Consider the following 57,671-nt stretch of genomic DNA (forward strand, 5'->3'; position numbering starts at 1 on the left):
GGTGGCATCCTGAATGATAACAGATAAGGAAAATTTTTCCTTCGCTTCCGCTCGATTCCAATTCTCGTCAAAGTAAAGGAACAGCTCTGAACCATTTCCTTCCGCTTGTAAAAGCTCAGCGGTATCTTTGATGTTTCCCTTTGTCCTTTGCCAATATTCCGCTACCATTTGTGCCTGCATACAGGCCTTATCCAGTTGGTAACTTTCCTGGGAAATTCTTTTGCCCTCTACAAATATTTTTAGGCAAATACCAGCAGAAATTGCAAACACCAATAACATAATCACCATTTCCATAAGAAACAAAGGGGTTTTTGAACGATAACTCATGAAACCGCCCCCTTCTCTACACTATGCAAAGCCAAAACTGTAAAAGCATCTTCCTCTAATCGTTTGCAGTAAATGGATACCATCCCGTTTTCCATGGTTACTTCTAAACTATCAATGAGCATAATCTGCTGCCCATCTTCCGGAAGAAATTCTCCCTCTGCACTACAAAACAACTCCATCAAATACCCATCAAAGGCGTAAATGTAGGTTACAAATTCCTGTCCATCATAGCTTTCATATAGGGCAAGGGCATTCGTATCTCCTATTTTTCTTGGTTCAATGTCACCCTGCTGATCATAATGGCGAACCTTGGCCGTTAGGTAGTTTATGCAAGTGGTTGTTGAATATTGTTCATCCAAAACGGAAGAAACACCTTGATAAACCTTGGCTCCTGCCAGAAGCGTCGCAAGCAAGCAAGCCAAAAACAAAAAAAACAGCATTAAACTGGGGATGGTTTCTAGAAATCGGGTATTTTTTTTCATCCTTTGCCCCTCACTTCTCAACTACAGTAATTTCTGGCATCATGTTTGATGCAAAAATATCATAAAAAATGGCGTATTTGTCCTCATTCACCTGAACACCATAGTTTTCTTTTAAATACGCATAATTTGGCGGATAAACCCCCTCTAAGGCATAACAGCGGATAGTACCATGCAATATACTCTCTTTGGCAACACGAAGAGCCTCCTCCCCTTGGGCAACCTTTGCCTGATTTAGCCCATAGATTGTAAATACACCAACCACAATAAATAGGCAAAGTGGCAATCCATATTCTTTTAAAAAATCCCAACCGTTTTTCAACATGTTCACCCCTTATCCTAAGGAACTCATAATCCCCACTAAGGGAAACATCACAGAAAGAAGCAAAATACCAACCAACACCGATAAAGAAATAACAACAATGGGCTCTACCATAGAGGCTGCCTTTGTGAAAGCCCAAACGGCATCTTCCTCCGTTCTTCTTGCAATTTCACTTAAAACCTCGTCCAGATTACCACTTTTGATTCCCACAGCTAGCATGCGGCAATACATGGAATTTATTAGCCCCTCTTGTTCTACTGCTTCGGCAAAAGCCATACCCTGCTGTGTGTTAATCCTACAAGCCCTAATTTTTTCTTTCAGGATGGAATCGGCACAAAAATCCTCGGCAATTTCTAAGGCACGATTTGTATCTAAGCCACTGCTAATTGTCATGGACAAGGCAGAGGCAAAATGAGCTTTTGCAGAAAGTAAGCCAATTTTTCTCTTTGAAAATACCCCTTGAAAATAAGAAATCGCCTTTTGGTGCAGGTTGGAATTAACCAAGACCAATACCAACATAATACCCACGGCAACAAAAATCCCCAAAAAAATGTAACGACCTTTTTTCATAGAAAAACCAATGTTTAAGAAGAACAACGCCACAGGCGGCAATGTTCCTCCCAATTGGACAAAAACATTTTGAAATATAGGCAAAACCTCTATCAATAACACTGTCACAACTGCTAACATCAGCACAAATAACACTACAGGAAACATAACCGTTTCTTTTAATAATTTGGTGGTTCTGATTTTGTGGTCAAAATAACCAGATAGAGAAGCAAAGCACTCTTCCAAATGTCCCGTCTCCTCGCCAATATAAATGAACCTTAGCATATAGGGTGGAAACACACCTGCTTCCACCATTGTTTCATGTACAGAATAACTTTGGACTGTTTTTTCGTATAGGGAATATAAAAAATCCCTTTTCTTTGGGTCCCTTTCATTTTCTGAAAGGATTAGAAAACCCTCACCCACAGACATGCCTGTTTTTAAAAGTAGTGCAAATTCAAGGCAAAATGCTGAAAGATCCTCGTTTGACCAATAGCTCTGCTTCATAACATACCCCCGTATACACGACGAACCGCTGAATTTCAGCGGTTTCGTCTTTCTTCCTGTTATAAACTTAATATAGATATTTTTCTTGATAGTTCTTACCATCGCCAATGTATTTCATAATTGTGTCACTGGAGTTACCAGTAGAAGCAAAAGTAGGATCCATCAGTCGCCAAGTCGTTCCATCAAAGAAAATAATTCCCTCTACCCAGCCGGTTTCATCGGTATAGGTGGAAATCCAAGCATGATACACCGAACCGGTATAGCCTGTTACTAGCTTTGTGGGGATACCCTGGCTTCTTAACATGGAGGCCATTACGGCGGCATAATCAAAGCAGATGCCTTTTTTCCCTTTCAAAACTTCATCAACCACTGGAACATAACCACTTTGTACTGTTTGTGCCTTTTGTTTGTCGTAAGTTATATTTTTGATTACATAGTCATAGATTTTTTCTACTTTTTCAATGTCGTTTTTGCAGCTAGAAACCAAGGAGGCTGCCACACCAACAACTTGGCTTTTATCGTTGTAATTTACATATTGATTTGGACGTAAAAATGGTGCAAACTCGTTGGTCAAGGTAACCTTAAAACTCTTTGTAAACAAAGTGCTGTATTTTGTTCCCGAGATATTTTTGTAAACCCCTATGGAATATTGCCCACTGCCATCGGAAAGGATAAATGTTTCATAATTTCCTTTGTTGCTTAGATTATAGGTATATTTAACGCCGCTAGGGCCAGTTAAAATCACTTTTAACTTTTCAGAGGCATCGCCGCTATACTTAACCATAACGTAGCCCTCTGCTGTATTTGAGGCGTCAATGGTGACTTCTTTGCTCCCGCTACTGGTATAAACCACCTTACCTGCAGCCTGAGGTGCTTGAAAAATAGCTGCTTTTGGGTCTCCTGCCAAGGGAACCATAGGTTCTGCTAAGGCTTCCTCTAGGGTATGGGTATCTTTTTCAGAGTAAAGCTCAATAGGAAATCGGCCTGTATTGCCCTGCTCAAAGGAAGCAGATGAAGGACCACAGCCGCTTAATAACAATGCCGCCACACAAAAAATTGTAATGAAATTTTTCAGTCTTTTTTTTCCCATTTTATCACCCCAATTCAGATTAGAATATGTCCCCTCTTATTATATTCGCTCAAACCAAAATTACCCATTATTTAGTAAATTTTATCATAAAAACAGATGTCAGTCAATGAACCCAGCTAAAGAAAAGGCTCATGTTTAAATCTACCATTCATTCCTGCAGTGATTTTGATAAAGCCATTTATTTTTTATAGTACATCAACTGACAGATTTTCGCTGTTCCCTCTCCGATATTTTTGTACATATGGGGTTGATTTGCATCAAACCTCATAGCACAACCTTCTTGCAATAGAAATTTTTTATCCATTATCTTCAGCTGTATAGAGCCCGAAAAGACCATCATATAGGTCTCTACACCATCCTCTCTGGGCAGAGATTCTGACAGAGACCCAGTATCAAGCTCCACCACAAAAATTTCGAATCTTTTATTATCATCATATGGGAAAAAGGGATAAAGCCTAAAGTGTCCATGGTTGCTGAATAAAGGGCTCAAATCTTCTTTATTGATTATCTTCATTGGTCTTTCGTCATCTTCTAAAAGACCAGTCAGTGATGTATGTAATCCCGACGCAATTTTGGATAAAGTGGCCACTGTAGGACTAGACTCTCCTCTTTCAATTTGACCCAACATACTTTTACTTACCCCTGTCATATCTGCAACGTTATCTAGGCTTAGTTTTTTATCCCTACGGATTTTTCTTAGGTTTGAAGCAATAATGCCACTTAGAGCGTCCATCTCTATGCCCTCCTATATTTTCATCTCACTCTTACACTACAGTCCTCTGTAATGAAACCCTTGGATACCCCTTTTGTGTTACCTCGCTTCTAACCTTTTGCCCACAAACTCTTTGACTTAATGGGCTTAAGGCTTAGATTCAAATCCCCCATCCGAATCTAGGTTAAGCGCTCACGAATAAAAAATAATCAACGAACTAAAATTAGTTCTGCCTACAAATTACAAAAAGGCGCATCTCTTTTTAGGGATACGCCTTTTCATCAACCCTTTAATTTCAGGATTTCATCAATAATCTTATGAGCAACCATTTCTTTTGTCAGAAGCTCAAGCTGAACCTCTTCCTCCTTGGAAATCATAGTTACGACATTCGTATCCGTTCCAAAGCCGCTACCAGCAACCTTTAAGTTGTTGGCAACGATCATATCGATATTCTTTTTTTCCAGCTTTATTCTGGAATTTTCCAGCATATTCTGGGTTTCCATAGAAAATCCACAGAAAAATTGTCCTGCCCTTCGGTGTTCACCCATATACTTTAAAATGTCCTGTGTGCGATCCAGCTCGATACTCATTTCCCCGTCTTTTTTCTTCATCTTATCATCTGCTACAGTTTTAGGCTTATAATCTGCCACTGCCGCAGACTTGATGATGATATCATTTTCTAAGAAATGATCCCGCATAGCCTCAAACATATCAGCTGCACTTTTTACTTGAATATATTTTACAAACGCAGGTTTCTCCAACGAAGTCACACCACTAACCAATGTAACTTCTGCCCCACGAAGCATGGCAGCTTTAGCTAGCTCATAGCCCATTTTTCCTGTTGAATGGTTTGTAATGTATCTTACCGGGTCAATGCTTTCTTGGGTAGGTCCGGCAGTAATAATGACTTTTTGCCCCGCCAAGTCCTTTTCATAGGCGATTTCTCGCAGGATATGGGCAACCAGCACTTCTTCCTTTGGTAACTTACCATCCCCACTATCTCTGCAAGCTAGCATACCACTTTCAGGTTGAATCACCTCATAACCAAAAGCTTCGAGCTTCTTTAAATTATCTTGCAAAATAGGATTGTGGTACATATTGGTATTCATGGTTGGTGCAATGATCTTTTTTGCATTACAAGCCATGGCTGTTGTTGTTAACATATCGTCAGCAATTCCACAAGCCAATTTTCCAATCACATTGGCAGAGGCAGGCGCAATCAAAAATGCATCAGCCTTTTTAGCCAAAGAGATATGGGCAACATGAAATTGAAAATTCCTATCAAAAGTGTCCACCAGGCATTTATTGCCAGTTAGAGTTTCAAAGGTAATGGGGGTAATAAAATGAGTTGCGTTTTCCGTCATAATCACATGAACGTCACATTCCATTTTTACCAGCATACTTGCTACATTAGCCATTTTGTACGCCGCAATGCTCCCCGTAACGCCTAAAACCACAGTTTTTCCTTTAAGTAACATAGCATACTCCTTTTGTTCCGTATTTGCTTTTACCTTTGTTCGTATTATAACAAACATTCCCAATTACTACTAGCTATTTCAGAAAAAAATACAATTAAAAGTTCAAAAAAGTAATCCCTTCTTGTACGACCAAAATTTGTAGACCAACCCTATCATTCATATCTCCAATGACATAAACGGTATAAGCACTGCCACCATCTAAATTCACATCTGGCTCTTCTACCAAAACACCCCCACTTATATAGTCTCTCATTTTTAAATTATGGCTGCCAGGAGAAGTTGTTAAATAACGGCTTACCTCTCTAAAATCAATTTCTGCCAACACAAGGCTATCATCCAGATACGCATCCATCACCGGTGCAGTTGCAGATAGTTGTACAAACCTCAAAAATGAACTTCTTCTAGGCAGGGGGCGAATACTGTCATTGATTAATTCCAATCCCGCTTCTTCCCCCGTACCTGTAATTGCTGCAGTATAAATACGATAGCCAATTAAGCTGATAAATGTAACCAAAAGAGGTGTTTGCGTTGTTCCCGCCTCAAAAACTTGAATACGATAATATCCGGGAAAAGTCTTATAATAGTCGGTAAAAAATCTGTACTTTAAATCAGAGGCAACTCTTTTTCCATTTACATAGATATCTACCGCAGGTACAGATGGAAATGCATTGAAAAATCTAAGGTAACTATAAAGGGTGATCCCAGGAATTATGGGGATCAATGTGTCCTTTACATTAGGGATAATATTGATTTCTGGTAATAAACGGCGAATTAAATCGGCACTACCCTCCATTGTTAAGGCTTCTTCCCTTAGCCCTGCCAGCTCATCCTCCGTTAATGGTAACGGAATGATCATTTCCTCACTGGTTTCTACTCCATTCATGTTTTTCTCATCCATAGCCACAACCTCACCATTCTTTTTCTTTCACAATATGGCAGGACAAAATTTTTGGTGAGCAAAAACATGGGAACAGTCACCGGAACCGCCCAAACTGCATAGCATTTAGACTTATTCTGTCTGTTAATACAAAAGCGTATACATTGTCTGTATACGCTTAGCAGTATTCCGTTATAGCAACCCTTTCAACCAGATTAAAATGACCCTCTCAAAAGGCGAGATAGCCTAGGCTTGATTTTATTCTTTGTGTAGGCTGATGAGTTGTATTTTAGCAGGTAATTTTTAATTGTATTATAAAACCAAGGAGGGAGCTGCATAAACCCTTGCCTTTAATTCGTTATCTAACATGTACAGACCCTTAGGATCGCTTCCAAATAATTCCATCTTTGTGATTAAGTTATTTGCATTTGTTTCTTCTTCGCCCTGCTCTTTTACGAACCAATCCAAAAACTGTGTGGTTCTAAAATCGTTCACTTGCTGGGCTGCTGCATAAATCTTATGGATCAAATCCGTAACATATTCCTCATGGGCTAATGCTGCTTTTAAGGGGTCCATCAATGTTTCCATATGGATGTCGGGCTTATCAATAGCCTGGAATTCCACATGCTGATTATTATTATGCAAATACTGATAGAAGAGCATTGCATGATCTCTTTCTTCTTGTGCTTGGATTTTATACCAGTTTGCAAAACCCTCTAAACCCTTGGATTCATAGAAGTTTGCAAAATCCAGATACAAATATGCAGAGAAAAATTCTTTGTTTACCTGATTATTTAAGAGCTCAATTACTTTTTTATCTAACATTTTTACCCCTCCTGTGTTTTTCATAATAAATTCTATTCTTTTTCAGTATTTACCGTCTCCGGGCTTTCTAAACCCAAAGCCAAAACCTTTTCGATTCGCTTTTCCTCAATACTTTCAATGCGAAACAGCCAATTTTCCACGATAATTTCAGGTTTTTCTCCATCTTCCGGAATTCTACCCAAACGACCGATGAGATATCCGCCCAAAGTATCATAGTCCTGCTCATCTTCAAAGGTGATTTGCAGTAAATCTGCAACATCCGTTAAATCTGTTGTACCATTGATTCGATAGGTATTTTTATCAATGACGAAAATATCTTCTTCTTCCTCAAGGTCATACTCATCGAATATATTCCCTACAATTTCTTCAATCAAGTCTTCCATGGTAACCAAACCTGCGGTTCCACCATACTCATCAATGACAATTGCCATATGTACTTTGTCTCTTTGCATTTCTTGAAAAAGTTCATCTGTTTTTTTAGAAAAAGGCACAAAATACGGTTTTTTCAGTATATCCTTTAAATCAAAACCTTTTTTCTCATGCTCCTGGGACAGAAAATATTTTACCACATCTTTTACATGAAATAGACCGATAATATTATCGATATTTTCTTCATAAACAACAATGCGCGAATATTTTTCCTCAGAAATCACCTTCATTATCTCTAAAAAAGTGGCATCAAGAGCAACGGCAACAATATCCGTTCGGTGGGTTGCAATTTCTCCCACAGAAGTATTGCTAAGCTCAAAAATATTGTTGATCATTTCTTTTTCTGTTTCATCAATACTGCCATTATTACCACCAGCATCCACCATCATGCGGATGCCTTCTTCTGTAATGATTGCACGTTTTTTCACTTCATTCATGCGCCAAAATATGGCCAGCAGTGAAATATTCAAAAGTACGGACATGGCTAAACCTATTACGGTTCCCAAAATAGAATCATCCTCCAGAAAATGCTAAAATATTCCTACATTAGTAGTTTAGTGGGAAATTCCAATAATGTCAAGGCTTGACTCTTGTTTGACAAACCGACAAATGATTACAAAATCTTCCACATTGCACAAGCTTTTCTTGACAAACCAGCTTGATAATTGTATAATTATTACAACTTTTTATAAAGTTTTTTTACCTTTTTCATGTGAAAGGAGATAGAGTATGGCTGAAAAAAACATCCCCCGTATTGACAGTAGACTGAGAAAACATATCGTTACCATGCCTGAAGAAATTTGGAGTGCCAGTGGCATTGTAATTTGGGGAAAACGTATTAAATCATTGATCTTTTCAACCGACATTGCGATTATCCGTAACTGTAATGCCGACGCAGTTTTGGCAGTATATCCTTTTACACCTCAGCAAATTATTGCAGACGCAATCGTTTCTGCCTCTAGCATTCCTGTTTTTTGTGGGGTTGGCGGTGGCACAACAACAGGACCTCGTGTTGTAATGTTAGCAAAAGATGCAGAAGCATTAGGAGCCATGGGTGTGGTAGTAAATGCACCTACCAGTAATTCCGTTATTCAACATATTCATGAAATTGTAGACATACCTATTATTGTTACAGTTTTGGACGAAAATAGCGATATTGAAGGCAGACTGGCAGCAGGAACAAGCATCCTGAACGTATCAGCGGCGGGCCGCACCCCTGACGTAATCCGTGCCATTCGCAAAAATTACCCCCATGTTCCCATTATTGCAACAGGTGGCCCAACTAGGGAAAGTATCAAGGAAACCATACAGGCTGGAGCCAACGCAATCAGCTTTACGCCACCCACAGCTATGGATTTATTCCACGGTTTAATGAGCCGTTATCGCACAGAGCACGAACAACAACAAAAAACAAGCACTTTAGAAGAATAAAGCTGATGCCCCCATTGGATTTTAAACATAGGGGGCTTTTTTTGCTCTTTCACCTAAAGTTGAAGAAACCTGGTCTTTTTTACCAAATTTTACCTAATCCTTGGAAAACTCTCTTTTTTCTGTGTAATTTTTTATATTACTAAAGCATAGTGCATAAAAACTCCAAGTCTCATTTATTCAATATTGCATATGAACAAGTGATTTTTTGATAGTAAATAAAAAAAGGAGATTAGTCTCCTTTTTATTTTTCATCTTTTTTTTCTGGTTTATTGCAACTTGCACTATGGGCACAACCGCTACAACCACCACTGCAACCATTTTTCATGTTCTTTAAGTTCTTTTGCATTTTGTACATATTGTAGACAACAATGCAAATCACCAATATGATGGGTATCACCGTGGTAAACAGCGTTTCTTTATCCATTTCTTCATCTCCTTAGATATAACGGTCAGTGAAACGGTGAAGCAAAGCCTCCCATTCCTTTTCATCAACGATATTTTTTGCCATATCCTCGATGCGAGTTTGATCAGTTGGCTGCATTCGGTATAGATAGTTCCAGTCCAAGGGGAACCCCATACGTCTTGCCAATTGATACTTCTTTTGTTGTAACTCCGGAAGTGCCAAGTAAGAGTCAATGTATTCCAACATCCAAGGCAAATCTTTATCCATATAGCCCGTTACTTCTTGTAATAGGTTAATGATATGGTCGCTGGTAATTTTACCATGAGCCTTTTTGGGATCCACATGGGCAAGCAATTTTCTAATTTCCAACAATTTGTCAATATCCCTTTGCTCCTGGTAGGTTCCTGCATCCCTCAGTTCCTCCATCAGCGATCCACTTCTTAAAACAAAGGTACGCAGGCGTACAAAATCCGGATCTACTTCGTTGATTACCTTTGCCGTTTCAATGGCATTTTCACCAGATAAAGCCTTTCCGCCTACACCAGGCATAAAGTAAATGGAAAGCTCAATGCCTGCCTCCTTCACTTTTTTACCCCCCACGATTTCATCCTCTTGCGTTGCACCCTTTGCAATCATCTCCAAAACCTTATCGGAGCCCGATTCGTAGCCAGAATGAATGCGATCTAACCCTGCCTCTCGCAAGCATTTGAAGTCCTCCTCAGAAATGCGTGCCAAGGTATTTGCTCTGCCATAAGATGTGATTCTTTGAATTTCTGGCAAACGCTGTCTCACATAGCGAACGATTTCAATCAACCAATCAGGGCGCAAAACCATTGTATTTGCATCCTGCAAGAAAATAGCCTGCTTATCCCCCTCGGTCAACCAGGTGAACACCATTTGATAGCACATCCTTGCCTCGTCGCTGGGCAAAGCCTGATATTCCCGCTGAATTGCTTCCATATCATATTCCCCATTGTGTTGGTGGGCCAGAATTCTATCTCGATACTCTGCCATATAATCGATATCTTTTTTCACCTCTGCCACAGGCCTAGTGTGAAAATCATTTTTCTTATAAAGCATACAAAACTTGCATTTATTCCATGGGCAGTTTTCCGTTACACGAAGTAACAAACTGTTTGCTTCGCTAGGTGGACGAATGGGACCAATCTTAAATACACCCTGTTCCATAAATACACTCCTTTCAAAGAGTCAAAGCCCTTTCTTGCATTTTATATAATCCTATGTGAAAAAGCAAGTCGAAGTTATCTGTTATTTAGAGTATGCAGCAAGAACAACATTTTTTAATGCAGTTTGAATTGTTCCTTTACCCAAAGCCCCTATTTAGACTTCCCTCCCCATCTTATAAAGTGCTTCTTTTTCTCTTTATGGGTAAACAATCCATTTTTCCTCAAGGGAAACAACGAATGTTTATTTCCCAAGAAATATTTTTAAAAAAAGAGGGATGAAGTTCCATCCCTCTAAAGCTATGTCAAATTTGTAATTTATTGAAAACAATGTTAGATGTTTAGTTCAACTTAGAAAGTTCCACGGCAATTTTGGATGCTACCTTTGCGTTATGATACGCAAGCTGCAAATTAGATGCAAAAGAAACGCCTTCTGTCATATCCTTGATGTGCTTTAATAAGAAAGGGGTAGTATCCTTGCCTCGAATGCCCTGTTCCTTGGCCAATTCCAAGGCACGGTTTATTACGGCTTCCATCTCATCAAAGTCCAGCTCATACTCCACAGGAATGGGATTTGCAATCAATGCTCCCCCTTGGATATTAAGGTCCCATTTGGTTTTCAAGATTTTTGCAATGAGTTTTTCATCCTTTGCGTTAAAGTCTACCTTAAAACCACTTCTTCTGCAATAAAAAGCAGGGAAATCATCGGTATCCACACCGATTACCGGCACGCCCATGGTTTCCAAATACTCCAACGTAAGGCCAATATCTAACAAGGACTTTGCACCTGCACCTACCACGGCTACAGGTGTGTGTGCCAATTCCTGTAAGTCAGCACTAATATCCATGGTTTCAGTTGCACCTCTATGCACACCGCCAATGCCCCCTGTGGCAAAAATAGGGATGCCTGCCATTGCAGCAATCATCATTGTGGTTGCAACGGTTGTTGCGCCAACCTTGCCCGTCGCCAGGTAAACAGCAACATCACGGCGGCTCACCTTACCCACGTTTTCGCCTTTGCACATCAACTCCAACTCATCGGCAGTAAGGCCAACTTTTAGTTTGCCATCAATAATTGCTGTTGTGGCAGGAATGGCACCTTCGCCACGTACAATTTCCTCAACCTTATGGGCAAATTCAACATTTTGAGGATAAGGCATTCCATGGCTTAAAATGGTGCTTTCTAAAGCAACCACAGGCTTATTGTTGGCAATTGCTTCTTTTATTTCTGGGGTAATGGTTAAATATTTTTCTAAATTCATAGTCTTCTTTCCTCCAATATTTTTTCTATTAAATCAACACCCATTTTGGGGTTAATGGTACCTCTATAAGAAATTGCAGCAACACCCGCTGCCAATGCAAAGTCCAGTGTTTCCTCTACACCAAAGTCCAACATACGAGAATATAAAACCGCTGCCATAAAGGCATCGCCGCCCCCTGTGGCATTTTCCATCTGTTCCAACGGTTTCAGTGCCCGCTTGATCTTAATGCCATCCCGATTCATGTAGAAACAGCCCTCAGCACCAAGGCTAATATAAATGTGCTTTAAACCTTTTTCCAAGAGAATATCAGCTGCCTTTTCCAAATCTGTTTCGTTATGGATTTGAATACCACTGATCACTTCCGTTTCCATTCGGTTGGGTTTTAGTGTGTCTACCTTACCAATGTAAGGCTTTATCTTCTCTGCATAGGTGCAGGAAACAGGATCTACAAATACAGGTGTTTGGGAACCATATATATCCAAAATCCCCTCTAAAACTTCTTCGGGAAGACCCGTATCACAAGTGATGAATTTTGCACTACTGATAATGCCAGCTTTAGACTTCAAGAAGTCCATATTCATCCGTTGCAACACAGACATATCTGACATGGCAACATACATATCTCCTTTTTCATCTAAAATGGAGATATAGGTGGATGATGGATGCTTTTCTACCACCATGCTGTGGGAAAAATCAATACCAGCCGCTGTGCAATCATTTCGAATTTGCTCAGCATAAACATCGTCACCCAAAGCTGTAATTAGCTTTACTGGTGCCCCAAGCCTTGATAAATTCTCAGAAACATTTCTCGTCACTCCCCCTGCAGAGGAACTCATATTGCCTGGATTGCTATCCCTAAGAATGATACTTTTTTTGCTTCTGCCATGAATGTCCACATTGGCAGCACCAATCCCAACGATGTAGTCCTGCTCTTTCAGCAAATACCCTCGTCCTAAAATGTACCCTTTTTTTTGCAAATTTGCGATATGAACCGCCACAGAACTTCTTGTTATATTGAGTTTTTGGGCAATATCGCTTTGTTCAATCATAGGCATTTCTCGGATAATTTCGTATATTTCCCGTTCTCTTTGCGTCAACTTCTCACCTTCTTTACATATGTTTATAATCTAAGCATACTTTTATAATAGACCTCTTTTTTTTCGTTGTCAAGCCGTTTTTTTCATATTCTTGCGTCCTAATTGATATATTGGTAAAAAAGCTCGGAGGTAGCATAATGAAATTGTTCAAAGCAATACATATCAGAAAAAAACATATTTTAGGGGCTTTGGCTCTGGTTGCCTGTGTGGGTGTTTGTAGCTGCTTGGTACCACCTGCGGCCGCAAAAGTATCCTCTATTGTATCAGCAAAAACCGAACGGAAACTCCCTATTTACTGTGTAGAAACCGACAAACCTCAGGTTTCCGTTAGTTTTGATGCAGCGTGGGGTGCAGATGACACTGATGAATTACTTCGCATTCTTGGGGAGAATGATGTAAAAGCGACCTTTTTCCTTTGTGGTTATTGGGTTGAGGATTTTCCCGAAGAAGTCAAAAAAATTGCTTCAGCTGGCCATGATTTAGGCAATCACTCCTCAACCCACCCCCACATGAATCAATTATCTGCAGAACAAATTTCCAAAGAATTGGCAGACTGCCACAAAGCAGTGAAAGATCTGACAGGCATTGACATGGATTTATTCCGTCCTCCTTTTGGGGAATATAACAACACCGTTGTGGAAACATCTTTCGCCAACTCCTACTATCCAATTCAGTGGGACATTGACAGTTTGGATTGGAAGGAATTGGGTGCTGATCACGAAATAAATCAGGTGCTCAACCATAAACACCTGGGCAATGGTTCTATCATTCTTTTCCATAATGATGCCAAATATACACCTCAGGTACTAGATAGAATTTTAAAAGGTTTAAAGGAAAAAGGCTATGAAATCGTTCCCATTTCTCAGCTCATTCACAGGGATAACTTTGAAATGGATCATGAAGGTAGACAAAAAATATCTACCACTGCATCATAACTTCTTTCATTCTAGAAATTATGAAGGGACACCCAGCCAAGTAAACCATCCGTTTTTTTAGCTTTTACTTTCACTATTTTGCAAAGCCATGCCCCTTCAACTCTTACCTCAAGCAAAGCCTTGATCTACAAAAAGTGAAATTTTATTGTAGTTTTACATTAATACAAAAAAGGCCCCTTGCTCTGATTCACATCTTTCACCTTGTGAATAGCAAAGGGGCTTTTTGTTTTGAATCTAAATTTGTAAAAAGGATCCTTCAGACCCAAATTATAACAAAATATCGATAAACTGTTCTTTGGAAAGTCCATGGAAATATTTTTCAATCTCTATGTTTTCCAACGCCTTTTGTAGTGTTTCTTTTTTTAATTCCCAACCTTTCAATGCCTCTGACACCTCTATATGGTCACAAACACCAAAGAAATCGCCATAGAATTTTACCTCTACAATCTTACCCTCTTTTGTATTCATGTGGGCTTCAATTTTTCCGCATCCATCAATGCGACGTTCTTTCTGTACAGTGTATTCGGGAGATTTTCCGTAGTTCCAATCCCACTGGGCATAACGCTCCTCTTTGATTTTCTCAATTGCTTCAATGTCACCTTGGGTAAGGTCATATGTTTCAACAGGATTCTCAGCAAAAACATAAGAAACCAGCTTCTCTTGAAATTCCGCCAAGGTTAATTCGTTTTTTAAGAATGGCTTTACATTTGTAACTCGACTTTTTACTGACTTTGCGGCCTTTGATTGAAATTTATCCCCCGCAACATTTAAAACAGCGGCAACAAAATCTAAATCAGAGTTGTACATAATGGTACCGTGGTGCATAATACGGCCTTCTTTTAAATATTGGGAGTTCCCAGAAAACTTTTTGCCTTCTATTGTAATATCATTTCTGCCATTAACCTGGGCATCTACTCCTAGCTCTTGAAGCAAAGAGGCAACAGGCTGGCAAAAAAGTTTAATATCCAAATCGCTGGCATCTTTTGCATCCATAATAAAGGTGAAGTTAAGATTTCCTAAGTCATGATAAACTGCACCACCGCCAGAAAGACGACGAATAACCTGAACTCCTTTTTCTTCAATTGCTTTTGGATTTACTTCGCCAAATGTATTTTGATTTTTACCAACAATAACAGCGTTATGATTCTGCCATAACATGAAATATTCTTTGCTACGATCCATTTTATCAAAAACGTATTGCTCTAACGCCAAATTGAATGCGGGATCAGTGCTGGGTGATTTTAAATAAACCATTGACATTTTAATTCCTCCTCTGGCCAAAAAAGCCAATTCTTTTGTACTAATAGCCCCTTTATTTTACCATCAAATCATTGGAAAATCCATTGCAAATTCATGAACATAAAAATAACATGATTTATCTCGTTTTTATCCTGGCCTTAGGCCATTTTACCAAAAAAAATCTTCCAGATCCTTTTTCAAGCATCCGGAAGATTTTCATCTGCACTTTATTAATTTATTCCAAAATTACTATCATCCCAAATTTCATCATCGGGAATCCAGCCATCTATTCCTTCATCCGTTGGCGGATTGGTACCAGAACCATTGCCGCCCGTATTATCATCTCCACCCGAAGGGAAATTTCCATCGATAGGTGGGAAAATTGAGCTTGGTGTATGGTCCATGGTGCAAGTTTCATGGATATTGATGTCCATCCTTCCTTCAGGAATTGTAGAAGGTTTACCAACGATGTTTCCATTTTCATCTACTGCAAGAACCACATCCATGTGGCAAGAGCTAGGGCACTTATCAGATACAAGTTTTCCTGACTCTGTGCAAACGGTAAATACCTTGTGCATCTTACATACTTCAGTAGGTCCTTTAAAGTCTGATGCCGCCAAATCAGAATGGGTTGTATAACCATAATAATCCTGACCGCACAAATCTGTTGGGATGTCCCCAGAAGCGGCACAATATGTCTGTGTTACAAGGCCACTTGGTTTTTCAAATTCTTTATTCGAAAGGCCTTGGTGCACCTGATTCATCACCGTACGCCAAATTTTCAGGTGGGCATTGCCTGGATTGCTGATTACTTTTGCAGTATCATACCCCATCCAAATACCTGCTGTATAATAAGGTGTATAACCATAGAAGGTTAAGTCCTTGGTATCATTGGTTGTACCTGTCTTACCTGCTACACGCATACCGCTAAGTGCCGCCTGACCACCAGTACCACCAGTAATAACATCTTTCATCATATCAGTTAGCATATAAGCCGTTGTTTCTTTGATCACACGGTGGGTTTTTGCACCGGAGTTATCTAGCAGTACGTTACCATCATGGTCATACACAACGGTATAATACTGTGGCTCATTATAAACGCCACCATTGGCAATGGTTGCATAGGCCGCTGTACCTTCAAGCACAGAGATACCCTTGGTTAAACCACCTAAAGCCGTTGTTGCCGCCTTATCTTCTTGCACCAAGGTGGATAAGCCAAAGTCCTCCATATATTTGAAGGATGCATCTGCACCAACCATCATAAAGGTTTTGATGGCTAAAATATTCATGGAATCTCTGATACCCTGTCTCACTGTACGAGGGCCAAGGAATTTGCCGTTCCAGTTTTTTGGTGACCAAGTGCCATAGGTTACAGGTTCATCAATGATAACAGACCCTGGCATCAAAATGCCCATATCGATTGCTGGCGCATAGGATGCCAAAGGCTTCATTGCAGAACCCTGCTGACGCAGTGCCTGGGTTGCACGGTTAAATACAGAGTCACCGGGCTTTTGCCCTCTACCCCCAACCAATGCTTTGATCTGACCATTGTGCTGATCCATAATAACCATTGCTGCCTGCAAGGACTTAGAAACAGTTACCTTATCCAAAACCAACACATGGGTTTCATCCAGCAGTTCTTCCTTCACAGAAGCAACAAAAGCATCTACCTCTTCTTGGCTTCTGGCTGTGGTTTTTCTTTCATAGTGAGACTGATTACTTTTCGTATCTGAATTGGTGGTATCCATAACTGAAATCAAATATGTTACGTCAAGGGTACCATCAGAAGCAGGGAAAAGGCTGTCATCCAAAAATGCTGATTCCAAGGCTGACTGCATAGCAGTGTCCATGGTTGAATAAATTTGTAAACCACCACTATAAATCAGGTCGTAGGCCTGTGCCTTATTATAGTTCTTCTTGGCAACCAAGTCCTTGGCAATTTGATCAATCATTGCCTCCACAAAATAATTATGGTTTGCTGTTGCGGTTTCGTCCTCGGCGTCACTGCAAACTAGGTTTGCATAAATATCCTCCGCCGCCGCCTGATCATACTCACTTTGGGTAATATGATTTAAATCCAGCATTTTTTTCAAAACCGTCATTTGACGTTCTTTATTTTTTTCAGGTTTTGTGTCCGGCGCATACTGGCTTGGATTTTTGGTTATACCTGCGATGGAAGCACATTCAGCCAGGGTAAGCTGGCTTGCGTTCTTACCAAAATAATACTGGGCTGCCGATTCCACACCATTTAAACCATGGCTCAAACCAATGGTGTTCAAGTATAATTCCAAAATATAATCCTTTGCAGCTTTTTTGGAGCCCAGCTGTTTTTCCAAAGAATTTTCTAGGGATACTGCCAAATATTGTTCTTTAATTTTTCTAACAATTGTTTTTTCGTTCGTTAAAACTTCGTTTTTAATGAGCTGCTGTGTAAGTGTGCTGGCACCTTGGGAGAAGCTAAAGGTTTTTATATTTTCAACCATAGCCCTCATGATACCTCGCATATCAATACCATTATGCTCATAAAAACGCTCGTCCTCAATGGAGATAACAGCCTTTTGCAAATATTCAGGAATTTGACTCAGCTTAACATATTCTCTATTTTCGTCTCCATGAAGTTTATCAAACTCTTCACCCTTCGCATCGAATATCAGCGAAGTATAAGATTCAGGTGTAACATCTGCAGTGTTTAATACATCCGTGCCTTTTAGGATACCAAACACTGTACCTAGCCCAGCCCCGACAACGGCAAAGCCAATGATGATGACAATTGCCATCAAAACTTTCCAAACTTTACTCGAACCTTTACGCTTTCGACGCTTTTTCTTGTTTTGATTTGAGCGCTGTGAGCGTGAGGAGTTCGATGAGTTTGATGAGCTAGATGTGCGAGAAGAGCGAGATGACGAACTGCTTCTTTGGGATCCGTCAGATGGACGTCTCCGCTGATGCGTATCACTCATGTACATAAACCCCCTTTATTTCAATATGATTATAGCAGAAATCCCCAATGAGGAAAAGGAAAATTTCATTACAACAATCTTAATCCTTTGATTTTGCATTTTTTATTCATTATGTGGAAATTTTTTGTTCACCATTTCTCTTTGATATTCTAGGGTTTTCTATCATACCTTAGATTTAAGGAGGTGAAAAAAAATGGGAAAAAAACTTCGCAAAAAAAATAAGAATCAAGGCTTAATCTCATTGATTATTATTTTTATTTTTGCCTTTTTGCTTACAATTTTAGTCCTGCGACAATTTGAGAAAACCATTGTGCCTTCCTTGCAGGCCATTTCCCATAATCGATCCATGGCCATTGCCAATGAAATGATAGATGATTGTATACAAAGTGTTATGAAAGAGCTCCCTCTTTCCACAGAGGATTTCTTAACCATAACTGATCAAGAAAACCCTACATATAGCACTAACACTCAGCAAATAAACTTATTTTGCACCACCCTAAACAAAAAAATTAATACTTCTATGCAAAATATTTCCAACGAGAGAATATTAATTCCTCTGGGTGCAGCCTCAAAGTCTAACTTTTTTTCAAACTGGGGTCCAAAAATCCCTTTTACCCTAATGCCCGGTGGCGGAGTTGACTCCGACTACGAAACCTCTTTTGTTTCAGCAGGGATCAATCAGATAAATTATAAAATTTGGATCAATTTATCCTTGGAAATGCAAATCGTCAATCCTCTTTATCAAGAAAAAATAACTCTTACAAAAAAAATTATGCTGGTAGACACCATTATTGGGGGAAAAGTTCCCAACTACCTCTTCAACCCCAAACAAAGCGAGAATATCTATTGACAGAATGAACAAAATATTATTAAATGTTAAATAGATTAGGATTTACTATTTTTTGGAGGTACTGGAAATGGTTAAAACACTAAAGCAATTTTTGAGTGAACTTGGTAGTCTTTCTTATGACAATGGAGATTATACCGTTGTAAAAGGAAAGTTTAAAGAAAATGAAGTAAAAAGCTTCGTTGAATGCTTCCTTGCAGGCACTGAAATTTTAAGTGATGGGAAAAATGGAAAACCCCTAACCTTAAAAGGCTCTGCAAACAGTGACAAAGGTGCAACTGGCACGGAAGAACTGGAATTCACAGGGTATCAGCTTTACGATTATTCCGATTCCGATGGAAATTGGTATTTGATTACCTTCCCTTCCATTGAAAAATTGGAGGAACATCTTTTAAGCGAAGGGGGATACCTGAATTATTACAGCACGCAAATGTTTGTGTTTGAAAATGGCGTAGAAAAGCCTTTTGAAATTATGTTTAATGGCGATAATGACACCGTTGTTGGCATTGATAAAGATGCCATGGATTCTCCTTTGGATATTCCCGCTATGCAGGGAAGAATTTGGGTTAGATGGAGATCTCCCGAAGAATTGAAACCTCTCACCGATGCTGACGTTGCAAAATATAAGCAGTCCATCGGTAAGTAAATAAAATTCCCAAGTGAAAAACAGCAATTGATCAGTTTTCCTGAAAAATTGCTGTTTTTTATTTGCTGAGAAGCCCTTTCGCCCCAACAACTTCCCTCTTGAGTACGCTTGAATTACCCTGTGTCCTTTGGTAAAATACTACCACATTTCATTTTTATAGCTTTTTTTACAATAAGAAAGGAAAAGATATGTATGCGGTGATAGGTGCCCTATTATTTTTCATGATTTCCATCTTAACCCTTTTTGTTGCTTTCGGCCTCCCCCTAGAGGAATAATACAATGGGCGGGCAAACAAAATACTTCCTTCTAAAATGAGGGTTGCGGCGGGCATTTCTTTCTTCATCCAGCTCTTTGCAATGGTCGTAGTTTTGCAAGCTTTTGGATGAGCGCTAACCACATATAATATCATAAATTCAACAAATACAATTTTTCTCCTTTAAACAATCAAAAGCCGCAGATTCCTCTGCGGCTTTTTTATGTTAATTCATTTTGCTGGAAAGGATTGCTTTGAAAATCCGTCTGATCCTTTTTAGCACCAAAACTACATCTATTCTTTACTTCTCTTTTGCAAAAGATACCAACAGGTCGCCCTGGCTTACCTTTTCCCCTTCTACAGCATAGATTTTATCAATTACGCCATCTTCTTTAGCAACAATAGATGTTTCCATCTTCATTGCTTCAACTGTAAGCAGAGGCTGATTTTTCTTAACTGCATCCCCTTCTTTCACAAAAATTTTGCTAATTGTACCAGGGATGGAGGAACCCAAATGGAAAGGATTGCTCTTATCTGCTTTTAATCTTCGATCACTCTTAACTTCCAAGTTCTGATCCAATACTTTCACTTCACGAACAGAGCCGTTGATTTCAAAAGTAAGGGTACGGAAGCCTTCAGAGTCAGGGTCGGACATATCGATATATTTGATTAAGATGTTTTTGCCTTCCCCAATTTCGATGGAAGTTTCTTCCCCCTTAGCCAAACCAAAGAAGTAAACATCACTGGTTAATTTGGACACGTCTGTGTAGTATTCCCAGTGGAAGCAATAGTCATCATATACCTTTGGATACATAGCGTAGCTAATGATATTTCTAGGGTTGATGCGCTTCATAGTATGGGTTTCAAGCAAATGCTTTTCAATGGCCTTTAAGTCTGCAGGAGGCAACAATGCGCCCGCTCTGCCTTCGATAGGCTTCTGACCCTTCAGAACAATTTTCTGTAATTCTTCTGGGAAACCACCTTCTGGCTTACCGATGTTGCCCATGAAGTAATCCACAACGGAGTCAGGATAGGATAAATCCTTTCCTTCTGTAAGGATGTTATCTTTGTTCAAACCATTCTTGGACATAAAGATGGCCATATCCCCCACAACCTTGGAGGATGGTGTAACTTTGATGATGTTGCCCAAAAGGTCATTTGCTTGCTTATAAAGGTGCTTGATTTCTTCAAAATTGTCAGCAGAGCCCATAGCCTTCACCTGTGCCAATAAGTTTGAATACTGGCCGCCAGGAATTTCATATTTATAAATTTCAGTATTGGGTGTTTTCATTTCACTTTCAAAGCCTGTGAAAATTTGACGAACACCTTCATAATAGCGGCTTAATTCTGTCAATTGATCCGTATCCAAGCCCGTGTCTCTCTCTGTGCCCTTCAACGCCTCTGCAACAGCATTCATGGAAGGCTGACTGGTTAGGGAGCTCATAGACTGGATTGCCAAGTCGGCAATGTTTACCCCTGCTTCTGCTGCCATTAAAACGGTGCTCACACCGTTACCTGTTGTGTCATGGGTATGCAGGTGCAAAGGAATATTCAATTCGGACTTCAGCGCTGCAAACAGCTCTTTGGCTGCATATGGCTTCAGCAACCCTGCCATATCTTTGATGGCAAAAATGTGACATCCCAATGCTTCCAACTCTTTTGCTTTACGCACATAGTAATCCAATGTGTATTTTGTTTCTTTAGGATCTAGAATATCGCCTGTGTAACAAATGGCGCCCTCAACAATTTTTCCTGTTTTTAAGGATTCTTCGATAGGCATTTTCATGTTTTCAATCCAGTTTAAGCTGTCGAAAATACGGAAAACGTCTACGCCTCGTTCCGCGGAAATTTTAATAAACTCCTGAACTACATTGTCAGGGTAGTTTGCGTATCCAACGGCGTTGGATGCACGCAACAACATCTGAATCAATGTGTTTGGCATAGCCTTAGATAACTGCTGAAGTCGAATCCAAGGGGACTCCTTTAGGAAGCGATATGCCACGTCGAAGGTTGCACCGCCCCATGCTTCAACGGAGAACGCATTTTCCATAGCCATGTTCGTTGCAGGTGCTGCCACAATCAAGTCGTTTGTACGCAAACGTGTTGCCATTAATGACTGGTGGGCATCACGCATGGTTGTATCTGTCACAAAGAGGCGTTTTTCCTTCATTAAGCTCTGTGTGAATTCTTTTGCGCCCATTTTTAAGAATGCGTTTTTAGCACCATTGACTTCAATAGTAGTTCCATCTTCATTTTTTCCAAAAGAAGGAGGCACAATCTTATCAAATTCAGGCTTGCGGCCTTTGGATTCATTTACAATTTTATTGCCAATAAATTCTGCAATTTTGGTTGCTCGGTCTTTACCAGGAACAATGTGAAATAATTCAGGTGTACTTTCGATAAATGTAGTTGTACACTTACCATCGCTCCAAATCTGGCTCTGCAACACGTTGATGAGGAAGGGAATATTGGTTTTCACACCACGAATTCTGGTTTCTTTGATGGCACGAATTGCTTTGTGGGTTGCACCTTCAAAGCGTCTGTCGTGGGCAATGATTTTAACCAGCAAGCTATCATAGTAAGGAGTGATTTCAGCACCTGTATAGGCTGTGCCCCCATCCAAACGAATGCCCTTACCTGCAGAGGAACGGTACACGTTGATTTTTCCAGTATCAGGCAAGAAGTTGTTTGCTGGATCTTCTGTGGTGATACGCAATTGAATGGCATACCCATTGCAAGCAATGTCTTCCTGAGAACTAATACCGATTTCTGGGGAGTTCAAAGGATATCCTTCTTCGATCAAAATCTGAGCCTGAACGATATCAATACCTGTTACTTCTTCTGTAACGGTATGTTCAACCTGGATTCTAGGGTTCATTTCGATGAAATAGTAGTTTTCATCAGCATCCACCAAGAATTCCAACGTGCCCGCATTTTTATAGGAAACATGTCTGGAAAGACGAACAGCATCGGCAAAAATCTTTTCACGAACAGCATCGCTTATAGTAAAAGCTGGGGCAAATTCCACAACTTTCTGATGGCGTCTTTGCACGGAACAGTCACGGTCAAACAGATGAACCACATTGCCATATTTATCACCCAAAACCTGCACTTCGATGTGCTTGGGGTTACGCAGATATTTTTCTACGAAAATTTTATCATCACCAAAGGCTTTTTTCGCTTCGTTTCTAGCTTCTTCAAACTCTTTGGGCATATCAGCGGAGCTATTGACAATACGCATACCACGGCCGCCACCACCATTGCTTGCCTTAAGCATAACAGGGTAGCCTACCTTTTCAGCAACTGCCATCACCTCGTCTAAATCACGAATTGCATGATCTACACCAGGGATGATAGGCACATTGCATTCGATGGCCATTTGCTTAGAGGAGATTTTATCACCCATTGCGTACATAACTTCAACCTCGGGACCAATAAAAGCAATTCCTGCTTTTTTACAAGCAGACACAAAGTCAGGATTTTCGGAAAGGAAGCCATAGCCAGGATGGATAGCATCTGCCCCCTTGGCCTTTGCAATCTTGATGATATTATCAATGTCTAAATATGCATCGATAGGCCCCTTCTCAGGATTGAGCATGTAAGCCTCATCTGTTTTGGTGCGGAACAGAGAATATTTATCTTCTTTGGAAAAGATACCTATAGTCTGGATTCCCAGTTCGTTCAAGGCACGATACACACGAATGGCGATTTCGCCACGGTTCGCTACAAGCACCTTTTTAAATTTCTTAATTTGTACTTCCTGCATTTTTATACCTCCTTAATCATTATGTCTTAAAATTAGAATCCCAAGTTTACAATTAAAAACCTTGTTCACTATTATAATATACGATGGCTTATTCGTAAACTAAAAATCTGTAAAGAATTATATAAGTAAAACTTATACACTTCGTCATTTTTTCCCATGGGGGAAAATTTTTTCCATTAAATGTGTGAGGTTTTTGCATTCAACCACCTCTAAATTATCTAATTTTACTTTTTTTGCCCCCTCAGCAGCGACAAATGCCTTTGTAAATCCCATTCTATCCAATTCACGAATACGGCCCTCCATGGCAGGTATTTTTTTCAATTCACCCGTCAACCCTACATCGGCAATGAATGCCCAGTCTGATGGCAAAGCCACATCCTTTACACCTGACACAATGCTCATTAGCACTGCCAAGTTTGCAGCCTGTTCTTTTAAATATAACCCACCTGTAGTTTTTACAACCACATTCTTATCATAAAGTTTAATCCCACCACGTTGTTCCAACACAGAAATCAGCGTATTTAGGGTGTCCTTTTTCATTGTTTCGCTAATTCTGGAGGGATATGGTGTAAAAGAGTTGGAAACCAAGCTTTCAATTTCCGCCACAACAGCACGAGAACCCTCTCGCAAAACAGTAATGGCACTTCCTGAAACGGCATCCTCCTTTTTTCTTTTGGTTACAAAAAATTCTGACGGGTTATCTATAGATGTAAGACCTTTTTCCGTCATAGCAAAAAAGCCCATCTCACCTGTGCTGCCAAAGCGATTTTTGGTGGCTGTTAAACTTCTCAATTCCTCTGCACCATCGCCCTCCAAAACTAAAACTGTATCCACCAAATGCTCTAAAGCTCTTAGGCCTGCAATTTCATCGTTTTTGTTCATCTGCCCAATCATAAAAACCGCCCTTGGTCGAGCCTTGTTTTTTGCAATTTGCACCAAGGCCGAGGCACATTCCATGGTCTGGGTGGGGTTTCCCGCCCGTGAGGGATAATACTCCGCCAAAGCAAAGGTTTGAATGCTATCTAAAATAACAAAATCCGCATCCACTTCTAAAATTGCTTCCAGACCACGGTCCATGGAGGTATCTGCCAAAATCCAAATATTTTCTTCTACTTTTTCCAAAATACGCTCAGCGCGGCTCTTAATCTGGCTATCACTTTCTTCCCCAGAGGCATACAGCACCCGCTTTCCACCCTTTGCCAATTGACTGGCCACCATTAAGGATAATGTGGATTTGCCACCACCAGGAGGGGACGTAATGATGGTAACAGAATCCCTAACGATGCCGCCGCCCATAACACGGTCAAACTCTGAAATGCCCGTAAAAAAGCGTTCATCCCCCATAATCTGCACCTCAGACAGACGAGAAATGGGCTGATAGGAAGGGGTTTTGCCATTGGCCTTTGCGCCAAGGGAACCCTTTGCACCTTTTATTTCTTCTCGCTCCTCGAACGTATTCCATTCTCCACAGCTGGTACATTTACCTGCCCATTTTGGACTTTTATATCCACAAGAGGAACAAATATACACTGTTTTTGTTTTCATATCTCCACTCCCACACCCAAAAATGCTTCAGAATTTAGAAAAAAGTGGGCTGTATGAATTATACAGTCCACTTTTTGTTTCTTAACCGATCTTTTCAACCTTCACATATGGCGTATTGTTTTGTAATTCTACCCCTAGAGTTACTTTACCTGCCATATTTGTTTTTACTTTTCCAACGTTTACATCATCAATTAAAATTTTGTAATCTGTTGTAGGTTCCATTTCTAAGGTTAACTGAACGTCTTCTTGACCTTCAACCATAAAATATGCACCCTTATCAGTCAATGTGAATTTATGTATGGTAGCGCCAGGCACTACCTCCATGAGCATCTTTCCGTTCTTTTCCAGCTTGGTAATTTCATTGTATGTTTTAACCTTGTAAAGATCACCTTGCACTTCAAAGTCCAATACTTTTTTCTTTTCATCCATCAAATAGTTGCCGAAGCTGATACTTCCATCTTCTTCTTGACGAATCAATTCTTCGATTACAGCCATTACGCTACCTCCCAAAATTTCACTTTCTGAATATACTTTTCGATATATAATCCCAAATATCGCCAAATTTCTCTCATCATTTGGATTAGGATGATTATAACACAAAACACAGTTTTGGTATATACCCAAATTTTTAATTTCCACTGGAAAACTTACAATTATTTCACAATTCTGAAGGAAAAACCGTTGGATTTCACGCCTACAGATACCTTGGTGCCTTTTTGGATATTTCCACTCAAAAATTCTTCGGCAAATACATCCTCAATCTTGGTTTGCAGAGCGCGGCGCAAGGGTCTTGCACCATAAGCCTTGTCATAGCCTTCCTCTGCAATTTTTTCGATTGCTTTGTCTGTAAAGGTTAACGTAATGTCCATATTTTCCAAAACTCTGTGAGAGAGGGTTTTTGCCATCAGTTTTACAATTTCTACAATATCCTTCTGTTCCAATGGATGGAACACAATGATATCATCGATACGGTTGATAAACTCCGGCTTAAAAATATTTTTCACTTCGTCCATTACACCTTTTTTCATAGATTCATAGCTTTGTTGGGCTGTTTCCACACTGGTAAAGCCAAGTTTTTTGGGTGCAGCAATGCTTCTTGCTCCTGCGTTTGAGGTCATGATAATAACCGTATTTTTGAAATCCACCTTTCTGCCCTGGCCATCGGTAATATGCCCATCATCCAGTACCTGTAAGAGCACGTTAAATACCTCGGGGGATGCCTTTTCAATCTCATCAAAAAGAATCACAGAATAAGGATTTCTGCGAACTTTCTCACTGAGCTGGCCCCCTTCTTCATAGCCAACATACCCAGGAGGAGCCCCCACCATTCTGGCTACACTATGCTTTTCCATATATTCTGACATATCAATGCGAATCATGGAGTTTTCATCGCCAAAAAGGGCTTGGGCTAACGCCTTTGAAAGTTCAGTTTTACCCACACCTGTGGGGCCTAAAAACAAAAAAGAGCCAATGGGTCTATTGGGATCTTTTAGGCCAACGCGGCCACGGCGCACTGCTCTTGCTACGGCTTTCACTGCTTCATGCTGTCCCACAACCCTTTCGTGCAGGGTGTCTTCCAAGGCAAGCAGTCTTGTTGTTTCTTCCTCTTTTAAGCTTTGCAAAGGAATTCCCGTCCAACGGGAAAGAACTTCTGCCACTTCTTCGGCAGTCACAGTCTGACCGTTGGTATCGTTTTCTTTTTCCCATGCTTTCTGGGCCTCTTTCAACTGCGTACGCAAAATATCCTGTTGTTTTTTAATTTGGCCTGCCTTTTCAAAATCCTCGGTTTTGATGGATTCTTCCTTTTCTTTTTCCATCTCCACCAGTTTCTTTTTTAAATCTTTCACGCCTGTTGGCGCAGTATAAGCTTTTAAACGCAAACGAGAAGCAGCCTCATCAATCAAATCAATGGCTTTATCCGGCAAAAAACGGTCGGACACATAACGCATAGAAAGCTTCACTGCCGCTTCCACCGCTTCATCGGTAATGGTCACTTTATGATGCACTTCATATCTGTCACGTAGAGCCCGCAGCATGGCAATGGCGGCCTGCTCTGTGGGTTCTTCCACCTTAACCGGCTGAAAACGGCGTTCAAAGGCAGCATCCTTTTCAATATATTTACGATATTCATCCATGGTTGTGGCACCAATGAGCTGAATTTCTCCCCTTGCCAAGGATGGCTTTAAAATATTGGATGCATCAATGGCTCCCTCGGCTGCACCGGCTCCGATGATGGTATGAATTTCATCAATGAATAAAATAATGTTGCCATCGGCACGGACTTCTGCCAAAGCTTTTTTCATTCTATCTTCAAATTCACCGCGATATTTTGAACCAGCAACCACAGCAGAGAGGTCTAAGCTGATGATTTTTTTATTTTTTAAAACATCAGGAATATTACCATCGGCAATTTTTTGCGCAAGACCCTCAACAATCGCAGTTTTCCCCACACCGGGGTCTCCCACCAAGCAAGGATTATTTTTTGTTCTGCGGCTCAAAATCTGGATGATACGCTCAATTTCCAAATCCCTACCTACAATAGGGTCAAATTTATTATTTTTAGCCATATCTGTTAGATTGCGGCTAAACTTATCCAAAGTTTCTGTGGCACTTTTTTCTGTCTCTTCCCCATGAGGATTCATGCCCTTTGCACCTGAAACTTCGCTTTCCCCCGCACCCAACATATTCATGATTTCCGCATAAACCTGCTGACGATTTACGTTTAAGTCCCTCAAAATTTTGGTTGCGATATTATCTTCTTCCCGAATTAAGGAAATCAGCATATGCTCTGTACCAACATAGCCCATTCCCATTTTTGTTGCTTCCTGCAAGCTAAATTCAACCACCCTTTTTGCTCTAGGGGTATAATCTGCAGGAACATAAAAGGTTTTGTTATATTCATTTAATGCAACGATTCTATCCATAACCTGATGGTAGGTAACCCCTTGGGCTTCTAGGGCTTTTGCTGCAACACTCTCCTGAACTAAGGTTAACCCTAGCAAAATATGCTCAGTACCTACATACTTATTACCTAGTTTTAATGCCGCCTCTTGGGCTCTCGCTAAAACCTCTTGTGCTTTTTTTGTATATTTTCCTTCCATGTTCTTCACCTTCCTTAGCTTGTTAGCCATCAAAGCTTGTGATTGCTAAATCTATGTTTAAAATAAAAGAACTTTGCAGTTCTTCTATTCTTTTTCTATTTAAAATAATTATACGAACAATATCTTGCGAGGATACCTGAAATATTTTCATTTAAATGAAATTAAGACCCCTTTTTATGGGTAAGCTAACCTTACATTCGGATACCCACATTATAATACACATATTAGGAAAATGCAAAGCTTGTTTTATCATTTTCCAGCAAAAAACTGAAATGCGCCTTCCCTGGGAAAATCCTCAAAATACCAAGGCTTTTTCGTAATGGGATGAACGCCCTTTAAAGCGTAAGACCAAAGGGCAATTTCTGTTCTACCACCCCTTTGAAAAAGGGGATTATACTTTTTATCCCCCCAGATTGGGGCTCCTGCATGGCAGGTCTGCACACGAATTTGATGATGACGTCCCGTTTCCAATTGTATTTCCACATAACTCAAAACTTGATCCTCTTCCGTTATGGTTTGTAAAACTTGATAGTGCAAAACTGCCTTTTTTGCCATTTTGTCCTTGGAAGAAACAACCTCAGAAAGGTTTGTTCTCATATTTTTTTTCAAATAATTAATAAGACTACCTTTTTCTTGGGGCAAACGCCCACAAAGGACGGTGTGATAGCGTTTTTCCAAAAGTCCCTCTTGCATTTGCTTTGCTAAGGCCATTTCCGCATTTTTTGTTTTAGCGAAAACCAAAAGCCCCCCAACAGGTCTATCTAAGCGGTGAACCAAGCCCAAAGGATGACCACAATGCTGCTGTAAGGCAGAAAGCAAATCCAAATCCCCTGTTTTATCTGCCTGAGTTGGCATACCTTGGGGCTTTCTTACCACAAGCATTGCCTCATCCTCAAAAATTATTTTCCAATCCATTTCTACACTTCCTTTAAAAGAACCCCACTTTTGGGCGGCAACAAAATCCGCAGGTGGCCATTTTCTACTTTATAAGTTGTACTTTTCTGGTGATAACCCCATTCCTCTGTAGTAACAAGGGTTTTCATCCGTCCTTTCTCTCTGACACCAATTTGCCAAACAGGAATAAAGATTTCTTTGTCGGTTTCATTGTTATTCAGTATAACAACACATTTATTTGCCTCAGTAAATCTTCCATAGCCAATGACACCATACTCTCCAAAAAGCTGCTTTAAAGAGCCAAAGCGCAACGCCTCATTTTCTTTGCGCAGACCAATGCAGGTTTTATGGTATGCAATAAGATCTAAGTTTTCTTTCCCCCAAGGGTAAGTTCTGCGGTTATCAGGATCCGTCCACCCCGTCACCCCCGCTTCATCGCCATAATAGATGGTGGGTGCCCCTAGCCAAGTCATTTGAAACAGCACTGCCTCCCGCATCACGCTAAGGCGAACATCCGCCTCTGCCCCCTTTGCCCCATGGGTTTCCAATCGACCTATCTGACCATTGGTACGGGTTAAAAAACGGGAATGGTCATGGTTGGAAAGTTGATTCATAGCAGTATTCATTGCCTGAAAAGGCAGTTTTGCCATCTGGTAGCTCATGCTGCCCCAAAACACATCAGAATTGTTATACAAATCATCCCGTCCCTCGGTGCTATGCTTAGAAACCCCCGTCAAAAACCAAGTCAATGGTTCCATAAAGGCATCATAGTTCATGATGCTATCCCATTCATCCCCCCAAAGCCAAGGCTTTGCCTCTCCATAATGCTCCGCTAATATAAAGGCATCAGGGTTAGCCTTTTTTATCACATTTCTAAACTCACGCCAAAAGGCATGGTTAAATGCTTCCGTACGACCCAAGTCTGCCGCAACATCTAGCCTCCAACCATCTGCACAATAAGGCGGGGAAACCCATTTCTCCCCGATCTTAAATATTTCTTCCCGTAATTTTGCACAGCCTTCTACATTGAGCTTAGGATGATTTTCAAACCCCCACCAGCCCTCATAGCTACGACCATCCTCTTTCCAATAAAAGTAGGGACGATAGGGGCTGCTTTCCCCCTGATAGGCACCCACATTTTTTCCAATATAAATCCCCTCTTTATCCATCCATTTATGGAAGGCACCACAGTGGTTAAACACACCGTCCATGATAACCTTGATTCCTCTTTGATGGGCTTCTTCCACCAAAGCGGCAAAAAGCATATCGCTCTTTTCTAAATTTGTTTCATTGGTCACACGGGTGATATACCTGGTTGCCTCCACATTGTCCTCCCCACCAAAAAGCAGGGCACCTTCATCCTTTTCAATTATGCCAAGGTGGGGATCAATATGCTCATAATCCTGAATGTCGTATTTATGATTGCTTGGGGATACAAAAATCGGATTTAAATAAAGAGCTTCAATGCCCAAATCCTCCAGATAATCCATCTTATCCATAATTCCTTGCAAATCTCCCCCATAAAAATTACGAATATCCTGGGGCTGAGGGTTTTTATACCAATCTTCCACCCGATTAACGGGTTTTCCCAAATACATATACTCGTTGGTCAAAACATCATTTTTCTGATCTCCATTGAAAAAACGATCCGGGTAGATTTGATACATCACCCCACCCTTTGCCCACTGAGGTGTGTGGTAATCCTTCAAAATTTCGAACCAGCCTTCCCTCTGATACTCTCCAAAAACACCATACTTGGTGTAATAGAGGGTAAAACCCTCCCCCTCTATACAAAAATAGTACCGCACTGCTTCTGCCGAAGGTGGTAACACCACTTGATAATAATCAAAAACAAAATTTGCCCTCATTTTAACCATAGGAAAACGGGTTTTATCTGTGCATAGATAAGGCTGCAACTCTATATCCCGACCTGCCCTAAGGGTAACCGTAACCGTATCGAATTGGGAGGGTTCTACGGGTATTCTATAATTTATAGTTTCATCGCTAAATATAGCTTGAGAACAAAAATAGGGAATCTTTCTAAGCCAAGAAAAATCAGTATAATTTGGCAAACAATCACCACCTTTACCCAGGTTTACACGATTCTATTATTATCCCAGAAAAAGGATGGGACGTCAAAGTCGACATTTGCTTTTTCCGGATGATATGAATAGCTTTTCTATAAGCAATATAAAAAAGCATATACTATCTTAAAACATCTTGTACTATAAATAACTTTTGCTTAATCATCGTAAAAAGTTCGATTATTATATCATGGCCTCGCACAACTCCAAAAAAACACTGATTGAAAAAATATTTTCACAGAATATCACAAAATGGTCAAGAACCATCAAAAAGCTTAATGAAAATCATATTTCACATAATCCTATTTATTTATTATACCATAAAATGGGTGGAAATATATATTTGAAGCGAAACCTATAGTATTTCTTTTCATTTTTGATTCATAATTTCGTATTTTGAACAAAGGAAAAAGAGCAGCCTGCCGATGACTGCTCTTTTCCAAAAAGAGAAGGTATTTCTTATTGGGATTACGGATTTACCGCAATGTGAAAATATTGGGGAGTTTTCACATTTTTTATTATAACACGTGGGACAAAAAATGTCTAGCTAAAAATACTGAAAAATTAACAAAAATCAGCTTGTAAAATCGGACAATAATCTCACCAGATTTTCCTCACCCAGCACACTGATCCCCTCTGCCAATTGGTTGCGTTCTGTTTCAGGCAACACAGACACAGGCACATCCGTTAATTCTTTTAGCCTCATCTTTTTATCAATATCCTCCACAAACACTGCCAGGAACCCCTCATGTTCTTTTAGCAAAAATACCTCGCTGCTTTTCCCCTCCACAGAACACCGCAATATTACTTTTTCCGGGGAAAAATAGACAATTTGCCATCCGTTATAAATGCTTTGCATTTGCTCTCTGTTCAGACCCTCCAAAAAGTCAGGAACAGGCTCTTCCACTTCTTTTGTTATGGCATCTTTTGTATAATAATACTGGTAAAGAATTTTACCTTCTTTTTTCACAGTCACTTCCCTCTTTCCAACCTGCACAGACTCCTCATGCGTTGGAAGAGTTTGCTTTTCTTGATTATCCACAGAAAAGAAGTAGCCTAGTCCCAACGATAGAAAAAAGCCGGCAAGGGCCATGAATACAACTTTTTTCTTCATAATAATCCACCTCAAAAAAAGTATGTACTCTTTTGGAAAATTTTATACAAAAACACCTAAATCTTTGAAATACCTTTTTTTGCGCTGAAAAAAACCCCCTTCAGCTAGGGCAAGCTATGACTTAAATTTACCTTTCCATGAAAACCTAAGGAATGTTCCCCTTCTCTCGCTCTCATTCCAGTCATGCCCAATTCATTCTTCATTTAATCTGATATGCACGGGTACCCCATTTTTATATGTGCAAGGCAACTCACCTTGAATCAAAGGTAACAAATAGTCAATCATTTCTTGGGTAACATCATTGCCATCTTCATGAATCCATTCAAGGGGTACTTCCTTCACATGGTTTGCAATCTTATCAATCTCTACAAACTGGATTTCAAAGCGATATGGCTTTGAGGATGTTCTTTTTAATGCTGCCATTTTTCCCGTTCCTCCAGAAATGGCATAGTCGGCCGCAGCCGAACCCAAAAGTTTTGACTCGTAAATATCAGAAGCACTTGCCACATGAGATGCACATCGCTGCATCAAGTTAAGCTCCACACTTCTTACCTTACAGCCAATTTCCTGGCGTACGGTTTCTTCCAGAAATGTACCAACACCCGCCAAAATTTTGTGTCCAAAGGCGTCGGTTGTTTCATCCTGCAAGCTTTCCGTAATGTAGATACCATCTTCGTTCTTCACACCCTCGCTGATTGCAACAACCACAGCGTGCTTTTCTGCCAGCTTCTGCCTAATATCCTGCAAAAATCTTTCCACTGAAAAAGGCTTTTCACAAAGATAAATTAAGTCGGGGGCACTATCCCCATTTATTTTTGCCAAAGCTGATGAAGCCGTTAACCAGCCCGCATCACGCCCCATTATTTCAACAATGGTTACAGCAGGCACAGCATATACATTACAATCGCAAGCAATTTCAGATAACGTAGTGGCAATATATTTTGCAGCAGAACCAAAACCAGGGCAATGATCTGTTTCCATCAGATCGTTATCAATGGTTTTTGGCGCACCTACAATACAAATATCGTCAATTTTATTTAATTTACAATAAGCGGCAAGTTTTTGCACCGTATCCATGGAGTCGTTCCCGCCGATATAGATAAAATATCCAATGTTATACTTTCTGAACGTGGAGATTATTTTTTCATATTCAAAGGTGCTTTCCTCCCAATGGGATAGTTTCATTCTGCAAGAGCCCAACGCAGAGGAAGGTGTCTGGCACAAAAGCTGCAACGCTTCGGGGTCGGAAAGCAAAGGATTCAGCTCAATGATTTTATCCGCCAAAATCCCTACAATCCCGTTCTTTGCACCGTATACCTTGTCAATATTTCTATCTGCAAAGCATTTTTCAACCACACCACATAAAGTTGCATTAATTGCTGCCGATGGCCCACCCGATTGGGCAACCAATAAGTTTTTCATGTATATCCGCCTTTCTGAACCATTCATATTGTTAAAACCCTAAGGCATATTATAGATGCATTCTCGACAAGAAACAACAACATTTTATTTTTCCCATTATTTTGTTCCTACTGCTTATTATTTTATGTCTTTACCAATGGAAACAGTAAAAATAAGCATAAAAAAAGCCTGCCACCAGAAACCGTGACAGACTTTTGGTTTAACCTAAAATAAGCTTAAAGAAAAACAAGATACCTATGATTACAATAACTGGGTTCAAATCCTTGCTTCTGCCACTAAGCAGTTTTAACAAAACATAAGAAATTACACCAAAAACCAAACCTTCGGAAATGCTATATGCAACAACCATCATAAGGATTGTCATAAATGCAGGGAAACCTTCAGTATAATCGCCAAATTCAATATCTCTGATATTTTCAACCATAAACAGCCCCACAACCACCAACGCCGGTGTCGTTGCAAAAGAAGGGATGGTTGTTAAAATGGGTGAAAACAACAAGGCAATCAAAAACAAAATTGCCGTTGTAAAGGCAGTCATACCTGTTCGCCCACCGTCAGTTACCCCGGAAGCACTTTCTACGAAAGTGGTAACTGTGGATGTACCCAAGGCAGCACCACAAGTGGTGGCAACAGCATCGGCAAATAGCGCGCCTTTGATGCGAGGCAATTTACCGTTTTTATCAATAAAGCCAGCCTTGGAGGAAACACCAATCAAAGTGCCTAATGTATCAAATAAATCAACAAACAAGAAAGCAAAAATAACTGTAATGAAATCAAGAATATGAATTCCTTCAAAGCTCATTTTCATTGCGATTGGCGCAATGCTAGGTGGCATTGAAATGATACCCTGAGGAATCAAAGAATACATACCCGCTTCAATATCAACCACATAAATTCCTGTCAGCTGACAAATAATACCCAAAATCCAAGTTAAGATAATACCTAGGAACAAAGCGCCCTTTACTCTTTTGATAACCAGAGCTAAGGTAATAATAATACCGACTAAAGATAAGGCAACGGATATATTTTTGATATCTCCCAAAGCCACACAAACAACGGGATCTGCAACAATAACGCCGGAATTTTGCAAGCCGATAAAAGCAATAAACATACCAATCCCAACGCTTGTTGCTTTTTTCATGTTGGTAGGTATTGCGTTGAAGATGGCCTCTCTAACATTAACAGCAGAAAGTAAAATAAAGATAAGACCCTCAATGAATACTGCTGCCAATGCAACTTCCCACCCGTAACCATACTGGCCACAAACGGTATAGGCAAAGTATGCATTTAACCCCATGCCCGGAGCCAGTGCAAAGGGATAGTTGGCAAAAAACGCCATAAACATTGTACCCAATGCAGAGGCAATACAAGTTGCAGTTAAAAGGGCGCCTGCGTCCATGCCAGTGGTGCTTAATATGCTTGGGTTTACTACAAGAATATATGCCATTGTCATGAATGTAGTTAAACCAGCAAGAATTTCGGTTTTCATAGTTGTATTATTTTGTTTTAATTTAAAACATTTTTCGAAAAAACCCATGTTTTCCCCTCCTTAGTAAATAAAATGATGACATATGAATCATAATAAAAATTGACAACGACTTTAAAATGATAGCAAAGTAAAGTAAACCTGTCAACGGGTTCCTTTTGTATACTCCACAAAGATTATGGGAAGAAAACAGCTTATTTCATAGGTTTTTTCTCTTGTCAATATTTGTGGGCTATGCTAATATAAACAAAGAACCTGTCGTCGGAGTCTTTCGACGGCTTTTCTTTTCAAAAGAACGGATCATAATGAAATTTTTTATGGAGGTTAATGATGAACCACGAAATGATTATCGTATTAGACTTTGGCGGCCAGTATAACCAGCTGATTGCACGCCGTGTCAGAGAACATCATGTATATTGTGAAATCATGCCTTGGAATAAGCCTATTGCAGAAATCAAGGCAAAAAATCCCAAAGGTATCATTTTCACCGGAGGACCCAATAGTGTGTATGATGAAAAATCACCCCATTGCGATCCCGCCATTTTCCAATTAGGTGTTCCTGTTTTAGGTATTTGCTATGGCTGCCAATTAATGGCGTACACTTTGGGCGGCAAAGTGGGCAATGCCCATGAAAAAAGCGAATACGGCAAAACGGAAGTTACTTTCGATACAAGCAGCAAACTCCTTAAGGGAATCGATGAAAAAGAAATCTGCTGGATGAGCCATACAGACTTCGTTACAGACCTTCCCGAAGGCTTCCGCATAGTGGGAAAAACGGCAACTTGTCCTGCCGCTGCCATTGAGTGCCCAGATAAAGGCTTTTATGGCGTTCAGTTCCATCCTGAAGTTAATCATACCCCAAAAGGCACCGATATGATTCATAACTTCTTATATGAAGTTTGTCAGTGCAGTGGTGATTGGACTATGACAAACTATATAGAAGACCAGATTAAGAAAATTCGTGAAAAAGTTGGTGATGGCAAAGCACTTTGTGCCCTTTCTGGCGGTGTCGACTCCAGCGTTGTTGCTGCATTGGTTTCCAAGGCAATTGGCAAACAGTTAACTTGCGTATTTGTTGACCATGGCTTGATGCGTAAAAACGAAGGCGACGAAGTTGAAGCTGTGTTTGACGGCTTCTTTGATTCCCACTTTGTTCGTGCCAATGCCCAGGAGCGTTTCTTGAATAAGCTGAAAGGCATCACAGAGCCCGAAGCAAAAAGAAAAACAATAGGCGAAGAATTTATTCGTGTTTTTGAAGATGAAGCCAAAAAAATAGGCAAAGTTCAGTATTTGGTTCAGGGAACAATCTACCCCGACGTAATCGAAAGTGGCTTAGGGGATTCCGCTGTCATCAAATCTCACCACAACGTTGGCGGTTTACCTTCCGTAGTGGACTTTGAAGAATTGATTGAACCTTTGCGTTTGCTTTTTAAAGACGAGGTACGTCAAATGGGTATTGAACTTGGTCTGCCTGAAAACCTTGTTTGGCGTCAGCCTTTCCCCGGCCCTGGCTTAGGCATTCGTGTTATCGGTGAAGTAACCGAAGACAAATTGGCAATTTTAAGGGAAGCCGATGCTATCTTCCGTGAAGAAATTGCGAATGCCGGATTAGATCGTAGCATCAACCAGTATTTTGCTGTTATCACAGACGTACGTTCTGTTGGTGTTATGGGTGACTTTAGAACCTATGACTATACCGTTGCACTTCGTGGTGTTACAACCACAGACTTTATGACCGCTGACTGGGCACGCATCCCTTACGACGTGTTGGATCGTGTGAGCGTTCGTATTGTAAATGAAGTAAAGCATATCAACCGTATCGTGTATGATATTACTTCCAAGCCACCTGCAACTATTGAGTGGGAATAAAAAAGTCAACCCCTGCACACCTTGATTTTACTGGGTTTGTAGGGGTTTTTATTTTGAAAACGTACTAAAAACGTACTACTTTTTTCCCTTAGATTAATTTATCTAATTTCGATAACATCAAAACCGCCCTTTCCGTAGAACTGGTATGAGTATTTTTCCACGCTGAAAAACTGCTTCTATATCCGTAGGAATTAATTATATCCATCCTGTACGGCTCTAACAATTCCTTATAGGCTCGTTTTCTTCTCATGGTAGAAAGTGCCTTTACCTCAATATCTCGTGTCTTAGAATAGGTCAAGCCTGCTGTATCGGCTATTTCTTTAACCGTCTTATCTGAATAGTATTTCCCTTGGATAACTTCTTTTTGTAATGGATCGAGCATATCAAGGCATTTTCCCAAATCATCATGCAGCTTTTTCAAATACTCTTTTTCAATTACGCTTTCCATTTTATAATTAGCTTCCACGCTCTCTAATGTATCCCCAAACACAAGCCCTTCTTCGTCACTTTTTAAAGGCTTGTCTAGGCTTATTGAAGTATTGAGAAGGTTATTCCTACCGCCTGCCGTCCTAAGTCCCACAACGCCGTTAAAACGGTTAAGAAGTGGGTACTTTATATAGGAAAGCAACTTGTTTTCTGTGGTTGTGTCATAGGCTTTTATTGCATCCAATAAAGCAAAATAGCCCTCTTGGTACAAATCATCAAAGGTAACGCCTGCCCTCTGGAAAAGGCCGGCTTTTTCGACCATATACTTATTGACATATAACTTAATAAACTTTTCAACCTGGTTCCAAAGTGCCGGTATTAACTCGCTGTGGCCGTCTTTAATTTGCTTAGCTAATTCTTCATTGGTCAAATGTCCCCACTCCAATTCTAAAAAAAATAGGTATGTGGCAAAACACCACACACCCAAATAACGCACCCTATCGACTATCTACCTAATTTACAGTACAAATTCAAATCCGTTTTATTTCCTTCAAACGAATCTATTCTTGTAATGTTGTAAAACTTTCCTCTAAACTTGACTTGTATATATGTATCAATATCATTACGCCAATTTATAGTAAAAAGGACTTCTTCCGTTGCTTGTGTACTTGCCGCTGCAAAATATTCTTGCCCAGATAGTTGCCTAAAATAAGCCCATATAGGGGAAGGCGTTATATTTGAAAGAACTAGCCTTTGTTGTCCTATATCGTCCTCTATATATTCCTTTTTAAAAAGTTCGATCTTTTTATCTTTCAACTTTTTTACCATGTATTTTCTCCCCCTTATAAAGCATTTACAAACTCGGAAAAGTGTTCATATAGTCCAACGTAAGAATCAAGCAAACTTGCCGTACCGTCTATACGCTGTTTTGCAGACTGATTTTTAATAGGAACTATATTTCCGTTTCTATCTGTCTGTATGCCTGTATTAGTTAAACACCATTTTAAAATTGGGTTATTATTGTAATTGATTTTTTTCGATTGCAAGTCAGCCCCTAGCATTTGCATTGGCAGGCTCAAAGTTTTTGCCCCCTGGATGCAGCGTACCATTTTAAAGCCGTTGTTTTCCATTTCCTCAACCCAATACTTAGCTGAGTAGCTATCGTAGTAAATCCATGCCGGGGTTATTCCATAGTCATTTACCATTTCTAAAAACCATGAAGTAACATCACCATAATTAATACTATTGCCGTTGCATAGCCTTAAAAGCCCCCTGTCAAGCCACTTGTCATAGGGTATTTTATCCTGCTGTACACGCTTTTCAAAGCTGTCACGAGGTAACCAATACATTTGAGTAATAAAGCGTTCCTGTGTGTCTTTATCCATCATTAAGAGGGTAGCACAAGTTAAATCCGTTGTTATACTCAAATCGGCTCCACCTATTGCGTAGCAGTTTTTAAAGCGTGAAATATCAAAAGTTTTTTCGTTGTTTATATCGTCAAAACTAAGCCATGCGGTGCTGATTGTATCGCGGATATTGAAATCCTTTACCAAAATACCGCTTAAATCTTTGGGGTTATTTTTGGCACGTTCAACCTTTTCTACAAGGTCGGAAACCTTTTTAATACTTCCCAATCCTGGGTTGGCTTTCTCCCATGCCTTAGGGTTCGCCCATTCTGCCCGGCTGTCCAATTCATAGATAACTGGTAAAAACGTATCGTCTTTAAAAGTGCCATCTGTAACGCCGCAAGCATAGGCATACATATCATCAAAAATACACTCTCTAACGGTTCCGGCTGTGGTTATCATAATTAATAACGGCTGCCGCCTTGCGCTCTGGCTCTGCTTCATTACTTCATATAGGTTTCTATCTTTCACGCTGTGCAATTCGTCCATAATAACACAATGAGCATTTAAGCCGTCTAATGTGTCGCTGTTTTTCCCTAACGGCTGAAATTTACCCATAGACAAAGGAAAATACAAATCTGTTTTGCGCTTCTTAATGTATTTGTTTAAGTCTGGGCTTTGCTTTATCATATTATGGGTTTCATCAAATATAATTCTTGCCTGGTCTTTCTTTGTGGCTGTTGCGAATACGTCCGCGCCTGGTTCATTATCTGCAATTAGCATATAAAGGGCAATCCCTGCAAGCATGGTACTTTTACCATTTTTTCTGGCAACCATAAACATAGTTTCTTTATATTTTCGTAGCCCTGTTTCTTTATGTATGAACCCAAATAAGGCGGCTATATAAGCCTTTTGGAATAGTTCCAAAGTAACCGGCTTTCCTGCCCATTCCCCTTTAGAATGCTTGCAAAACTGCTCTATAAAGCGAATAGGCTTGTTTGCGCGGCTCTCGTCAAAAACAAAGTCACCAACTGGGTTGTTTATATCGAATACAAGCTTTTCATATGTTTTTCTTACCCTGTTGGATACCGTACAACTTCCTTCTTGTATTGACTGCCAATATTCAAGGATATAATTCATAGGCTTAACCTCGCTTTATAAACTCATATAGCGCGCTGTCTGTGTTGTCCTGTGTCTGCTTGGGTAATAGGTCGGTGAATTGCTTATAAAGCAAACTATACCGCTGTATCGTGGTATTATAGGCTTTTAAAGCAGGGCTTTCACGCATGAATTTTTGCTTGCCTTGCTCAAATAAATCAACCGCACCACGTTCTTTCACAGTGTCCTTTAATTCGTCCAAAGTTTCAGCCATGAAAACAATTTCTTTTGCAAGCTTTTCTGCTATGGGCTTCCGATCTTCCGGTATTTGTTTAATCATTTTTTTAAGTTGCTTCATATCTAAGCAAACGTTTGCATCTTGTTGTATCTTCAAAATAAATCACCTCATTTTTGATTGTTTTGTTGGTTGTCTTAACTCCCCCTCATGTACAAACCCTTGGAGGGGCTTCTTGACCTCCCCTTCTCGGTGTCCTAAGAGTTATAATTATATTGTACCTGGGGGGTATTGGTGTACTGGTATGCCTTTGTATTTATGTTTTACATTTTAGGAAAACATCAAAGGATAGTGTTTCATTTAAACTGATACGGAATTTCCGTACTCGTTTAATGGAAATGTATAAACAACAGAAAAAGAAAGAGGGTTATTCTATACAAAGGCATAACACTATATCAATTCATAAATTAATGGTTGTATATAAGGTTGCCGTCCTTATCAAAGGTAACACCTTCTACACAACTACTAGAACACATATGTTCTTTATTGTGGCAATCAATACATAATGCTTCTAGGTTGTCCCAACTTAAAGTAATATTTGGATCATTTATATTGCTTGGTGAAATATACTTGATATGGTGGACTATACGCGCCATACTTCCACAACGTTCACATATATAGTGTTGGCTTGCCATATATGCCGCCTGTGTATCCTTCCAACGTCTGCTATTGTAAAAGCCTTTCGCATAGTCCTTTGCCATATCTCATAATCTCCTAAATGGTAGGTGTTCTTGCCATCACAGAAAGAGCCTTGAAAAGTCCATCAATGGTTCGCTGTAACTTATCGCTGTCTGACTGCTCCGCATTATACCAAAGTTGCAGTATAAACTTAGCTACTGTCTTGGCTAATGGTTCAATGTTCTGCTGTGCTACTGACATACCTGTACTGACTTCTATATATCCTGGAATGGCATCCAACAACGACGATATAATAACATCGTTGTCAGTGCCGTCTAACCGTAGGAAGTCCCTTGCTTCATTAATAGTAAGCATTAAATCAGCCCCTTATGCTGTTGCTCTTGTAAGCTTAACAAACGCTTCGGAAACAATAGGTTTGCAGTCTGCTACTGCCATTGCTCTATAATCAATCAAACCGGACTTAAAGCTACTTTCTCTGGATACTTCAATAATAATACCCTCTGGAATGTTATATCCCATGTAAGAGAAGTTACCAAACAAGATAACTTCATCCGCAAGGTTATCGTCAATTACAACTTCAAACCCTAAAATTTTACCGATACTTTCCGCCTTTGGATCAGTAATAAAAATTGGTCTGCCGTTGGTATCAACAAGGCCATAGAATAGGTTATAAAGTGTAGCGTTATTCATAGCCCATTTTGCACCTGCTGCATAACCTCTTTTAAGCATACCTACCACTTTTACACAATCGGCATATTTAAGGCCTGCTGTTTTTCCAAAAGTCGTACTATTTGTGGCATCCCATGCAATACCTGTAAGAATGCCTGTACCTTGATTTGTTCCTGTACCATTTACAAGGCCATCTGCAATACATTCCATAACGCAATTTGTAAGTTCATCAATCATGTAGCTTTCAAATGCTGCAATGCTCATTTTCTTAGCTGCCGCACTGATAGAAAATACTTTTAAAATCTCATAACCATTAAAGGCTACTGTTGCGACTGTATTTGTCTCACTTGCTACTGCTGTACCCTCTGTATGCCATGCCGCTTTAGATGCAGGAGTTCCCACAGGTACGGCAATCTTGGAAGGAATATTGAAACCTCTACAAACGGAAAGCAAGCCGCCCATAGTACGCGCTTTTTTCACAACCTCATTAAGTGTTGCAGTAGGAAGGACAGCCGCCGCACTTGTTACAGTATTAAAGGCATCCGCTCTTTTTTCAGCTTCCACAATACCCATAGCACGCTGAAAAGCTGCATCTTCAAACGTTGTCAATTTCTGGCCTAAAAGGCTTTTGAAAAACGCTGTACGATATTCTGTACTTGCGAAAACGTCGCCCTCTGTTGCTTCCTGACTTGCTCTTGTTTCAAAACTCATGCCGGTAATAGGGTTAAATCCTGCGGCCTGTGTAGCTGCTCTTTGCTCAACATTTGCTTTAGCTTGTTTTAAGCCGTCTAATTCAATGTTAAGGCTTGCAATGTCTGCGCCGGCATCAGTATCAATAATATTGGCGATCTCTGCCGCTCTTTTTTCAATGTCTGCTACTGTGCTGTTCATGTAATGATTAAAAGCTTCTGCGATATTTTTAAATTTCATAATTAAACACTCCTTTTTAATATTTGATTGATTTTGATTTTTGCGGCTATCTTTAACGGATCGTTTACAGCCTTTATTGCGGCTCTTGCTTCAACGCTTGTTTGTGGGTAGGCAGGATATGGCGTAATGCTCACCTCATAGACCTTTTCAATTTTGAGAATCTCCCTTGTGTTGGTGTTTGGATCGTATCGGTCGCCGCCTGCCGGTACTTTAAAAGCAAAACTCATTCCGGATAAATCGCCGCGTTGTACTGCCGTATGTACGCTTCTTGCTTCTGCTGTATCCGGTAAACTTGCAACCATTTTCAACCCTGCCGCATCTCTAATGAATTGCATTGTTTTTGGCGTTCTTGCTAATGGTACCTTACTAAGATCGTGGTTATACAAAAGCCTTGCATCGGACAAATCCGCATCATCCAACGCCCCACTTCTTATAATTTCGATATACTTTCCTGCCGGATCGTTTATCATGGTGGGCTGATTGTAAACAATCGGTAAGCCCTCTAATATAAGGCTGTCCGCTCCTGCCGGTGCTTCTGCTCTTATTTCGCAAATTCGTAATTCTTTCATTCTTCCACCCCTGTTTCTTCGGTTTCTTCCAAGTCTTTTTCAATCTGTTGAATAATTTCAACCAATTTTTCCATTATTGCCACCCCCTAATTGGTATGTATTCGCGTTTTGTGCATCAACTACATTCAAAGTCTGTAAACGCTTGTCGCCATCTTCCACGCCTGGAAGGTTCAAAATTTCCAATGCCTGGTTGACGGTAAGCAACCCAAAAGGCATAAGCTGTGCAATTAAATTCACCTTTGTAGCATTGCTGCTAAACTGTAAACGGCCACTTTCAAAAATTACACAATTCCCAAAAGCTTGCTCGCGGTCGTTAAAAATCTTCCTGGTAAATTCTAGCCCCATTTGTACGGCCATAGGCTCAATGGTACTTTCATAGAACGCCGCCCATTCATCCTCTGTATAACTGCTATTTACGATTTTTTCAGACACTCCCAAATAATCATAAATTTTAGTTTTAATTGCTTGAATTTGCTTATCGTCAATGGTTGCAGGGTTCACAGTGATAGGAATATATTCCGTTTTCTGATCCGTTGCAACAATGCCGCCGTTATTGGCAATCTGCAAATAATCATTGATAAAAGCGTCCTTTTCCTCTTTCAGCTTCTCCGGTGCCATGATCTGGGTAAACTTCAAAATACCCCTTATGTTGGCACTACTTTTGATTGAATTGGATATACCTTCATTTTGGGTATGCGCCAACTCTAAAGCAGGCATTAAAGCGGTATTTGCATCCCCTAACAAATCATTATCATTGAAGTTGCGGCGTAAATGGATAATATCGGTATAAGGTAAAGTAACTTCCTTACCGTTCCCAAACAAAAAGCGACAATATAGTTCGCCTATACCATCGCTTAAAAATTCAGCATTTAATGCCCTTATGGGGAAAATCCCTTTTATCTGTCCACGCTCGTCTTTTTGGAGATATGCAAAAGCATTGTTATACAAAAAGTAATGAGTAACAAGCTTATAGATCATATCAAATGCACTCATGTAGGGGTTAGGCTGAATTTGTAGCAGCCTGTTAAGCCTACAATCTCCGTCAACCTTTGTATGGTCTTGATACCTAACAACATGAGAACCTTTCAACTTCGCCGCATTTCTGGCGATTGCATCAATGGCACCCCTGTAAATATCGTTTGCATACGCATCACCACTCCAGGCCGTAAATACTGCATTGTAGCCGTTTATGAGTTCGGCTCTCTCAACGGTAGGCGGCGGCGTTCTGCCTTTAAAAATCTTTTGGAATACGTTAATTTTACTCACCCTCTCAATGGTTCATTATGATCGTCGGGATATATTGAGAAAATGTCGGCTGTATTAATAAATAGCCTTTGTCCCGAACGAGTAACTACCTCTAAAAATTCTGGAAACAATGTACTCCTCTTTACCTCAACATTATAAAAATCTTCCCCGTATTTCATTTCTATGTACTTACATTTCATGTCCGCACCTCTTTCTCCGCTCCTGCTCTTGTCTAATATGTAAGACTGCTTCAAATGGCGTGAGGTCTTTGAACCCATACACATTCTTTAAAGACAGTAATTGTTCCATCTTTTTGTTGTTTCTTGTTTTCGTTCTTGATTTTGGCAATAGCCTACCCCCTCGCTTCGGAAACACTTTTTAGTGACATCAAAACGCATATGTTGTGATTATTTAATTTAATTATACCATATTTTGTGGTTAAAGTCAATTTCATAGCACTTTAAGCTTGTTTTATATGGTACCGTTTTTCCAGTTCATCCACCAACAAAACGAATAATTTCTGTTCCGTTTCGCCTATGAAATACTCTCCCATTTCCGCCACATAATCCCAATACTCCTCGCTGCCTCTGGTTGATTGTAAGAGTGGATAAAATTTATTCCAAAATGCAGCTGCCTTGCTGAATGGATCGCTGTAAGTTCCCATAGCCTTAATTTCCTTTTCCGCTTGCTCTAGCACCACTAGCAAAGGCAAGAACCACTCTCACCTGTGCAGGGTTTAACTCGTCAATCATGGCTTTTAAATATTTCTTTGCTTCTTCTTCCTGTTTTTTGCGAATCACATTCAAACCCCCTCTAATTAGTTTTGAATTTTAGCCTTCTTCTTCTCCTGCGCCTGCTGATACCGTACGCCTTTCATGAAACCATAGTTAAAAATCATACAAATTCCTTCACATGTATCACTCGATACCAGGTTAAAAAATTCTCGTATTTCGGCAACTGTTATACTGGCACCACGTTTCCCAAAATATTTCTTTTCAACTTCGCTACAAGCTTTCTTTGCGCTTTTCAATACATCTTCCATTTTTCAACTCTCCTTTATGATTTTTTAAAAGTGATTTTCCAGTGAGTTTCAAGTGGCTTTCCAGTGAATATTCAGTGAGTTTCAAAACCTCTGAAAACCTTGATTTCTCGGCGTTTCTGTTTTTCAAGTGGAAAAAGTGGGTGTTTTCGGAAGTCCTTTTATAATATTTACGTTAATATAAAAACACGCGATATTTATAGGCTATTCCATTTAAAATATTTTTCCTATAATTTTATAGTCACTTTATCCACTTGTTTATAATAAACTTGTAAAAAACGTTGATTTTGTGGGGTTTATAGGACTTTTAAAAAAACACTTTTTATCCACTTTTTATCCACTTTTGCCCACTTACCTTTTGTAACGTTAATTAGCAGTTTTCAACCCAACTTGTGCCATTGCAGGCGGTTTAAAGTATTTGCTATCAAACCTATATTGCACGCCTTTGTAGTATTGGTAACCATAATACACGCCACACTCTATGCCGTTCTTCTCTGCTCTAGCTTGAATGTTTTTTGAATTTAATCCTTCAATTTCCTTATCTTCGCACCAATCCCGGTAGGCTTTTTCTAATTCTGTTTTCTTAATGCGATCACTTTTGGTATCGCCTGTAAGCTCGCAGTTTTCAATCAAGAAGGAATAAAAGGTATCCTGTACCGCTCGCCATTCGGAAATGGCTTCCTCATTGGCCTTACACTGTGTAAAGCAGAATTGATTTTTCAATAACCTTTTAAGGCCTTCTAGTCCCCACATGAAAACACCGTCCAATTCGTTCAATATCTTCATTTCAAGGGTTTTATCTCTTTTTTCATGGGGAATAACATTGGTACACTTTATTAAATTAAATCGTTCAAACAAATGTGTTCCCTTGTCGCCCTTAAAAGAGGGTAAATCATTACAAATTGAAACTATTCCACCGGTAAAAAGAAAGTTAAAGCCGCCCTTTCCCTTCATTTCACAGCGAACATAGTCCCCACCGGTTAATTCTTTATAGGTGCTGCTGTCCTCAATATCGTTGCCTTTCTGGTCGCCTGTAACAATAAGCCGCCGTCCGTATATGTCAGCCAGTGCGAACCTATCGCTTAGGTTTTGCATCGGAACGTTATTCGTATTTTCCGCGCCTAGTATTGCGATTAAAGGCTTAGGGAAAATTGACTTGCCTGTGTTCCCTAGTGACGAATAAAGGCATAAGGATTGTTTCACCCTGTAAACGGAATAATTAGATAAAATCAAGCCTACCCATTCTTGGAGAACTGCAACGCGTTCATGATCTACTACACCGCACACCGTACACAAATCATTAATATACTTTAGCCAATGTTTAGGCTCTGGGGCGTTTTCGTTAAAATTGCAGTTAAGCTGTATTGTACTTAGATTCTTCGGGGAATGAGGAATAAGTTTAAAGCCTATTGTGTCAAGAATCCCATTTTTTAGATTGATATACCTTTCATTACTATTCACAGCTTCAAAGGTTTTTACTTTACCTTCGGAAGAAAGCAGCAAATTGTATACATTGTTTAAAATGGCATCCTTAACTAAACTATCGGGAAGGTATTTTCTTATATAGGCTTTAATTTCTGGCCGCCTACATTCTTTGTAAACACCATCCACATAAAGACAAAACTTGTCCACTTCAACGCCTGCCTTGCGTAAAATAATATATTCCATTGACTGCTCAACGCTTTTCGCAAGAATACCTTCGTTCACTCGCAAGCCGTTTTTGCCTGCCTGTATCCATGGTGCATACTTCCACTCTGTTTCCTTAACGAGTTCTTGAAAATCCGCCTTTGTATACCCTTCTTTTATGTAGTCGGTAATATCTCCCTTTTCAGCCTGGGAAGTGATTACCGCCTTTGTAGCGTGAGCATAATTTTTCAAATCTCTCAAAACCTCGTCTTTAAGTTTAAAGCCTGGCTCATCATTATCGGGAAGAATAATCACCCTTGCACCAATGAAAAACTTTGCAAACTCTGGCTTCCAATCGCTCACACTTCCTGCGGTAGTGGCTGCAAAGCCCATTTCTCGCAGCGTATCGCAGTCTTTTTCACCCTCGCAGTAGTAAACAGGATACCCACCATTTACGGCCTTAATAACTGAATTAAGGTTATATAGTACGCGTGGCGTTTCTCCTATCCCTGTATTGAAAAAGCTGTGATCTTCATTGATTTTCCCAAAAATGATTTCTTTCCCTGCAAATCTAACTTTAGAATATAGGTACTTTTCCTTTGCATCGTTATAATTATAAACCGCTTCAATAGGTTTTCCCTTCCACGCTTCAAGCTTTTCTTTCCACGTCTGGGGAGTTTTCCCCTCTCCAATATCAGCCCATGAAAGCCCTGCCGCTTGAAGTATATTTTCAGTTTCGCAGCCTGCGTGACAATGAAACAATATTTTTCCCTTCTCTTTACTAATAGTAAGGCTTGCTTGCTTATCGTCATGGACTGGACACTTAACTTGCCACCTGTCAGCACCAATTTTCTTTGCACCGCTGAACCTTTCCAAAATTTCTGAAATTTCTATTTTGTTCACCCCCCTACCCTTTGTAACGTAATTACAGACAAACCTTCTCTTCGAAATACCGACGTGAAACTTTGCCGGCGATTGTCAAAAAGCCTTTCGCTTCAAGTTCTTTGTTTAGGCTGCGGATCATGCGGTATGCTGTTGATAAACTAATGCCCCAAATCTCCGCCACTTCCTCGGCTGTTACAAATCTAGAATTGCTGTTCTCCTGCTGTGTTTTGATTTCTTTCATATAAATTCTCCTCTCTTTTATGGTCTATTATTTTTCTTGTTTAGCATTGTAGCAAATATGTCCACAATCACCAATAGCAAAATAAAGTTATAAATTTTCATTGTCCCAGTGGGACTAAATATGTCTTAAAAAATTTTTATTCAATGATTTCTGATACATCAACGCCTAAAGCCTGTGCAATAATGGCGGCTGTATCTGGCTTAATTCGCTTGCCTGCTTTCGCCAAACTAAGTGTAGCCCTTGAAATGCCGCTCAATGCTGCAAGCTGTGTTAAGTTGAGTTTCTTTTTTGCCATGATAACAGCAAGCTTAATTTCGTCCAAACGCATAATTTTTACCTCCTTCAATCTTTCATTTGCACTAATATACTTAGATTATAAGTGCTAACGCACTATTTGTCAACAATTCGTTAAAATATTTTTTTCAAACGCACTAATTTTATTGAAATTTTGGATAGATTATGTTTTAATAGAGTTAAAGGAGGTGTTTATTTTGGGAGTTGGTTCGAACATTAAAAAGCTTCTAAAAGAAAAGAATAAAACTTTGGTATGGCTTTCTGGAGAAACTGGAATATCAAAAAATACACTTTACTCAATTACAAAAAGAGATAGTTCCAGGGTGGATCCTGATACCCTTCAAAAAATAGCAGACAAACTAGATGTACCGCCGGAAAGCTTGTTTTGGGGTGAAAGTGCAAAGGTGACAGTAGACCAAAACGGGGATACAGTAATTGACATTACCTATAAAAGGCACTTAAAACAAATTACACGAGCGTTTGACGCTCTTAATGTCCGGGGCAGAGAGGAAGTTATAGCGTTTGCAACAGATTTGGCACAAATGAGTAGATATACAAAGCCATGGGACAGCTTCACTAAGAACGAATATATGGAAATGTTTCCGGAATTGTTCAATGAAGATACAGAGGGCAGTCCAAAACTGGACACTCCAACTAATAATGAAAAAGATAAATAGTTTTTATTAAAGGGGACAGCACAAAATTAGCAATACTTTCTTCCAAAAACGAAAAAAAGCCCCTCCTGCGACAACAGGAAGGACTTCATAAATTGCGGTCTTTTCAACCACTTTTAGCCATTTAAAGTATATCACAAGGCCGTAGAAATTACTACACCTAAATATAAAAGGAGGCCTTGTTTTATGCCTGTTTATAAGAATGAAACATTAAATACTTGGTACTGCAAGTTTTATTATAAAGACTGGCAAGGAAACCGCAAACAAAAGAAAAAAGAGGGTTTCAAAACCCAACGTGAAGCAAAGGCTTTTGAGCGCGAATTTCTCCACAAAGAAGAAGGTTCCTGTGATATGGCTTTTGGTAGCTTGGTAGAACTGTATATAGACGACTGCAAAAGCCGCTTGAAACCTACCACGTTAAGCAATAAAGAATATGTATTAAAGCATAAGGTAACGCCTTTCTTCAAAGATATGCCCATTAATACTATCACGCCTACCACTGTGAGAAAATGGCAAAATGAACTTTTAGCACATGAAAGCGATTTTAGCCCAACTTATTTGAAAACCATAAATAATCAGCTATCAGCCATTTTTAATTATGCCATGAAATATTACCGGCTCCCTTCCAATCCTGCTAGAGATTGCGGCAGTATGGGAAAGAAAAACGCTGAAAGTATGCAGTTCTGGACAACGGAAGAATATAATAAATTCATAGAAATAGTAAATGATAAACCTATATCAAAAGTTGTATTTCCTCTTTTGTTCTGGACTGGTATTCGTTCCGGGGAATTGTTAGCCCTTACATTGAATGACTTTGACTTTGAAAACCGTATATTAAGCATTAACAAAAATTATGCTAGGCTTGAAGGGAAAGACTTAACCCTTGAACCCAAAACACCCAAAAGCAAAAGATTAATAAATATTCCACCTTTCCTCTGTGATCTTGTCAATGAATATGTTACAATGTTATATGACTATCAACCAAATGAGCGTTTATTTAATGTAACCAAATTCTATTTAAGGCATGAAATGAATAGGGGCTGTGAAAAGTCTGGTGTAAAGAAAATTCGTATACACGACTTGCGCCATTCCCACGCTTCACTCTTAATCGAACTTGGATTTTCTCCCCTTCTCATATCGGAAAGATTAGGCCACGAAAACATTGAAACCACGTTACAAACATATAGCCATTTGTACCCTAATAAGCAAAGTGAAGTCGCTGACAAGCTGCAAAATCTCGCCGTACTAAAAACGTACTAATAATTTTTGAAGCCATTTTTTATAGATGAAAATATAAAGAAATACGGTATTAAAACTACCAAAAAAGCCCAAAAACACCACTGAAAACGCATTTTTCACAGAGTGGGAATAATTAAAGAAATCCCCAAAAACCTTGTAAGCACAAGGTTTTTGGGGTGTTTTTTTATTGTTTTATCGCTCTTTCTAATACCAAATTCCTATCAATGAGAAAAAACAACCTTTTTTATAGCCTGCAAGCTACACTTTCTTATATTGTGAAGAGTCTTACTCCCCCCATGCTTTCTGAAAAATGTTTGCTATTTACAGCTCCCCTGCCTGCTGTTGAATCTCCTGTAAAATTTGAATGACGCCTTTCATTTTGCTAAACAACAAAAAATACATTTCTTTATAGTCTGTGATAAAATCACCTATTTTTTATAAATCCCGCTTTTTCTGATTTAACACTCTCTGTGTAATAAACCTTTCCCTTTGATTCAAATAAATGTTCAAACTTTATACTCAGACATGAACCGATTTACCATAACAACCATCTGCCCACGGGTTGCAATTTCCTTGGGTGCCAATGTTTCATGGGGTGTGCCTATCAAAATCCCACGGTCTATGGCCCACATTAATCCATCAAAAGCCCATTTTTCTGCTTCGTCTATGTCTCTAAATTTCGAAATGGGGCCATCCTTTAAAAGCGCCACATCATATCCCTTTAATTTTGCATAGCGGTATAAAATCTCCACCAGTTCCTCTCTCTTTATGCCCCTTTGGGGGTGATAAAGTTCATTCCCATAGCCAACAGCAATTCTATTTTCCTTTGCCCATAAAATCCCACGGGAGTACCATTTCCCTTCAGCCACATCCTTAAAATTTGTGGCATTCAAAACACCTTGCCGCCCATCTAAACGATATAAAACATCCACTGCCATATCACGCTTTGCATCCTCCCATGGTGCGAATGTAGTCTTGCTGACACCTGAAACCATATGGGATTCATATAAATTACAAATAGCCATATAATACCATTCATCCCCTCTTACATCGGTAAAAGGTAATTCTCTTTGACACCCATTCTGATGCTTCTCAATAAAAACATCCTCCGTAAAAAAGTCTAAATCCACCTTGCAGGAAATACCAGAAACTTCACCTTTGTCTGAATGCTGCCACCCTACCCATTTCTGCCAAATGCCTGTTTTGGGGATGTTCTCTCCACTATAATTGGCAACCCACAAAGGGTATCTAGTAAGTGCATCTTCCCATAGGGAAGCTGTTCTATAAGAACTAGAATAAAACATAGGGGTTGTATTTGTGTGCTCCGCCAAGGTTTCGATAAAAGCAATGGCAATATCGTTGGTTTCCGCCTTTGTCAACCCACTAAACTGCTCAAAATCTACGGCCGGAATACACTCATAGGAATCATCCTTGATCAAATCAGCGAAAAACTTTGCTTGTTTTTGTGCTTCTGCAACATTTAGAGCTGTTACATAGAAATAAAACCCCCGTTTCAGTTTAGCCGCTTTTGCCCCTTCGGCATTTTCCCGAAATTTCCTGTCCTGCGCAATGCCATAGCCAGCCCGGATATAGACAATATCTTTTCCTGCTTCCTTTACCTTAGTAAAATCAATGTCCCCCTGCCAAACACTCACATCAATCCCTTCATATCTCCTATCCCCTGCGTAAACTGAAAGTGGTGTAAAAATTTGACATATCATAAAAAAACATGTAAAGAAGCCCGCAAGCACCCTCATGAAGCTCACCCATACTTTCTTTGAGATTATAATACACTATATGGAGTGGGACAGCCTTTGGTGCGGCAGGACATATTGATTGCGCGCAAAAAGGTTCCTTCTAACCTAATCAATTTAAAAATTTCCAAGCTGGTTTTTCTATTTCCCCTTGAAGCTTTACTAAAAAAGGTAAATAAAGACCCTTTCGAGACATCCCTATGTCTACGTTTTTGCCCATCGCCAACAAAAACGAATTTAAAAGTGGGTTCATCTCGAAAGGGTGAAAAAGGAGGTTTCTTGCGGGTACTCAGCTCTATCCATGAAAACAACTCACATGAAGCACTGCTAAACGCACAAGCAAACATATTGCTTCTTTAGGGGGCTATTAGCCATCCTTTCTTTTGTTCTTACTTTATATTATGTCTGTCCTATGTGATGTGTTCACACTTGTCCCTTGGTCAAGTTTAATTTGTTTTTCCCAGGAATTTTTGTGTAACAAAAAAGGTCATCCTAACATAGATGGCCTTTTTAGCTTAATTTAAATTTTAATGAAATATTGCATCAAAAACAGGGCCCATTTCTTTAATCCAAGCACACTTTTCTCGATCATAAAACTTTGTGTCAGAGTTGACCGCAAAGGGAATTCCAGCCTTATCCAGCTGTTTTGTCATATATTTTGAAAACTCAATCTGTTCTGCCACTGAATAGTCATCCCCATCGTTATAATTTCCAGGCATCCATGCCCCTACCCAAGTGGGAATTGCTGTTTTCTTTTGCCATGCAAGGGCATAATCAATTATTTCTGTAATGCGTTTTTTCTCCTGGGCTGTGCCAGTGGTCCAAAGCTTACGCTCATTATCTTTGCTAGGACCCGATGCATAGAAATGCCATTCTGCCATCAAATAGCCATTATGCTGGGTAGGGATTTTCAGCTCATCTAGATATTGAGAGTCAGAACGCAACCTTGGAGAAATCATGATAATTCTATCAGGGCTAACCTCACGAATCCTAGAAACCACCGTTTCATATATTTCATTCAGTTTTTCTGGTTGCTTGTTTAATACATCGGTGGCCTCGATCAAAAGGTCAAAGGAAAGCAAGTAAGACTTATCTTTATATCTTTGAGCCATGGTGTACCACCAATCTGCAACCGCATCGATATTGTTTTGACTAGGTTCATTCTTAAATTCATCTGCTTGATATGCAAGCACAGGGATTAAGCCGTTCTCCAAACAATCATCTATTTGCTTATCTAAATACTTGAATAAATTCTCATCGGCGTTATCTTTCACACGTATCCTAACATGGGAAACCCCAGCTTTTTTAAAATCTTCCACTGCTTTCGTGTCATATGCTTCTTTCCCCTGCTCTGTTTTGGACCAATCCACATCCATCCCCTTGCCTAGCATCTTCTGATATTCCCAAGGTTTGATGGGGGTAATGCCTACTTGTTGGCCATAGCCTTTCTGGCTAGATATTTCCACTGTTTTCGTGTCATCATTCCAATCAACACCAAAGTTTAGCGCTTCTCCCAAATCTCTCAGCTTTAAATAGTTATTTCCATTGATTAAATATACCGCCATTTCAATCTCCTCTCCGTCCAACTTTATTTTGGAAGTAGCAGGGATGGCGGTTTGGGTGGCTTGGTTAGAAGAAGTGCCCATTTCTGTTCCTACGGGGGCATACGGCTTTCCTGTTTTCAAAACAACGGCGTTATTTTCCTTTTGCCATTCCACAGAAAATTCCTTTTCCGTATTATTTAAGATAAATGCCACATCACGCAAGTTGAAGTAGCTATAATTATTTACGGTGTACGCCTCAAAGGAACGAGGAGTATGATTAACCTGAACCGTTGCTGTGCTTTTTTTCGCCTCATAGCCAGCAGCATAGGCATTCATAGGTAGTAAAGTAGTACCAACAAACAATGCCATTAAAACAAGGTACTCTCTTTTCTTCATGATATCTCCTTTCATTTGTCCAAATATTTCATAATGCAGGCCTATTATAGCATGAAAACTTGAAGTATTTATTACATTTATATTGCATTTATGCAAATTTCATATAAAGAAAGAACTACCGATGATTCAACCGCTTTTATTAAAGCAACAGCTTAGGGCCATGAAACTGCGAAAAAATAATACTACCTCCCATCCGGCTAGAAACAACATTATTTTCAGAGTAACTTCAATTTTTCTCTTGCAGATATTCCAAAATCTCTTGGGCATTAGTGTCAGGTTTTACCTTTGGCATCACTTTTTCAATCAGTCCCTGCTCATCAATCACATAGGTTCCTCGAACCACACCCATACCCACTTTTCCATAGAGTTTCTTCTCTTTCCACACATCGTAGGCCTGAATGGCAACCAAATCAGGGTCGGATAGCAACATAAAAGGCAAATTATGTTTTTGGGCAAATTTTTCATGGGATGTCACAGTGTCCTTGCTAATGCCAATGACCACCACGTTTTGCTTTTGAAACCCATCATAATTCCTTGCAAAGGCACACGCTTGGCGGGTACAGCCAGGGGTATTATCCTTTGGATAAAAGTATAACACAACCTTTTTCCCTAGAAAATCCCTTAAGGATACCGGGTTTCCATTCTTATCCTGAAGGGTAAAATCAGGGGCTTTTGTATTCACTTCTAACATTTCATTCTCCTCCTTTTATAAATATCAAGTGATTTTCTGTAGAGTGTTTTTCGGAAAAAGTATAACCAAGACGGTCAAATGATTTGATACCAGCAACATGTGTAATTTTATTTTCTGCTAAAAATCTTACCATCTCTCCCCGTGCCATTTTGCACATGGTACCCTTTTCCACCACTTTTCCTTCCTTTTCTTCACCAAAGGTACAGTTCAGCACATGGGTTTTATGAAATAGATGGGGCGTCACCCCTTTGCTATATTCCTTCGATGCTAGGTTTAGAACAAAGTCCGTCTCCTGAGACAATTGGTTTGCGAGACGATCTCCCCAATACGCATATAAGTTTTTCTTGCCTTCCACCATAAGCTTTGCCTGCATTTCCAAACGGTAGGGCACGATGCCATCCAAAGGGCAAAGCATACCATAAAATCCCGATAATATCCGCAGGTGTTGTTGCAAAAATTCCAACTGCCCATCCTCAAACACCCCAGGCGCCATATATTGATACTGAATCCCTTCGTAGGAAAGAATGGCTGGTGTTAGGTTTTTTTCCAAATCCATCCCCTGTAAGCGTTGGTAGTTTAGCTTGGCAATGGCATCATTACATCGCCACAGGGCTTGAAGCTTGTGGAGGGGCATCCTTTGGAGGCATTGCTTTATTTTTTGGGCTTCGGGTAAAAACCGGGGAACACCTCGAATACCTAAGCTATCGCTATCAATGTTCATTTTTTTTGCGGGTGAAATGATTATTCTCATTTACTTATTCCTCATATTCCATAAATTCCAAAGGTTTCAGGGGGTTTGTCTGCCCCAAATCCATGGTATCTCTCAGGATTCACGCCACACCCATTTTACATTTTGAAAAAAATGCAAAATAAATCATGGCATAATCACAACTTTTTCATGTGCATAGTCTTCACCATCCACCACCATACGGCAAATACTAATTTCCAGGTCAAAGCGTCGTTTACCACAACTGCCTGGGTTTAAAAATAGAATACCATCCACCAGCTTTGATTCATACTTATGGGAATGGCCATAAATCACTACGTCAACGCCCGTTAAATCCTTGGGAATATCTTTTTTGTTATGGACGATTAAGAAGCACACTTCCTCAACCCTTACTTTCAAAAAATCGGGCAAATACGCCGCCCACTCTTTATCATTATTGCCCCGAACGATATATGCCTGTCCAAAGGATTTGATTTGTTCCACTAGGGCATGGGTATTTACATCCCCCCCATGGAAAATGATATCAGCAGAGTTTAACTCCTTTTTCACTTCTTCTCGCAGCAAGCCATGGGTATCTGAAATAATGGAGATTTTTTTCATGTTACGCCCCCTTAGACGAAAATACATGGTTTTTATAATTATAACAAAAAAGAATCATTCTCTCAAAACAATTTTTATTAAAAATAGAAATTTTTAAAAAAGTGCCAATTTAGCAAACGCCTCCTTAACTATTTTTCAAATGATGTAAGCTTAATTTATGTTGGTGTATATTTTTTATAACTTTATCTAATTCAATCTTTTACTTAGCAATCCTGGGCAGTTCTTTGGTACATTGGTATCTGTAGTGTGCTTACCAACTGTGATATGCTCTAGGAATCCTTTTATGATATAGCCATGGTTAGTATTCCCTACTGGTTTTCCCTAAAACCCTGGCCGAATGAGCTAGGTCTTTTTTGTCCTAATCATGCCCATAAAATCATCTTTTATGGCTTTTCTCACAAATTCCAGTCTTTTGATTTTTCTTTTTACCTTTTCAAACAAGGGAATGTATGCTATAATGTTCCACTCTATCCCAGTTGTTTCCTTAAGGGCTTTATCCTTAGGTATTTTATATTTTTAGAAAAGGTTTTGGACAAAAAAAAAAACACCTTCCGGTGTTCTTTTTTTCTACGGAGACGGTGGGATTCGAACCCACGGACGGGGTTAACCGCCAAACGATTTCGAGTCGTTCTCGTTATGACCACTTCGATACGTCTCCCTATAAAATAAAGCTTAACCATTTGGCAGCGAAAACCAAACATTGATTTAGCCCATTTATTATATCAACCTTCGCATAAAAAATCAAGAATTTTGTCAATAATATTGCACAAGGGCTAAGCCATTGCCTTGACACAAAAACCAAACTAATGTAAATTAATATATATTGGGATAAATTTACTTCTTACCTATATATATGGGGTCAGATAACAAATAAAGCAGGTGTTTTCATGAAATCAAAAGAAAATTCAACTTATACAAACGAAAGTATCACCTCCCTGAAAGGTGCGGATCGTGTGCGACTTCGCCCAGGTGTTATTTTTGGTTCCGATGGACTGGATGGCTGTGAGCACGCAGTCTTTGAAATCCTATCTAACTCTATTGACGAGGCCCGTGAAGGCTACGGAAAGAAAATCGAAGTGGTTCGCTATGCTGATCATTCCATTATGGTGAAGGACTATGGGCGAGGTATCCCTGTAGATTATAATAGCAAAGAGGACCGGTTTAACTGGGAATTGGTTTTCTGCGAACTTTACGCAGGGGGCAAATATCAAAACAACTCAGGGGAAAACTATGAGTTTAGCTTGGGCCTAAATGGCCTAGGTACCTGTGCCACCCAGTATGCCTCCGAATATATGGATGTGGTCATCTATCGTGATAATACTTGTTACAGCCTCCACTTTGAAAAAGGGGAAAATGTAGCAGGCCTCATGAAAGAGCGTGCCGACAAACACCCTTCCGGCACTCAAATTAAGTGGCGTCCCGATCGTGACGTTTTTACAGAAATTAATATCCCCCTGTCCTATTTTCAAGATGTATTAAAAAAACAGGCAGTGGTAAATGCCGGCTTAACCTTTGAATTATTTGATGAAGCAAGCGGCGAAAAATTCATTTATTGCTATGAAAACGGCATAAAAGATTATTTGGTTGAGCTCTCCGGCAAAGATAGCCTTA

General features: G+C 39.8%; 55 protein-coding genes and 1 tRNA gene (2 of these 56 cut by a window edge). 8 read left to right on the forward strand and 48 right to left on the reverse strand.

Annotation, left to right across the window (positions count from 1 at the left end):
- From ABVZ64_RS00300 to ABVZ64_RS00345, 10 genes are all read right to left on the reverse strand, one after another.
- Nucleotides 1-327, reverse strand: the 5' portion of a protein-coding gene (locus ABVZ64_RS00300) for a hypothetical protein (protein ID WP_352399061.1). 75 nt of this gene lie to the left of the window's left edge; the window shows 327 of its 402 coding nt (coding positions 1-327); it begins with the start codon at nt 325-327; the stop codon falls past the left edge of the window.
- Nucleotides 324-809, reverse strand: coding sequence for a DUF4860 domain-containing protein (locus ABVZ64_RS00305; RefSeq protein ID WP_352399062.1), 486 nt, complete (start codon nt 807-809; stop codon nt 324-326). Before ABVZ64_RS00305 ends, ABVZ64_RS00300 begins: the two co-directional genes overlap by 4 nt.
- A 10-nt stretch (nt 810-819) precedes the next feature.
- Entirely contained in the window at nt 820-1,131 is a 312-nt protein-coding gene (locus tag ABVZ64_RS00310) for a hypothetical protein (protein WP_352399063.1), read from the reverse strand.
- A gap of 9 nt (nt 1,132-1,140) precedes the next feature.
- Entirely contained in the window at nt 1,141-2,184 is a 1,044-nt protein-coding gene (locus tag ABVZ64_RS00315) for a type II secretion system F family protein (RefSeq protein ID WP_352399064.1), read from the reverse strand.
- A 67-nt stretch (nt 2,185-2,251) separates the two neighbouring features.
- Nucleotides 2,252-3,274 carry a transglutaminase-like domain-containing protein gene (locus ABVZ64_RS00320; protein WP_352399065.1) on the reverse strand — a complete coding sequence of 341 codons (1,023 nt, stop codon included), beginning with the start codon at nt 3,272-3,274 and terminating at the stop codon, nt 2,252-2,254.
- A gap of 178 nt (nt 3,275-3,452) precedes the next feature.
- The gene (locus ABVZ64_RS00325) at nt 3,453-4,007 is read right to left on the reverse strand and encodes a helix-turn-helix domain-containing protein (protein ID WP_352399066.1); all 555 of its coding nucleotides are present in this window, start codon (nt 4,005-4,007) and stop codon (nt 3,453-3,455) included.
- A 260-nt stretch (nt 4,008-4,267) separates the two neighbouring features.
- A complete protein-coding gene (gene coaBC / locus ABVZ64_RS00330; RefSeq protein WP_352399067.1) occupies nt 4,268-5,464 on the reverse strand; it encodes a bifunctional phosphopantothenoylcysteine decarboxylase/phosphopantothenate--cysteine ligase CoaBC in 1,197 nt (398 codons plus the stop codon).
- A 94-nt stretch (nt 5,465-5,558) separates the two neighbouring features.
- Entirely contained in the window at nt 5,559-6,362 is an 804-nt protein-coding gene (locus ABVZ64_RS00335) for a DUF4397 domain-containing protein (protein WP_352399068.1), read from the reverse strand.
- 291 nt (nt 6,363-6,653) lie between these two features.
- The gene (locus ABVZ64_RS00340) at nt 6,654-7,166 is read right to left on the reverse strand and encodes a ferritin (RefSeq protein ID WP_352399069.1); all 513 of its coding nucleotides are present in this window, start codon (nt 7,164-7,166) and stop codon (nt 6,654-6,656) included.
- 32 nt (nt 7,167-7,198) lie between these two features.
- Nucleotides 7,199-8,101, reverse strand: coding sequence for a hemolysin family protein (locus ABVZ64_RS00345; protein WP_352399070.1), 903 nt, complete (start codon nt 8,099-8,101; stop codon nt 7,199-7,201).
- A 223-nt stretch (nt 8,102-8,324) separates the two neighbouring features.
- Here ABVZ64_RS00345 and ABVZ64_RS00350 point away from each other — a divergent pair, with 223 nt between their 5' ends.
- Nucleotides 8,325-9,026 carry a hydrolase gene (locus ABVZ64_RS00350; protein ID WP_352399071.1) on the forward strand — a complete coding sequence of 234 codons (702 nt, stop codon included), beginning with the start codon at nt 8,325-8,327 and terminating at the stop codon, nt 9,024-9,026.
- 241 nt (nt 9,027-9,267) lie between these two features.
- Here ABVZ64_RS00350 and ABVZ64_RS00355 read toward each other — a convergent pair whose 3' ends face one another.
- From ABVZ64_RS00355 to ABVZ64_RS00370, 4 genes are all read right to left on the reverse strand, one after another.
- Nucleotides 9,268-9,450: a FeoB-associated Cys-rich membrane protein gene (locus ABVZ64_RS00355; RefSeq protein ID WP_352399072.1), complete on the reverse strand. Its 183-nt coding sequence runs from the start codon at nt 9,448-9,450 to the stop codon at nt 9,268-9,270.
- A 12-nt stretch (nt 9,451-9,462) separates the two neighbouring features.
- Complete coding sequence (locus ABVZ64_RS00360) at nt 9,463-10,617, reverse strand: radical SAM protein (protein WP_352399073.1); 1,155 nt, start codon at nt 10,615-10,617, stop codon at nt 9,463-9,465.
- 337 nt (nt 10,618-10,954) lie between these two features.
- Entirely contained in the window at nt 10,955-11,875 is a 921-nt protein-coding gene (locus ABVZ64_RS00365) for a pseudouridine-5'-phosphate glycosidase (protein ID WP_352399074.1), read from the reverse strand.
- Complete coding sequence (locus tag ABVZ64_RS00370; RefSeq protein ID WP_352399075.1) at nt 11,872-12,972, reverse strand: PfkB family carbohydrate kinase; 1,101 nt, start codon at nt 12,970-12,972, stop codon at nt 11,872-11,874. Before ABVZ64_RS00370 ends, ABVZ64_RS00365 begins: the two co-directional genes overlap by 4 nt.
- A 137-nt stretch (nt 12,973-13,109) precedes the next feature.
- Here ABVZ64_RS00370 and ABVZ64_RS00375 point away from each other — a divergent pair, with 137 nt between their 5' ends.
- On the forward strand, nt 13,110-13,907 hold the full coding sequence (locus ABVZ64_RS00375) for a polysaccharide deacetylase family protein (protein WP_352399076.1): 798 nt from the start codon (nt 13,110-13,112) through the stop codon (nt 13,905-13,907).
- Nucleotides 13,908-14,174: 267 nt separating this feature from the next.
- On the opposite strand, the gene lplA is transcribed toward ABVZ64_RS00375, so the two are convergent.
- Together lplA and ABVZ64_RS00385 are read right to left on the reverse strand one after the other, a co-directional pair.
- Nucleotides 14,175-15,167, reverse strand: a complete 993-nt coding sequence (gene lplA / locus ABVZ64_RS00380; RefSeq protein WP_352399077.1) for a lipoate--protein ligase — start codon at nt 15,165-15,167, stop codon at nt 14,175-14,177.
- 209 nt (nt 15,168-15,376) lie between these two features.
- Nucleotides 15,377-18,106 (reverse strand): transglycosylase domain-containing protein, encoded by a 2,730-nt coding sequence (locus ABVZ64_RS00385; RefSeq protein ID WP_352399078.1) that lies wholly within the window; start codon nt 18,104-18,106, stop codon nt 15,377-15,379.
- Between the two features lie 193 nt (nt 18,107-18,299).
- On the opposite strand from ABVZ64_RS00385, the gene yunB reads away from it, so the two are divergent.
- Both yunB and ABVZ64_RS00395 read left to right on the forward strand, forming a co-directional pair.
- Complete coding sequence (gene yunB / locus ABVZ64_RS00390) at nt 18,300-18,956, forward strand: sporulation protein YunB (RefSeq protein WP_352399079.1); 657 nt, start codon at nt 18,300-18,302, stop codon at nt 18,954-18,956.
- Nucleotides 18,957-19,023: 67 nt separating this feature from the next.
- Nucleotides 19,024-19,599, forward strand: coding sequence for a hypothetical protein (locus tag ABVZ64_RS00395; protein WP_352399080.1), 576 nt, complete (start codon nt 19,024-19,026; stop codon nt 19,597-19,599).
- A 554-nt stretch (nt 19,600-20,153) separates the two neighbouring features.
- Here ABVZ64_RS00395 and ABVZ64_RS00400 read toward each other — a convergent pair.
- The 9 genes from ABVZ64_RS00400 to ABVZ64_RS00440 all read right to left on the reverse strand — a co-directional run bounded on the left by ABVZ64_RS00400 (nt 20,154) and on the right by ABVZ64_RS00440 (nt 35,315).
- Entirely contained in the window at nt 20,154-23,618 is a 3,465-nt protein-coding gene (locus ABVZ64_RS00400; protein ID WP_352399081.1) for a pyruvate carboxylase, read from the reverse strand.
- Between the two features lie 144 nt (nt 23,619-23,762).
- Nucleotides 23,763-25,163 carry a DNA repair protein RadA gene (gene radA / locus ABVZ64_RS00405; protein ID WP_352399082.1) on the reverse strand — a complete coding sequence of 467 codons (1,401 nt, stop codon included), beginning with the start codon at nt 25,161-25,163 and terminating at the stop codon, nt 23,763-23,765.
- A gap of 81 nt (nt 25,164-25,244) precedes the next feature.
- Nucleotides 25,245-25,658, reverse strand: a complete 414-nt coding sequence (locus tag ABVZ64_RS00410) for an endosialidase (RefSeq protein ID WP_352399083.1) — start codon at nt 25,656-25,658, stop codon at nt 25,245-25,247.
- Nucleotides 25,659-25,816: 158 nt separating this feature from the next.
- Nucleotides 25,817-28,264 (reverse strand): ATP-dependent Clp protease ATP-binding subunit, encoded by a 2,448-nt coding sequence (locus ABVZ64_RS00415; RefSeq protein ID WP_352399084.1) that lies wholly within the window; start codon nt 28,262-28,264, stop codon nt 25,817-25,819.
- Nucleotides 28,265-28,513: 249 nt separating this feature from the next.
- Nucleotides 28,514-29,179 carry an RluA family pseudouridine synthase gene (locus tag ABVZ64_RS00420; RefSeq protein ID WP_352399085.1) on the reverse strand — a complete coding sequence of 222 codons (666 nt, stop codon included), beginning with the start codon at nt 29,177-29,179 and terminating at the stop codon, nt 28,514-28,516.
- A 2-nt stretch (nt 29,180-29,181) separates the two neighbouring features.
- A complete protein-coding gene (locus tag ABVZ64_RS00425) occupies nt 29,182-31,230 on the reverse strand; it encodes a glycoside hydrolase family 13 protein (RefSeq protein ID WP_352399086.1) in 2,049 nt (682 codons plus the stop codon).
- Nucleotides 31,231-31,816: 586 nt separating this feature from the next.
- On the reverse strand, nt 31,817-32,356 hold the full coding sequence (locus ABVZ64_RS00430) for a hypothetical protein (protein WP_352399087.1): 540 nt from the start codon (nt 32,354-32,356) through the stop codon (nt 31,817-31,819).
- A 192-nt stretch (nt 32,357-32,548) separates the two neighbouring features.
- Nucleotides 32,549-33,778: a 6-phosphofructokinase gene (locus tag ABVZ64_RS00435; RefSeq protein ID WP_352399088.1), complete on the reverse strand. Its 1,230-nt coding sequence runs from the start codon at nt 33,776-33,778 to the stop codon at nt 32,549-32,551.
- 199 nt (nt 33,779-33,977) lie between these two features.
- Nucleotides 33,978-35,315: an NCS2 family permease gene (locus ABVZ64_RS00440; RefSeq protein ID WP_352399089.1), complete on the reverse strand. Its 1,338-nt coding sequence runs from the start codon at nt 35,313-35,315 to the stop codon at nt 33,978-33,980.
- Nucleotides 35,316-35,594: 279 nt separating this feature from the next.
- Between ABVZ64_RS00440 and guaA the strand changes: the two genes are divergently transcribed.
- A complete protein-coding gene (guaA, locus tag ABVZ64_RS00445; RefSeq protein ID WP_352399090.1) occupies nt 35,595-37,133 on the forward strand; it encodes a glutamine-hydrolyzing GMP synthase in 1,539 nt (512 codons plus the stop codon).
- 88 nt (nt 37,134-37,221) lie between these two features.
- Here guaA and ABVZ64_RS00450 read toward each other — a convergent pair whose 3' ends face one another.
- From ABVZ64_RS00450 to ABVZ64_RS00530, 17 genes are all read right to left on the reverse strand, one after another.
- Nucleotides 37,222-37,989 carry a sigma-70 family RNA polymerase sigma factor gene (locus ABVZ64_RS00450; protein WP_352399091.1) on the reverse strand — a complete coding sequence of 256 codons (768 nt, stop codon included), beginning with the start codon at nt 37,987-37,989 and terminating at the stop codon, nt 37,222-37,224.
- A gap of 74 nt (nt 37,990-38,063) precedes the next feature.
- The gene (locus ABVZ64_RS00455) at nt 38,064-38,387 is read right to left on the reverse strand and encodes a phage head closure protein (RefSeq protein ID WP_352399092.1); all 324 of its coding nucleotides are present in this window, start codon (nt 38,385-38,387) and stop codon (nt 38,064-38,066) included.
- A 14-nt stretch (nt 38,388-38,401) separates the two neighbouring features.
- Nucleotides 38,402-40,045, reverse strand: a complete 1,644-nt coding sequence (locus ABVZ64_RS00460; RefSeq protein ID WP_352399093.1) for a terminase large subunit — start codon at nt 40,043-40,045, stop codon at nt 38,402-38,404.
- Nucleotides 40,046-40,049: 4 nt separating this feature from the next.
- Entirely contained in the window at nt 40,050-40,397 is a 348-nt protein-coding gene (locus ABVZ64_RS00465; protein ID WP_352399094.1) for a hypothetical protein, read from the reverse strand.
- A gap of 308 nt (nt 40,398-40,705) precedes the next feature.
- Nucleotides 40,706-40,999, reverse strand: coding sequence for an HNH endonuclease (locus ABVZ64_RS00470; protein WP_352399095.1), 294 nt, complete (start codon nt 40,997-40,999; stop codon nt 40,706-40,708).
- A 13-nt stretch (nt 41,000-41,012) separates the two neighbouring features.
- Nucleotides 41,013-41,291 carry a head-tail connector protein gene (locus tag ABVZ64_RS00475; RefSeq protein WP_352399096.1) on the reverse strand — a complete coding sequence of 93 codons (279 nt, stop codon included), beginning with the start codon at nt 41,289-41,291 and terminating at the stop codon, nt 41,013-41,015.
- Nucleotides 41,292-41,303: 12 nt separating this feature from the next.
- A complete protein-coding gene (locus ABVZ64_RS00480) occupies nt 41,304-42,536 on the reverse strand; it encodes a phage major capsid protein (RefSeq protein WP_352399097.1) in 1,233 nt (410 codons plus the stop codon).
- Nucleotides 42,537-42,538: 2 nt separating this feature from the next.
- Entirely contained in the window at nt 42,539-43,105 is a 567-nt protein-coding gene (locus ABVZ64_RS00485) for an HK97 family phage prohead protease (protein WP_352399098.1), read from the reverse strand.
- A 57-nt stretch (nt 43,106-43,162) separates the two neighbouring features.
- Nucleotides 43,163-44,371 (reverse strand): phage portal protein, encoded by a 1,209-nt coding sequence (locus ABVZ64_RS00490; protein ID WP_352399099.1) that lies wholly within the window; start codon nt 44,369-44,371, stop codon nt 43,163-43,165.
- On the reverse strand, nt 44,368-44,550 hold the full coding sequence (locus ABVZ64_RS00495; protein ID WP_352399100.1) for a hypothetical protein: 183 nt from the start codon (nt 44,548-44,550) through the stop codon (nt 44,368-44,370). Before ABVZ64_RS00495 ends, ABVZ64_RS00490 begins: the two co-directional genes overlap by 4 nt.
- Nucleotides 44,540-44,698, reverse strand: coding sequence for a hypothetical protein (locus tag ABVZ64_RS00500; RefSeq protein WP_352399101.1), 159 nt, complete (start codon nt 44,696-44,698; stop codon nt 44,540-44,542). Before ABVZ64_RS00500 ends, ABVZ64_RS00495 begins: the two co-directional genes overlap by 11 nt.
- A gap of 112 nt (nt 44,699-44,810) precedes the next feature.
- Nucleotides 44,811-45,014, reverse strand: coding sequence for a hypothetical protein (locus ABVZ64_RS00505; RefSeq protein ID WP_352399102.1), 204 nt, complete (start codon nt 45,012-45,014; stop codon nt 44,811-44,813).
- 4 nt (nt 45,015-45,018) lie between these two features.
- Nucleotides 45,019-45,150: a hypothetical protein gene (locus ABVZ64_RS00510; protein WP_352399103.1), complete on the reverse strand. Its 132-nt coding sequence runs from the start codon at nt 45,148-45,150 to the stop codon at nt 45,019-45,021.
- A 17-nt stretch (nt 45,151-45,167) separates the two neighbouring features.
- Entirely contained in the window at nt 45,168-45,392 is a 225-nt protein-coding gene (locus ABVZ64_RS00515; protein ID WP_352399104.1) for a hypothetical protein, read from the reverse strand.
- Nucleotides 45,393-45,755: 363 nt separating this feature from the next.
- Nucleotides 45,756-47,918: a phage/plasmid primase, P4 family gene (locus ABVZ64_RS00520; RefSeq protein WP_352399105.1), complete on the reverse strand. Its 2,163-nt coding sequence runs from the start codon at nt 47,916-47,918 to the stop codon at nt 45,756-45,758.
- 22 nt (nt 47,919-47,940) lie between these two features.
- A complete protein-coding gene (locus ABVZ64_RS00525; RefSeq protein WP_352399106.1) occupies nt 47,941-48,141 on the reverse strand; it encodes a helix-turn-helix domain-containing protein in 201 nt (66 codons plus the stop codon).
- Nucleotides 48,142-48,277: 136 nt separating this feature from the next.
- On the reverse strand, nt 48,278-48,469 hold the full coding sequence (locus ABVZ64_RS00530) for a helix-turn-helix domain-containing protein (RefSeq protein WP_352399107.1): 192 nt from the start codon (nt 48,467-48,469) through the stop codon (nt 48,278-48,280).
- 163 nt (nt 48,470-48,632) lie between these two features.
- On the opposite strand from ABVZ64_RS00530, the gene ABVZ64_RS00535 reads away from it, so the two are divergent.
- Entirely contained in the window at nt 48,633-49,112 is a 480-nt protein-coding gene (locus tag ABVZ64_RS00535) for a helix-turn-helix domain-containing protein (protein WP_352399108.1), read from the forward strand.
- A gap of 183 nt (nt 49,113-49,295) precedes the next feature.
- Complete coding sequence (locus tag ABVZ64_RS00540) at nt 49,296-50,369, forward strand: site-specific integrase (protein WP_352399109.1); 1,074 nt, start codon at nt 49,296-49,298, stop codon at nt 50,367-50,369.
- Nucleotides 50,370-50,854: 485 nt separating this feature from the next.
- Here the strand turns inward: ABVZ64_RS00540 and ABVZ64_RS00545 are convergent, their stop codons facing one another.
- The 6 genes from ABVZ64_RS00545 to ABVZ64_RS00570 all read right to left on the reverse strand — a co-directional run bounded on the left by ABVZ64_RS00545 (nt 50,855) and on the right by ABVZ64_RS00570 (nt 56,718).
- A complete protein-coding gene (locus ABVZ64_RS00545) occupies nt 50,855-52,003 on the reverse strand; it encodes a GH25 family lysozyme (RefSeq protein ID WP_352399110.1) in 1,149 nt (382 codons plus the stop codon).
- 626 nt (nt 52,004-52,629) lie between these two features.
- Nucleotides 52,630-54,042, reverse strand: coding sequence for a cellulase family glycosylhydrolase (locus tag ABVZ64_RS00550; protein WP_352399111.1), 1,413 nt, complete (start codon nt 54,040-54,042; stop codon nt 52,630-52,632).
- Nucleotides 54,043-54,268: 226 nt separating this feature from the next.
- Nucleotides 54,269-54,733, reverse strand: a complete 465-nt coding sequence (gene bcp / locus ABVZ64_RS00555; protein WP_352399112.1) for a thioredoxin-dependent thiol peroxidase — start codon at nt 54,731-54,733, stop codon at nt 54,269-54,271.
- Between the two features lies 1 nt (nt 54,734).
- The gene (yaaA, locus tag ABVZ64_RS00560; protein WP_352399113.1) at nt 54,735-55,484 is read right to left on the reverse strand and encodes a peroxide stress protein YaaA; all 750 of its coding nucleotides are present in this window, start codon (nt 55,482-55,484) and stop codon (nt 54,735-54,737) included.
- Nucleotides 55,485-55,607: 123 nt separating this feature from the next.
- Nucleotides 55,608-56,060, reverse strand: coding sequence for a metallophosphoesterase family protein (locus ABVZ64_RS00565; RefSeq protein ID WP_352399114.1), 453 nt, complete (start codon nt 56,058-56,060; stop codon nt 55,608-55,610).
- A 570-nt stretch (nt 56,061-56,630) separates the two neighbouring features.
- A tRNA-Ser gene (locus ABVZ64_RS00570) sits at nt 56,631-56,718 on the reverse strand.
- Between the two features lie 229 nt (nt 56,719-56,947).
- On the opposite strand from ABVZ64_RS00570, the gene ABVZ64_RS00575 reads away from it, so the two are divergent.
- A protein-coding gene (locus ABVZ64_RS00575; RefSeq protein WP_352399115.1) for a DNA gyrase/topoisomerase IV subunit B crosses the window boundary here: on the forward strand, nt 56,948-57,671 show its start. The gene runs 1,253 nt beyond the window's last position; 724 of the gene's 1,977 nt are visible here — the first part of the coding sequence; the start codon lies at nt 56,948-56,950; its stop codon lies beyond the right edge, outside the window.

The organism is Anaerotignum sp., from assembly GCF_040307045.1.
Lineage (GTDB): Bacteria > Bacillota > Clostridia > Lachnospirales > Anaerotignaceae > Chakrabartyella.

Bases quoted from the DNA above. Each gene is read 5' to 3' on its own strand.
- ABVZ64_RS00305 (WP_352399062.1), bottom strand. From the start codon at position 809: ATGAAAAAAAATACCCGATTTCTAGAAACCATCCCCAGTTTAATGCTG.
- ABVZ64_RS00310 (WP_352399063.1), bottom strand. From the start codon at position 1,131: ATGTTGAAAAACGGTTGGGATTTTTTAAAAGAATATGGATTGCCACTT.
- ABVZ64_RS00315 (WP_352399064.1), bottom strand. From the start codon at position 2,184: ATGAAGCAGAGCTATTGGTCAAACGAGGATCTTTCAGCATTTTGCCTT.
- ABVZ64_RS00320 (WP_352399065.1), bottom strand. From the start codon at position 3,274: ATGGGAAAAAAAAGACTGAAAAATTTCATTACAATTTTTTGTGTGGCG.
- ABVZ64_RS00325 (WP_352399066.1), bottom strand. From the start codon at position 4,007: ATGGACGCTCTAAGTGGCATTATTGCTTCAAACCTAAGAAAAATCCGT.
- coaBC (WP_352399067.1), bottom strand. From the start codon at position 5,464: ATGTTACTTAAAGGAAAAACTGTGGTTTTAGGCGTTACGGGGAGCATT.
- ABVZ64_RS00335 (WP_352399068.1), bottom strand. From the start codon at position 6,362: ATGGATGAGAAAAACATGAATGGAGTAGAAACCAGTGAGGAAATGATC.
- ABVZ64_RS00340 (WP_352399069.1), bottom strand. From the start codon at position 7,166: ATGTTAGATAAAAAAGTAATTGAGCTCTTAAATAATCAGGTAAACAAA.
- ABVZ64_RS00350 (WP_352399071.1), top strand. From the start codon at position 8,325: ATGGCTGAAAAAAACATCCCCCGTATTGACAGTAGACTGAGAAAACAT.
- ABVZ64_RS00355 (WP_352399072.1), bottom strand. From the start codon at position 9,450: ATGGATAAAGAAACGCTGTTTACCACGGTGATACCCATCATATTGGTG.
- ABVZ64_RS00360 (WP_352399073.1), bottom strand. From the start codon at position 10,617: ATGGAACAGGGTGTATTTAAGATTGGTCCCATTCGTCCACCTAGCGAA.
- ABVZ64_RS00365 (WP_352399074.1), bottom strand. From the start codon at position 11,875: ATGAATTTAGAAAAATATTTAACCATTACCCCAGAAATAAAAGAAGCA.
- ABVZ64_RS00375 (WP_352399076.1), top strand. From the start codon at position 13,110: ATGAAATTGTTCAAAGCAATACATATCAGAAAAAAACATATTTTAGGG.
- lplA (WP_352399077.1), bottom strand. From the start codon at position 15,167: ATGTCAATGGTTTATTTAAAATCACCCAGCACTGATCCCGCATTCAAT.
- ABVZ64_RS00385 (WP_352399078.1), bottom strand. From the start codon at position 18,106: ATGAGTGATACGCATCAGCGGAGACGTCCATCTGACGGATCCCAAAGA.
- yunB (WP_352399079.1), top strand. From the start codon at position 18,300: ATGGGAAAAAAACTTCGCAAAAAAAATAAGAATCAAGGCTTAATCTCA.
- ABVZ64_RS00395 (WP_352399080.1), top strand. From the start codon at position 19,024: ATGGTTAAAACACTAAAGCAATTTTTGAGTGAACTTGGTAGTCTTTCT.
- ABVZ64_RS00400 (WP_352399081.1), bottom strand. From the start codon at position 23,618: ATGCAGGAAGTACAAATTAAGAAATTTAAAAAGGTGCTTGTAGCGAAC.
- radA (WP_352399082.1), bottom strand. From the start codon at position 25,163: ATGAAAACAAAAACAGTGTATATTTGTTCCTCTTGTGGATATAAAAGT.
- ABVZ64_RS00410 (WP_352399083.1), bottom strand. From the start codon at position 25,658: ATGGCTGTAATCGAAGAATTGATTCGTCAAGAAGAAGATGGAAGTATC.
- ABVZ64_RS00415 (WP_352399084.1), bottom strand. From the start codon at position 28,264: ATGGAAGGAAAATATACAAAAAAAGCACAAGAGGTTTTAGCGAGAGCC.
- ABVZ64_RS00420 (WP_352399085.1), bottom strand. From the start codon at position 29,179: ATGGATTGGAAAATAATTTTTGAGGATGAGGCAATGCTTGTGGTAAGA.
- ABVZ64_RS00430 (WP_352399087.1), bottom strand. From the start codon at position 32,356: ATGAAGAAAAAAGTTGTATTCATGGCCCTTGCCGGCTTTTTTCTATCG.
- ABVZ64_RS00435 (WP_352399088.1), bottom strand. From the start codon at position 33,778: ATGAAAAACTTATTGGTTGCCCAATCGGGTGGGCCATCGGCAGCAATT.
- ABVZ64_RS00440 (WP_352399089.1), bottom strand. From the start codon at position 35,315: ATGGGTTTTTTCGAAAAATGTTTTAAATTAAAACAAAATAATACAACT.
- guaA (WP_352399090.1), top strand. From the start codon at position 35,595: ATGAACCACGAAATGATTATCGTATTAGACTTTGGCGGCCAGTATAAC.
- ABVZ64_RS00455 (WP_352399092.1), bottom strand. From the start codon at position 38,387: ATGGTAAAAAAGTTGAAAGATAAAAAGATCGAACTTTTTAAAAAGGAA.
- ABVZ64_RS00460 (WP_352399093.1), bottom strand. From the start codon at position 40,045: ATGAATTATATCCTTGAATATTGGCAGTCAATACAAGAAGGAAGTTGT.
- ABVZ64_RS00470 (WP_352399095.1), bottom strand. From the start codon at position 40,999: ATGGCAAAGGACTATGCGAAAGGCTTTTACAATAGCAGACGTTGGAAG.
- ABVZ64_RS00475 (WP_352399096.1), bottom strand. From the start codon at position 41,291: ATGCTTACTATTAATGAAGCAAGGGACTTCCTACGGTTAGACGGCACT.
- ABVZ64_RS00480 (WP_352399097.1), bottom strand. From the start codon at position 42,536: ATGAAATTTAAAAATATCGCAGAAGCTTTTAATCATTACATGAACAGC.
- ABVZ64_RS00485 (WP_352399098.1), bottom strand. From the start codon at position 43,105: ATGAAAGAATTACGAATTTGCGAAATAAGAGCAGAAGCACCGGCAGGA.
- ABVZ64_RS00495 (WP_352399100.1), bottom strand. From the start codon at position 44,550: ATGAAATGTAAGTACATAGAAATGAAATACGGGGAAGATTTTTATAAT.
- ABVZ64_RS00505 (WP_352399102.1), bottom strand. From the start codon at position 45,014: ATGGGAACTTACAGCGATCCATTCAGCAAGGCAGCTGCATTTTGGAAT.
- ABVZ64_RS00515 (WP_352399104.1), bottom strand. From the start codon at position 45,392: ATGGAAGATGTATTGAAAAGCGCAAAGAAAGCTTGTAGCGAAGTTGAA.
- ABVZ64_RS00525 (WP_352399106.1), bottom strand. From the start codon at position 48,141: ATGAAAGAAATCAAAACACAGCAGGAGAACAGCAATTCTAGATTTGTA.
- ABVZ64_RS00530 (WP_352399107.1), bottom strand. From the start codon at position 48,469: ATGCGTTTGGACGAAATTAAGCTTGCTGTTATCATGGCAAAAAAGAAA.
- ABVZ64_RS00540 (WP_352399109.1), top strand. From the start codon at position 49,296: ATGCCTGTTTATAAGAATGAAACATTAAATACTTGGTACTGCAAGTTT.
- ABVZ64_RS00550 (WP_352399111.1), bottom strand. From the start codon at position 54,042: ATGAAGAAAAGAGAGTACCTTGTTTTAATGGCATTGTTTGTTGGTACT.
- bcp (WP_352399112.1), bottom strand. From the start codon at position 54,733: ATGTTAGAAGTGAATACAAAAGCCCCTGATTTTACCCTTCAGGATAAG.
- yaaA (WP_352399113.1), bottom strand. From the start codon at position 55,484: ATGAGAATAATCATTTCACCCGCAAAAAAAATGAACATTGATAGCGAT.
- ABVZ64_RS00565 (WP_352399114.1), bottom strand. From the start codon at position 56,060: ATGAAAAAAATCTCCATTATTTCAGATACCCATGGCTTGCTGCGAGAA.